The 57,671-nt window shown below is 61.2% G+C and carries 44 protein-coding genes, 1 tRNA gene and 1 pseudogene (2 of these 46 cut by a window edge); 33 read left to right on the plus strand and 13 right to left on the minus strand.

Features of this window, described 5'->3' with window-relative positions; genetic code table 11:
* The 16 genes in view from cbiD to cobK are tightly spaced (at most 16 nt apart) and all read left to right on the plus strand, a layout consistent with a single transcriptional unit that may run on beyond the window.
* A protein-coding gene (cbiD, locus tag DXB86_RS04700) for a cobalt-precorrin-5B (C(1))-methyltransferase CbiD (RefSeq protein ID WP_233504151.1) crosses the window boundary here: on the plus strand, window positions 1-740 show its 3' portion. 445 nt of this gene lie to the left of the window's left edge; 740 of the gene's 1,185 nt are visible here — the last part of the coding sequence; its start codon lies beyond the left edge, outside the window; it ends in the stop codon at window positions 738-740.
* A gap of 16 nt (window positions 741-756) precedes the next feature.
* The gene (gene cobI, locus DXB86_RS04705; protein WP_199410987.1) at window positions 757-1,422 is read left to right on the plus strand and encodes a precorrin-2 C(20)-methyltransferase; all 666 of its coding nucleotides are present in this window, start codon (window positions 757-759) and stop codon (window positions 1,420-1,422) included.
* Complete coding sequence (locus tag DXB86_RS04710) at window positions 1,423-2,556, plus strand: cobalt-precorrin 5A hydrolase (protein WP_117736321.1); 1,134 nt, start codon at window positions 1,423-1,425, stop codon at window positions 2,554-2,556. It abuts the gene before it with no gap.
* Complete coding sequence (gene cobJ / locus DXB86_RS04715) at window positions 2,556-3,299, plus strand: precorrin-3B C(17)-methyltransferase (protein ID WP_117736322.1); 744 nt, start codon at window positions 2,556-2,558, stop codon at window positions 3,297-3,299. The genes DXB86_RS04710 and cobJ overlap by 1 nt, the downstream gene beginning before the upstream one ends.
* Window positions 3,287-4,759 carry a precorrin-6y C5,15-methyltransferase (decarboxylating) subunit CbiE gene (cbiE, locus tag DXB86_RS04720; RefSeq protein ID WP_117736323.1) on the plus strand — a complete coding sequence of 491 codons (1,473 nt, stop codon included), beginning with the start codon at window positions 3,287-3,289 and terminating at the stop codon, window positions 4,757-4,759. The genes cobJ and cbiE overlap by 13 nt, the downstream gene beginning before the upstream one ends.
* Complete coding sequence (locus tag DXB86_RS04725) at window positions 4,756-6,138, plus strand: cobyrinate a,c-diamide synthase (protein ID WP_233504152.1); 1,383 nt, start codon at window positions 4,756-4,758, stop codon at window positions 6,136-6,138. The genes cbiE and DXB86_RS04725 overlap by 4 nt, the downstream gene beginning before the upstream one ends.
* Window positions 6,131-7,273 carry a nicotinate-nucleotide--dimethylbenzimidazole phosphoribosyltransferase gene (cobT, locus tag DXB86_RS04730; RefSeq protein WP_117736324.1) on the plus strand — a complete coding sequence of 381 codons (1,143 nt, stop codon included), beginning with the start codon at window positions 6,131-6,133 and terminating at the stop codon, window positions 7,271-7,273. Before DXB86_RS04725 ends, cobT begins: the two co-directional genes overlap by 8 nt.
* Entirely contained in the window at window positions 7,270-7,818 is a 549-nt protein-coding gene (locus DXB86_RS04735) for a bifunctional adenosylcobinamide kinase/adenosylcobinamide-phosphate guanylyltransferase (protein ID WP_055250409.1), read from the plus strand. The genes cobT and DXB86_RS04735 overlap by 4 nt, the downstream gene beginning before the upstream one ends.
* Window positions 7,815-8,582 carry an adenosylcobinamide-GDP ribazoletransferase gene (cobS, locus tag DXB86_RS04740; RefSeq protein WP_117736325.1) on the plus strand — a complete coding sequence of 256 codons (768 nt, stop codon included), beginning with the start codon at window positions 7,815-7,817 and terminating at the stop codon, window positions 8,580-8,582. The genes DXB86_RS04735 and cobS overlap by 4 nt, the downstream gene beginning before the upstream one ends.
* Window positions 8,579-9,580, plus strand: a complete 1,002-nt coding sequence (locus tag DXB86_RS04745; RefSeq protein ID WP_117736326.1) for a histidine phosphatase family protein — start codon at window positions 8,579-8,581, stop codon at window positions 9,578-9,580. The genes cobS and DXB86_RS04745 overlap by 4 nt, the downstream gene beginning before the upstream one ends.
* Complete coding sequence (gene cbiB, locus DXB86_RS04750) at window positions 9,580-10,554, plus strand: adenosylcobinamide-phosphate synthase CbiB (protein WP_117736327.1); 975 nt, start codon at window positions 9,580-9,582, stop codon at window positions 10,552-10,554. The genes DXB86_RS04745 and cbiB overlap by 1 nt, the downstream gene beginning before the upstream one ends.
* Entirely contained in the window at window positions 10,551-11,774 is a 1,224-nt protein-coding gene (locus DXB86_RS04755) for a histidinol-phosphate transaminase (RefSeq protein ID WP_158555282.1), read from the plus strand. Before cbiB ends, DXB86_RS04755 begins: the two co-directional genes overlap by 4 nt.
* Window positions 11,767-13,266 carry a cobyric acid synthase gene (locus DXB86_RS04760; protein ID WP_233504153.1) on the plus strand — a complete coding sequence of 500 codons (1,500 nt, stop codon included), beginning with the start codon at window positions 11,767-11,769 and terminating at the stop codon, window positions 13,264-13,266. The genes DXB86_RS04755 and DXB86_RS04760 overlap by 8 nt, the downstream gene beginning before the upstream one ends.
* Window positions 13,263-13,778, plus strand: coding sequence for a cob(I)yrinic acid a,c-diamide adenosyltransferase (locus DXB86_RS04765; protein ID WP_117639409.1), 516 nt, complete (start codon window positions 13,263-13,265; stop codon window positions 13,776-13,778). Before DXB86_RS04760 ends, DXB86_RS04765 begins: the two co-directional genes overlap by 4 nt.
* The gene (locus DXB86_RS04770) at window positions 13,779-14,420 is read left to right on the plus strand and encodes a precorrin-8X methylmutase (RefSeq protein ID WP_117736330.1); all 642 of its coding nucleotides are present in this window, start codon (window positions 13,779-13,781) and stop codon (window positions 14,418-14,420) included.
* A complete protein-coding gene (cobK, locus tag DXB86_RS04775) occupies window positions 14,417-15,190 on the plus strand; it encodes a precorrin-6A reductase (RefSeq protein WP_117736331.1) in 774 nt (257 codons plus the stop codon). The genes DXB86_RS04770 and cobK overlap by 4 nt, the downstream gene beginning before the upstream one ends.
* A gap of 192 nt (window positions 15,191-15,382) precedes the next feature.
* Here cobK and DXB86_RS04780 read toward each other — a convergent pair whose 3' ends face one another.
* The 6 genes from DXB86_RS04780 to metK form a co-directional block, all read right to left on the minus strand.
* Window positions 15,383-16,597, minus strand: a complete 1,215-nt coding sequence (locus DXB86_RS04780; RefSeq protein ID WP_117736332.1) for an ABC transporter permease — start codon at window positions 16,595-16,597, stop codon at window positions 15,383-15,385.
* Complete coding sequence (locus tag DXB86_RS04785) at window positions 16,594-17,367, minus strand: ABC transporter ATP-binding protein (protein WP_117736333.1); 774 nt, start codon at window positions 17,365-17,367, stop codon at window positions 16,594-16,596. Before DXB86_RS04785 ends, DXB86_RS04780 begins: the two co-directional genes overlap by 4 nt.
* Window positions 17,367-18,788: an efflux RND transporter periplasmic adaptor subunit gene (locus DXB86_RS04790; RefSeq protein WP_158555283.1), complete on the minus strand. Its 1,422-nt coding sequence runs from the start codon at window positions 18,786-18,788 to the stop codon at window positions 17,367-17,369. The genes DXB86_RS04785 and DXB86_RS04790 overlap by 1 nt, the downstream gene beginning before the upstream one ends.
* A gap of 129 nt (window positions 18,789-18,917) precedes the next feature.
* Window positions 18,918-20,663 (minus strand): L,D-transpeptidase, encoded by a 1,746-nt coding sequence (locus DXB86_RS04795; protein WP_117736335.1) that lies wholly within the window; start codon window positions 20,661-20,663, stop codon window positions 18,918-18,920.
* Window positions 20,664-20,780: 117 nt separating this feature from the next.
* The gene (sdaAA, locus tag DXB86_RS04800; RefSeq protein ID WP_117736336.1) at window positions 20,781-22,388 is read right to left on the minus strand and encodes an L-serine ammonia-lyase, iron-sulfur-dependent, subunit alpha; all 1,608 of its coding nucleotides are present in this window, start codon (window positions 22,386-22,388) and stop codon (window positions 20,781-20,783) included.
* 309 nt (window positions 22,389-22,697) lie between these two features.
* Complete coding sequence (gene metK, locus DXB86_RS04805) at window positions 22,698-23,978, minus strand: methionine adenosyltransferase (protein WP_117736337.1); 1,281 nt, start codon at window positions 23,976-23,978, stop codon at window positions 22,698-22,700.
* A gap of 283 nt (window positions 23,979-24,261) precedes the next feature.
* On the opposite strand from metK, the gene gltX reads away from it, so the two are divergent.
* From gltX to DXB86_RS04830, 5 genes are all read left to right on the plus strand, one after another.
* Complete coding sequence (gltX, locus tag DXB86_RS04810; RefSeq protein ID WP_117736338.1) at window positions 24,262-25,737, plus strand: glutamate--tRNA ligase; 1,476 nt, start codon at window positions 24,262-24,264, stop codon at window positions 25,735-25,737.
* Window positions 25,738-25,947: 210 nt separating this feature from the next.
* Window positions 25,948-28,401, plus strand: coding sequence for a primosomal protein N' (priA, locus tag DXB86_RS04815; RefSeq protein ID WP_117736339.1), 2,454 nt, complete (start codon window positions 25,948-25,950; stop codon window positions 28,399-28,401).
* Window positions 28,402-28,419: 18 nt separating this feature from the next.
* Window positions 28,420-28,956 carry a peptide deformylase gene (gene def, locus DXB86_RS04820; RefSeq protein ID WP_117736340.1) on the plus strand — a complete coding sequence of 179 codons (537 nt, stop codon included), beginning with the start codon at window positions 28,420-28,422 and terminating at the stop codon, window positions 28,954-28,956.
* Between the two features lie 207 nt (window positions 28,957-29,163).
* Complete coding sequence (gene fmt / locus DXB86_RS04825) at window positions 29,164-30,084, plus strand: methionyl-tRNA formyltransferase (RefSeq protein ID WP_117736341.1); 921 nt, start codon at window positions 29,164-29,166, stop codon at window positions 30,082-30,084.
* On the plus strand, window positions 30,081-31,481 hold the full coding sequence (locus DXB86_RS04830) for an RsmB/NOP family class I SAM-dependent RNA methyltransferase (protein WP_117736342.1): 1,401 nt from the start codon (window positions 30,081-30,083) through the stop codon (window positions 31,479-31,481). The genes fmt and DXB86_RS04830 overlap by 4 nt, the downstream gene beginning before the upstream one ends.
* A gap of 141 nt (window positions 31,482-31,622) precedes the next feature.
* Here DXB86_RS04830 and DXB86_RS04835 read toward each other — a convergent pair whose 3' ends face one another.
* The 7 genes from DXB86_RS04835 to glgB form a co-directional block, all read right to left on the minus strand.
* Complete coding sequence (locus DXB86_RS04835) at window positions 31,623-31,859, minus strand: FmdB family zinc ribbon protein (protein ID WP_117736343.1); 237 nt, start codon at window positions 31,857-31,859, stop codon at window positions 31,623-31,625.
* An 88-nt stretch (window positions 31,860-31,947) separates the two neighbouring features.
* Window positions 31,948-35,244 carry a 4-alpha-glucanotransferase gene (locus DXB86_RS04840; protein ID WP_117736344.1) on the minus strand — a complete coding sequence of 1,099 codons (3,297 nt, stop codon included), beginning with the start codon at window positions 35,242-35,244 and terminating at the stop codon, window positions 31,948-31,950.
* Between the two features lie 216 nt (window positions 35,245-35,460).
* Entirely contained in the window at window positions 35,461-37,758 is a 2,298-nt protein-coding gene (gene glgA, locus DXB86_RS04845; RefSeq protein ID WP_199410988.1) for a glycogen synthase GlgA, read from the minus strand.
* Window positions 37,759-37,848: 90 nt separating this feature from the next.
* On the minus strand, window positions 37,849-38,976 hold the full coding sequence (gene glgD / locus DXB86_RS04850; RefSeq protein WP_117736345.1) for a glucose-1-phosphate adenylyltransferase subunit GlgD: 1,128 nt from the start codon (window positions 38,974-38,976) through the stop codon (window positions 37,849-37,851).
* Window positions 38,977-38,980: 4 nt separating this feature from the next.
* Complete coding sequence (locus DXB86_RS04855) at window positions 38,981-40,129, minus strand: glucose-1-phosphate adenylyltransferase (protein ID WP_117736346.1); 1,149 nt, start codon at window positions 40,127-40,129, stop codon at window positions 38,981-38,983.
* Between the two features lie 105 nt (window positions 40,130-40,234).
* Window positions 40,235-42,661 carry a glycogen/starch/alpha-glucan phosphorylase gene (locus DXB86_RS04860; protein WP_117736347.1) on the minus strand — a complete coding sequence of 809 codons (2,427 nt, stop codon included), beginning with the start codon at window positions 42,659-42,661 and terminating at the stop codon, window positions 40,235-40,237.
* A gap of 94 nt (window positions 42,662-42,755) precedes the next feature.
* Window positions 42,756-45,032, minus strand: coding sequence for a 1,4-alpha-glucan branching protein GlgB (glgB, locus tag DXB86_RS04865; protein ID WP_117736348.1), 2,277 nt, complete (start codon window positions 45,030-45,032; stop codon window positions 42,756-42,758).
* 331 nt (window positions 45,033-45,363) lie between these two features.
* On the opposite strand from glgB, the gene DXB86_RS04870 reads away from it, so the two are divergent.
* From DXB86_RS04870 to DXB86_RS04925, 12 genes and pseudogenes are all read left to right on the plus strand, one after another.
* Entirely contained in the window at window positions 45,364-46,053 is a 690-nt protein-coding gene (locus DXB86_RS04870) for an HAD family phosphatase (protein ID WP_117736349.1), read from the plus strand.
* Window positions 46,054-46,062: 9 nt separating this feature from the next.
* Window positions 46,063-46,704, plus strand: a complete 642-nt coding sequence (locus DXB86_RS04875) for a thiamine diphosphokinase (protein ID WP_117736350.1) — start codon at window positions 46,063-46,065, stop codon at window positions 46,702-46,704.
* Window positions 46,705-46,774: 70 nt separating this feature from the next.
* Window positions 46,775-46,850: transfer RNA gene (locus tag DXB86_RS04880), tRNA-Ala, on the plus strand.
* Window positions 46,851-47,632: 782 nt separating this feature from the next.
* Entirely contained in the window at window positions 47,633-48,184 is a 552-nt protein-coding gene (gene loaP / locus DXB86_RS04885) for an antiterminator LoaP (RefSeq protein ID WP_233504154.1), read from the plus strand.
* A gap of 66 nt (window positions 48,185-48,250) precedes the next feature.
* Window positions 48,251-49,000 carry a sugar transferase gene (locus DXB86_RS04890; protein ID WP_233504155.1) on the plus strand — a complete coding sequence of 250 codons (750 nt, stop codon included), beginning with the start codon at window positions 48,251-48,253 and terminating at the stop codon, window positions 48,998-49,000.
* Window positions 49,001-50,122 (plus strand): glycosyltransferase family 4 protein, encoded by a 1,122-nt coding sequence (locus DXB86_RS04895; RefSeq protein ID WP_117736352.1) that lies wholly within the window; start codon window positions 49,001-49,003, stop codon window positions 50,120-50,122.
* Window positions 50,123-51,267, plus strand: a pseudogene (locus tag DXB86_RS04900) (glycosyltransferase); the annotation flags it as partial.
* 109 nt (window positions 51,268-51,376) lie between these two features.
* On the plus strand, window positions 51,377-52,522 hold the full coding sequence (locus tag DXB86_RS04905) for a radical SAM protein (RefSeq protein ID WP_117736353.1): 1,146 nt from the start codon (window positions 51,377-51,379) through the stop codon (window positions 52,520-52,522).
* Window positions 52,522-53,970, plus strand: coding sequence for a hypothetical protein (locus DXB86_RS04910; protein ID WP_117736354.1), 1,449 nt, complete (start codon window positions 52,522-52,524; stop codon window positions 53,968-53,970). The genes DXB86_RS04905 and DXB86_RS04910 overlap by 1 nt, the downstream gene beginning before the upstream one ends.
* Window positions 53,971-53,985: 15 nt before the next feature.
* On the plus strand, window positions 53,986-55,284 hold the full coding sequence (locus DXB86_RS04915) for a hypothetical protein (RefSeq protein WP_117736355.1): 1,299 nt from the start codon (window positions 53,986-53,988) through the stop codon (window positions 55,282-55,284).
* Window positions 55,277-56,695, plus strand: a complete 1,419-nt coding sequence (locus DXB86_RS04920) for a lipopolysaccharide biosynthesis protein (protein ID WP_117736356.1) — start codon at window positions 55,277-55,279, stop codon at window positions 56,693-56,695. The genes DXB86_RS04915 and DXB86_RS04920 overlap by 8 nt, the downstream gene beginning before the upstream one ends.
* 54 nt (window positions 56,696-56,749) lie before the next feature.
* Window positions 56,750-57,671: the 5' portion of a cytidylyltransferase domain-containing protein gene (locus DXB86_RS04925; RefSeq protein ID WP_117736357.1), read on the plus strand. Its footprint extends 692 nt past the window's final position; only the first 922 of its 1,614 coding nucleotides appear in the window; the start codon lies at window positions 56,750-56,752; its stop codon lies beyond the right edge, outside the window.

A 57,671-nucleotide genomic window follows, 5' to 3' on the forward strand; every position in this document is an offset into this window, starting at 1 on the left:
CGGCGGTGCGCGAGGTGTGCGCCGCGCACGGCTTTTCTGGAAATATCGCTGTGACGATTTCGGTACCCGAGGGTGTTGCCCTTGCCGAAAAGACCTTCAACCCGCACCTGGGGATAGAGGACGGCATTTCCATCCTGGGCACGACGGGCATCGTCGAGCCGCGCAGCCTTGCTGCCTTGCGCGACAGCATCGAGCTCGAGATCCGGCAGCATGCGGCTATGGGGCGGCGCGGAGTCGTGCTCACGCCCGGCAACTACGGCGGGCAGTTCATCTCGGGGCATTTCCACCTAAACGGTGCACCGGTGGTCTTCATCTCCAACTTCGTGGGCGATGCGATTGATTGCTGCGTTCGCGAGGGATTTACCAATGTTCTTCTTGTGGGACACATCGGCAAGCTGGTGAAGGTTGCGGGCGGCATCATGGACACCCATTCGCGTACCGCCGACTGCCGCGCGGAGATTCTGGCCGCCCACGCGGCCTTGGCCGGCGCTGGCGCGAAGACCGTGCGCGAGATCATGTCGTCGGTCACGACCACGGCGGCGCTCGAGGTAATTGAGGCCGCCGGCGTGGGGGACGCTGCGCGCGCCTCGCTCGCTGCGGCAATCGATGACAGGTTGCGCCGCCGCGCGGCGGGCGCATGCGACATCGCCGCGGTCGTGTTCGACGCCGAGCGCCGAGAGCTTTTCCGCACGTCGGGCGCCGATGCAGTTATCGGGGAATTGGGGGCTACGTATGAGTAAAGGCGTGCTGTACGGGGTGGGCACGGGGCCTGGCGACCCCGAGCTGCTCACGATCAAGGCCGTCCGCACAATCGAATCGTGTCCGGTCATCGCCGCACCGCAGACGGCGGACGGGGCCATGGTCGCGCTCGACATCGTGCGCGGCGCCGTCGACCTTACAGGCAAGACGGTGATCCCCGTGCGATTCTCGATGACGCGCGACGTCGAGCGCCGCGCGGCCGAGCATGCCTCGCTTGTTCGCGAGCTTGTCGCGCACCTGGATGCGGTCCGCGACGTCGCGCTGCTGAACCTGGGGGACCCGAGCATCTACGCCACCTTCCAGCGCATAGCGCCCGACGTGCGCGCCCGCGGGTTCGAGGCGCGCGCCATTCCCGGCGTGCCGAGCTTCTGCGCGGTCGCCGCGGCGCTCGAGCGCGACCTCACGCCCGAGATGTCGTCGCCTCTGCACATCGTGCCCGGCGGCTACGACGACGTGCGCCGCGCAATCAGCTGGCCGGGGACGAAGGTGGTCATGAAGGCGCGCCGCTCGCTTGCGGACACGAAGTGCATCCTTCGCGAGGAGGGCGCCTTCGACGGTGCCGAGCTCGTAGAGGACTGTGGGCTTCCGGGCGAGCGCGTGTACCGCTCGGTCGACGATGTGCCCGATCGGGGCAGCTACTTCTCGACGATGGTGGTGCGCTAGATGAGGGTTTCCTGCATAGCGTTCACTGAGAGGGGATATGCGTTGGCGGAGCGCACCGCACGCGCGCTTTCCGATTGCGCGCAGACAGGTGAAGATGACCCTGGCTGGGACGTTTCCGTTTCGCGCGGGTTCGGCGAGGGGAAGGCCGACCTGCGCGCATGGACGGCGCTCGCGTGGGAAGCGTCGGACGCGCTTCTGTTCGTGGGCGCGGCGGGCATCGCCGTGCGGGCGATCGCGCCGCATGTCGCCTCGAAGGCAAGCGATTCCGCGGTTGTGGTGATCGACGAGGCGGGGCGCTTTGCCGTCCCGCTTTTGTCGGGGCATTTGGGCGGTGCGAACGAGCTTGCGCAAACTGTGGCACGCGCGGCAGGGGCCATCCCCGTCATCACCACGGCGACCGACGTCCGCGGCGTGTGGGCGGTGGATACGTGGGCGCGCTGTGCGGGGCTCGCCGTTTCGAATCCCGAGGCTATCAAGCGAGTGTCGGCGCGGCTGCTTTCGGGCGGGCGCGTGGCGCTCTATTCCGACATGCCGATTTCGGGACAGCCGCCTGAAGGGGTTGACATTGCGTCCGACCGCGCTCGGGCCGATATCGTCGTGTCGCCGTTCGCTGGCGCGAATGCGGGTGCGTCCGTTCGCGCGGCGGAGACAACGGGCGAGGTCGTACCCGCCGGTGTGACGGGGAAGCCGGCGGGCGTGCGGGCGCAGGCGCCTGCGCCCGAGTCGCTTCGCCTTGTCGTGCCCTGCATCGTTGCGGGCATAGGGTGCCGTCGCGGTGCGTGCGCCGAAGCGATCGGGGAGGCGTTTCTTCTCGCGTGCGGGCAGGCGGGCATCTCGCCTTCGGCCGTGCGCGAGGCGGCGACGATCGACGTGAAGGCGCACGAGGAGGGTCTGCTCGCCTTCTGCCGCGCGCGCAATATCCCGCTTGCGACGTATTCCGCAGAGGAGTTGTCGCAGGTCGAAGGCAGCGTTTCGCCATCTGATTTCGTGCGCGCGACGGTGGGGGTCGACAATGTGTGCGAGCGCGCGGCGCTCGCGGGCGGGGGCAAACTTATCTTCCCGAAGCTCGCTCACGGCGGCGTGACCGTCGCGTTTTCCAAGGTAACTATCGAACTTTCGTTTAAGGAGCGGTGATGGGAAAGCTCTTCGTGGTGGGGATCGGCCCGGGCGGCCCCGACGGCATGACGATTGCGGCTCGGCGCGCGCTCGAGGCGGCCGACATCGTTGTGGGGTACACGAAATACGTGGAGCTCGCGCTCGCCGCCGTGCCCGACGCGGCGCATCTCGCGACGCCGATGATGCACGAGGTCGAACGGTGCCGCCTGGCGCTTTCGCGCGCGCAGAGCGGAGAAGCCGTGGCGCTCGTGTGCAGCGGTGACGCGGGCGTGTACGGCATGGCGAGCCCCGTGCTGGAGCTTGCTGAGGACTACCCCGATGTAGACGTGGATGTTATCGCCGGGGCCACCGCGGCTCAGAGCGGGTCGGCGGTGCTCGGCGCCCCGCTTGCCCACGACTTCGCGGTCGTGTCGCTCTCCGACCTGCTCACGCCGTGGGAGGTCATCGAGCGCAGGCTCGCTGCCGTGGCGAGCGCCGACTTCTGCATCTGTTTGTACAACCCGCGCAGCAGAAAGCGCGCCGACAGGCTCTCGCGCGCGGCGAAGATTATGCTCGAATGGAAGGCCCCCGACACGCTCTGCGGCTGGGTACGCAACATCGGGCGCGAGGGGCAGCAGTCGGGCATGTGCAGGCTCTCCGAGCTGGGGGAGTTCGACGCCGACATGTTCACCACCGTGTTCGTCGGCAACGCGGACACGAAGCGCGTAGGCGGCCGTATGGTCACGCCGCGCGGGTATCGGGAGATTCCATGCGAAAGGTAACGATCATCGGGGCGGGGCCCGGAAACCCCGACTTGCTCTCGCGTGCGGCGCTCGACGCGATCGACATCGCCGACGTGGTCATCGGCGCTCATCGCGCGCTTGTCGGCATCGACGTGCCGCCCGACGTGGTGAGATGCGAGCTCGTGAAGACGGCGGACATCGTCGCCGCGCTCACTGATGCGGCGTCGTGGCAGCGCGCCGTGGTCGTGATGACGGGCGATGTGGGGCTGTTCAGCGGCGCGCGCCGCCTGGTGGAGGCGCTCTCCGGCGACGCGCGGGTGGACGTGCGCGTCATTCCCGGCATAAGCTCAGCGTCGTATCTCGCCGCGCGCCTCGCGCGTCCATGGCAGGATTGGCGCTTCGCGAGCGCTCACGGCGTGGCGTGCGACATCGTGGCCGAGGCCGAGCGCGCAGGTGAGCTCTTCCTCGCCACGTCGGGCGGGGAAGACCCCTCGCGTCTTTCGGGCGAGCTTGTGCAGGCGGGCTTCGGGGACGCGCGCGTGACGGTGGCCGAGCGCCTGTCGTACCCCGACGAGCGCATCACCTGCGCGACCGCAAGTGAAATCGCAGGTCAGACGTTCGACGACTTGAACGTGATGCTTATCGAGTTCGCAGGCTGCGCCGGTTCGCCTGCGGGCTCTAGCGCAGCCTCCGAGGCGCCGGCCGGCGCGTCTGCGCCCGCGGCGGCTTCTTTCGCGGCGGACTCTGCGGGCGCATCCCGCGCCGCGAGCTCCCGCTGGCCGTACGCTTCCTCGGGCATTCCCGACGAGCTCTTCATCCGCGGCGACGTTCCCATGACCAAGCAGGAGGTGCGCGCCGTCGCGCTCGCGAAGCTGCGCCTTACCGCGACCGACACCGTGTGGGATGTCGGCGCCGGCACGGGGAGCGTTTCGATCGAGGCGGCGCTCGTCGCGCGAGCGGGGTCGGTATGGGCGGTCGAGCGCAACGCGGCCGGCGTGCGGCTCATCCGAGAGAACGCGGATGCATTCGGGTGCGGCAACGCGCATGCGGTCCCCGGTGTCGCCCCCGAAGCGCTCGCGAAACTGCCCGTCCCCGACGCCGTGTTCGTCGGCGGGAGCGCGGGCGAGCTTCCCTCCATCGTGGAGGCGGCGCTCGAGAAGAACTCGCAGGTTCGCCTGTGCGTGCCATGCGTCACCGTTGAGACGCTCACCGAGGCGTGCGCGCTCCTCTCGGGTTCGCGCTTTAAGGGGTTCGAGGCGTGCCAGGTGTCGGCCGCCCGTGCCGAGGCTGTAGGCTCGCACCATCTTATGAAGGCGCAAAACCCCGTGTTCCTCGTCAGCGCGCGTGGTGCGGGCGCGGATGCCGACGAGCTTGCCGAAGTCGGCGCGCTTGCTGAGTCGCCTGTCGGGGAGGACCCCTCTACCGAGGGGAAACCATCCGTTGAGGTGGTCTCGCTTGCTAACTGCAACGACGCAGGTGGGGAAGGCGGTGCCCGGTGAGCACGTCCATCCCGCGCTTCATGGTCGCTGCGCCCTCGAGCGGGAGCGGCAAGACGGTCGTCACGTGCGCGCTTCTGCGCGCGCTCGCGCGTCGCGGCCTTGCATGCGCGGCCTTCAAATGCGGCCCCGACTACATTGACCCGCTCTTTCACCGCCGCGTCGTGGGTGCGCGCTCGGGCAACTTAGACGGCTTCTTCACTGACGCCCCGACGCTGCGCGCCCTGCTCGCACGCGGCGCCGCGGGCGCGGATGTCGCGGTGCTCGAGGGGGTCATGGGCTTCTACGACGGCATGGCGCCCGGCGTGGCCGACGCGAGCAGCTACCAGGTTGCGCGCGACACGGAAACGCCGGTCGTTTTAGTGGTGAACGGGCGCGGGGCGTCTTTATCGCTCGCCGCCGTAATCCGCGGCATCGCCGAGTTCCTGCCTTGTGCGAACGTGCGCGGCGTCGTGCTGAACAAGACGAGCGCCGCTGCCTGCGCCTACGCGGCGCCTGCGATCGAGAAGCACACGTGCGTCGCGGTTTTGGGGAATATCCCCGCCGACGAGGCGTTCTCGCTCGAAAGCCGGCATCTGGGGCTTGTGACCGCCGACGAGGTCGAGCAGCTCTCCGCGCGCATCGACAAGATGGCCGAGCTGGTGGAAAAGAGCATCGACGTCGACCTCTTGCTCGAAATAGCGGCGACGGCACCCGATATCCGCGAGGAACCTTACCGGTTGGAGCCGATCGCGGGAGCGCGGCCCATCGTCGCCGTCGCGCGTGACGAGGCGTTCTCGTTCTATTACGAGGAGAATCTGCGCGCGCTCGAGGACCTGGGTTGCGAGCTGGCCTTTTTCAGCCCCCTGTGTGATAGCGAGTTGCCCCGGGGGACAAGCGCCCTCTATCTGGGGGGCGGCTACCCGGAGCTCCATGCGCGGCAGCTCTCCGAGAACGTGTCGATGCGCGAGGCGGTGCGGCGCGCGGTGGAATCCGGCATGCCGACGGTCGCCGAATGCGGTGGGTTTCTGTACCTGCAGCGCGAAATCGCCGATAGCGAGGGGTGGCGCTGGCCTGTTGCGGGCGCCCTTGAGGGCGCAAGCGAGAACGGGGGAAGGCTGTCCCATTTCGGGTACGTGGAGCTCACTTCCCAACGCGACGGGCTCTACGGGCCGCGCGGCACACGCATCCGCGCGCACGAGTTCCACTACTGGCAGTCCACCTGCCCGGGCGGCGACTTTTGGGCGCAGAAGCCCCGGCGCGACAAGGGCTGGCCGTGCATGACGACCACCCCGTCCCTGGTGGCGGGCTTCCCGCATGTGTACTATCCTGCGAACCCCGACGTTGCGCGCGCGTTCGCGTCTGCCGCAGCGTCGTTCGCAGAGAGGAGGCGGCATGGCTGAAGCAACCGAAACCGCGCTTGCCTGCATCCGCGAGGAAGTCGAGCGCGCGTTCTCGTCGGCGCCGGGCGCCGTGCTCGAAGCCGCGCTCTCCCGGATCGCGCCCGCAGACGAGTGCGCCCGCGCCGCCGCGTACGCCGCGTGGGACTCCATCGCGCACCCCTTGGGGGGATTGGGCGACTTTGAAGACGCCGTCGCGTGTATCGCCGCAGCTCAGGGGAGCGCCGAGGTGGCCGAGTTTCCCCGTGCGCTCGCGGTATTCTTCTCCGACAACGGGGTCGTTGCCGAAGGCGTGTCGCAAAGCGGGCAAGACGTGACGCGAGCCGTCGCGCGCAACATGTGCGAGGGGGCCGCGAGCGCCTGCCGCATGGCGGCGTTCGCGGGTGCCGAGGTCGTGCCCGTCGACGTGGGTATGGCCCGGGGCATAGAAGACGCGCGCATGGTGCGCGCGAACGTGCGGCGGGGGAGCGGCAACATCGCTCACGGCTCCGCTATGTCTCGTGATGGGGCCGTGCGCGCGATCGAGGTCGGAATCGCCGTCGCGTGCGGGCTTGCCCGCGCCGGCGTGCGCCTTCTCGCCGCGGGCGAGATGGGCATCGGCAACACGACCACCTCGGCGGCGGTGGCCGCAGTGCTCATCCGGGCGGACGCGCGGAGCCTTGTCGGGCGCGGCGCGGGGCTCTCGGACGCCTCGCTCGCGCGCAAGCGCGACGTGGTCGAGCGCGCTATCGACGCGAACTCGCCCGATCCCGCCGACCCGATCGACGTGCTCTCGAAGGTGGGCGGCTTCGACATCGCTGCGATGTGCGGCTTCTACCTGGGGGCCGCGGCCTCGAAGGCGCCGGCGCTCCTCGACGGGGTCATATCCTGCACGGCGGCCCTGTGCGCGGCGCGCCTGTGCCCCAACGCCTTGGGCTACCTCGTGGGCACCCACGCATCAAGCGAACCCGCAAGCCGGGAGCTCCTTCGCGAGCTCGGCATAAAGGCGCCCCTCGACGCAGGCATGCACTTGGGCGAGGGCGCGGGCGCCATGGCGTATCTCCCCCTTCTGGATTCGGCGCTGCGCGTGTACCGGGATGGGAAGACGTTCACGGCGACTGGCATGGCTGCTTACGAGCATTTCGAGGCCGGGAAATGACGGTGACGCTCGTCATCGGCGCCGCCGCGAGCGGCAAGAGCGCCTACGCCGAGTCCCTGTGCCTCGGGCACGACGGCCCCCGCGTGTACCTGGCAACGATGGAGCCCTTCGGGGAAGAGGGCGCCCGCCGCATCGCGCGCCATCGGGCGCTGCGCGAGGGCAAGGGGTTTTCCACCCTCGAGCGCACGCGTGACGTGGGCGCCGCAGTGCCCGGGCTTCCGCGCGGCTGCACGCTTCTTTTGGAGGACGTGGGCAACCTGGTTGCGAACGAGCTTTTCGCGGAAGGCGGCTTGTCCCCACGTGACCCCGACGCTGCGGCGCGTGAGGTGCTCGGAGGCATCGAACGGCTCGCTCAGGCCGCTGCGTATACGGTGGTGGTCACCGTCGACGTGTTCGCCGATGGGATGCGCTACGATGAGGGGACCGAGGCATGGAGGCGCGCGCTCGCGCGCGTGAACGCGGGCGTGGCGGCGCTGGCCGACCGCGCAGTCGAAGTGGTATGCGGGATTCCCGTGTGGATGAAAGGTGAAGGACCTACAAGGTGAAGATAGCAGAGGCAATCGGCGCGGCGTTCGGAACGTTCTCGCGCATCCCCGTCCCGAAATCGGCCTGGACCGATTTCGGGTCAACCCATGCGCTTGCCGCGTTTCCCCTGGTGGGCCTTGCGGAAGGGTTCCTCATGACGGCGTGGGGGCACGTGGCGAACCTGCTTGGCGTGCCCGCGACGATGGTCGCGGCCGTGCTCGTGGCGCTGCCTGTGGCGGTGACGGGAGGCATCCACCTAGACGGGCTCTGCGACACCTCCGATGCGCTTGCAAGTTGGGCCCCGCGCGAGCGAAAGCTCGAGATCATGCACGACCCGCGGGCGGGCGCCTTCGGGGTCATCGGTGTTGTTGTGTACCTTATTCTGCAGTTTTCCCTGTTCGCCGCACTGCCGCTTACGGCGGGGGCGTTCCTCGCGCTTCTGTGCTCGCTCGTGTTCTCCCGCTCACTTTCGGGGCTCGCCGTTGAATGCTGGCCTGCCGCGCGTGCGGACGGCATGGCCGCGGGGCTCTCGCCTGCTAAGAAGCGCGCGGCGATCGTCGTGCCGCTTTGCGCTTTCGCTGCGGCTTCGGCTGCAGGGATGGTCGCGTGCGCTCAGGCCGTCGGCGCCCTTATGGCGGTGGCGGGGCTTTTGGCGCTCGCGTGGTACCGCCATGTTGCCATGTCCCGCTTCGGCGGGGTGACGGGGGATTTGGCCGGATGGTTTCTGCAATGGGCCGAGCTCGCGATGCTTGCCATGCTGGTGGCGGGGGGCATGCTCCTATGATGCTCGTGGTAGGTGGCGCGCATTCGGGGAAGAGGACCTTCGTACGCGAAAAGCTCGGGTTCGCGGCGGACGATTTCGTCGACGCGGCGCAGTTTGCGGAGGGCGGCGTGCCCGCGGCTTTTGCCGGCCGTGTCGCTTACCGTGCTGAGGAACTCGTACGCGCGCTCGACGCTGACCGGGCGCTCGAGCGGCTGATCGGCTTCGACGTAGTGATTTTGTCCTTGGTCGGCTCGGGGGTCGTCCCTATGCGTGCGGAAGACGCCCAATGGCGCGAGCGCGCGGGGCGCCTGGGATGCGCGCTCGCTGCGCGCGCAGACGTCGTCGTGCGCATGACGTGCGGGATACCCCAGGTCATCAAAGGAAACCTTGCCGATGCGCCTCGAGGGACGCAGGGCGCGGGCGCGCCTTTGGAAGTCGTCTTCGTGCGCCATGGTGCCACGGCGGGCACGGAAGACCATCGCTACAGCGGGGCGGGCACCGACGAGCCCCTGTCGAGCGCGGGCGAGTGCGCATTGCGCGACCTCGCGTGCTATTGTGACGTGTTCTGTGTTATCACGAGCGGCATGGCCCGCACCGACCAGACGGCGCGCATCCTCTTCCCGAACGCGGAGCTTATGGCGTGCCCCGGTCTGCGCGAAATGGATTTCGGCGACTTCGAGGGGCGAAGCGCCGCCGAGCTTAAAGAGGATGCGCGCTACCGCGCCTGGGTAGACTCCTGGTGCGAGACGCGCTGCCCGCATGGCGAGGGCAAGAGCGATTTCACCCGCCGCGTCGTCGCGGCGTTTCGGGAGGCGTGCAAATCGGAGCGCGCCCAGGGGAGTGGGCGCGCCGTCTTCGTCGTTCACGCGGGTACCGTGAAAGCGCTGCTCTCCGAGCTAGCTGTCCCGAAAATGGGATACTTCGACGTGCATACCGAGCCGGGCGGCACATGGGCCGCCACCTGGGATGGGCGCTGCCTTCGCGACGTTCGCCCCGCTTCGGGGGGCGATGCCCGGTGATGACGATTCTTGCCGTTGCCGCCGGGTTTGCGGCCGACCTTGCCTTCGGCGACCCGCGCTGGCTTCCCCATCCCGTCGTCGCCATGGGGCGCGCGATCACGTGGGCCGAAGGCCGCCTGCGGGGCGCATTCCCGCAAACGTCCGCGGGCACGCGCGCCGCAGGGCTTGTGCTCGCCGTGGCGCTTCCGCTTACGTGTGGGCTTTTGACCTGGGGAATCCTGCATGTTTGCGGCATGGTTCACTCCGGCTTGCGCTTCGTGGCCGAGGCATGGGCGAGCTATCAGATTCTCGCGGCATGCGAGCTGCGCCGCCAGAGCCTGGCCGTTGCCCGCGCGTTCTCGAAGGGCGGCCTTGTCGCGGCGCGCGAAGCCGTCGGGCTCATCGTGGGACGTGACACGTCTGTTCTCGACGAGCAGGGCGTCGCGCGCGCCGCCGTGGAAACGGTGGCGGAGAACGCGAGCGACGGTGTCATCGCGCCGCTTTTCTACCTTATGATCGGGGGTGCGCCCTTGGGCATGGCGTACAAGGCGGTGAACACGCTCGACAGCATGGTGGGCTACAAAAACGAGCGCTACATCGACTTCGGCTGCGCCTCGGCGCGCCTCGACGATGCGGTGAACTGGATTCCCTCGCGCTTATCGGCCCTGCTCATGATCGCCGTGTGCCCGATCGTCGGGCTCGACGCGCGCGGGGCGGCGCGCATTTGGCGCCGCGACAGGCGTCGCCATGCGAGCCCGAACGCGGCGCAGACCGAGTCGGCGTGCGCGGGCGCGCTCGGGCTGCGCCTGGCAGGACCCGCGGTGTATTTCGGCAAGCTCGTTGAGAAACCGACGATAGGCGACGCGTCCCGTGAAATCGAGTGGGGCGACATCGCACGGGCGACAAGGCTCATGCTCGCCGCGTCCGTATGCGCGCTCGTCGTCTTCGGCGCCGCGCGCGCGGCGGTCGTGCTCGCCGTGGGGGCGATGGCATGAGGGAAGACCACGCCGCGCCCCGGGCTGCCGGGGGAATCCTGCGCGCCCGTACGCATGGGGGCAGCGCGCAATCGCTCGGCATCGCTTGCGAAGGGGGCGCCTCCGACCTCGTTGACTTCTCGGTGAACGTGAATCCGGCAGGCCCCTCGCCGCGCGCCGTCGCCGCAGCTTGCAAGGCGCTTTCTCGAATCGACGCCTACCCCGATAGGGAAAGCCTCGCCCTCGTTCGCGCCCTGGCGCGTGCCCAGGGCATTCCCGAAGACACTATCGTCTGCGGCGCGGGCGCGTCCGACATCATCTGGCGGCTCGCCGCGGCGGTGCGCCCGAAACGCATCGTCGTGTGCGCGCCGACGTTCTCTGAATATGCTGAGGCGGCATCGTACTACGGCGCATGCGTGCAGGAGTTCCCGCTCTCTGAAGCGGACGACTTCGACGTGCCCGCCTCCTTCGCCCGCGCGATCGAGGGGCCGGGAGACGTGGCGTACCTCTGCAATCCGAACAACCCGACGGGGCGCCTCGTCGACCCCAGCGTGATCGATGCCGCGGCTTGCCGCTGCGAGCAGGTGGGCGCGCTGCTCGTCGTGGACGAGTGCTTCCTCGGATTTGCGCCCGACGCCCGCGAAAGGAGCGTGGCCGCACGCGCCGCGTGTTCGCGCCATGTGGCCGTGCTCTCCGCGTTCACCAAGCTCTACGGAATGGCGGGGTTGCGGTTGGGATATCTGATCAGCGGAAACGCCCAACTCATCGAGGGGATTCGCCGGGCGGGGCAGGCGTGGCCCGTCTCCTCGGTCGCCGAGGCCGCGGGCATCGCCGCCCTGGAAGACGTCGAATACGTCTCGCGCACGCGCGATGTATTGGCGGGCGAGCGAGCGTGGCTTTCCCACGAGCTCTCCTCGCTCGGGCTTTCCGTCGTGCCGTCGGATGCGAACTTCCTTTTAGTCCGCACGCCGGCGAAAGACATCCCCGAGCGCCTGTATAAACAGGGGGTTTTGGTCCGCACGTGCGACTCGTTTTCGGTGCTGTCCCGTTTCTGGTGCCGCGTCGCGGTGCGCACGCGCAAGGAGAATGCCCGGCTTGCGATGGCGTTCGGCCGTGCGCTTCGGGCGGAAGACGCATCGGGCGAAGGCGAACCCGACGAACGGGGCGGCGCTTCTTTCAGCGGCGCTATGGCGGGCGCGGATGGCCGAGGCTCGGCGAAGGAGGTCGATACCCGTGGGTAGGGCCAAGCCCATCATGATCCAGGGCACCATGTCGAACGCGGGGAAGAGCCTGCTTGCGGCTGGGCTGTGCCGCGTACTTTCGCAGGACGGCCTGCGCGTGACTCCCTTCAAGAGCCAGAACATGGCACTCAACAGCGGTGTCACGGCCGACGGGCTCGAGATGGGGCGCGCCCAGATCATGCAGGCCGAGGCGTGCGGCATCGCGCCCGACGTGCGCATGAACCCCATCCTGCTCAAGCCCGAAAGCGGCCACCGAAGCCAGCTCATCGTGGCCGGCAAGGCGCAGGGAGCCTTCGCTGCGAGGGACTACTTCGCGCGAAAGAAGGCGCTCATGCCGCAGATTTTGGAGGCGTTCGATTCGCTCGCGGAGGAAAACGACGTCATCGTCATCGAGGGCGCCGGCAGCCCCGCCGAAATCAACCTTGCCGAAAACGACATCGTCAACATGGGGCTCGCGCGCGCCGTGTCCTCCCCCGTGCTGCTTGCGGGCGACATCGACCCGGGCGGGGTATTTGCCCAGCTCTACGGCACGGTCGCGCTTCTTGCGCCCGAGGACCGCGCGCTTTTGCGGGGGCTTGTGGTGAACAAGTTCCGCGGCGATGTGGAAATCCTGCGCCCGGGTTTGGCCCCGCTCGAGAAGATGTGCGGAGTTCCCGTCGTGGGTGTCGTGCCGTATCTTACGCTCGACCTGGACGACGAGGACTCGCTCGCGCCGCGCCTATCTGCCCGCGAGGCGCGCGGCGTCATCGACGTTGCCGTCGTGCGTCTTCCGCATCTGTCGAACTTTACCGACTTCGACCCGCTTTCGCGCGTGCCCGGCGTGGGCGTGCGCTACGTTTCCTCGACGACCGATCTGGGCCGACCCGACCTGGTGGTGCTTCCCGGCTCGAAGACTACGCTCGACGACGCGCGCTGGCTTGCGGCTAGCGGCATCGGAGCCTGTGTACGCGCGCTTTCGGGCGCGGGCACGCCGGTGCTCGGCATATGCGGAGGCTACCAGCTTTTGGGAGACGAGCTTTCCGACCCGCACGGCAGGGAAGGCGCTGGCACCGCGCGCGGGCTCGGGCTCATCCCTGCAAGTACGGTGTTCAAGGAGGAAAAGCGCCTCGCCCAGTCGACACTGCGCATCACGGGCGCCCAAGGCGCGTTCTCGGTGTGGAACGGCATGACGGCGCGCGGGTACGAGATTCACGACGGCGAAACGACCGTCTCCTGCGCCCCTGCGGGCACGATTGGCGGCAAACCAGAAGGCGCGGCCTGCGGAAACGTGTTCGGAACCTATCTCCACGGCCTGTTCGACGAACCGGGGGTGGCGCTCGCCCTCGCGCGCTCGCTTGCGCGCATGCGCGGCCTGCCCGAGAGCGTCGTGGGTGTTGCGGGCGCGGCGTCCGCGGCCGATCACCGTGCGCGCGAGTTCGACCGCCTGGCCGACGTCGTGCGCGAGGCGCTCGACATGGAGTATGTCTACCGCATTATCGAGGAGGGCGTATGATCCACGTGTATCATGGCGACGGCAAAGGCAAGACCACGGCGGCGATGGGCCTCGCCCTTCGCATGCTCGCTGCAGGCCGCCGCGTCGTCGTCGTGCAGTTCCTGAAAGACGGCGAAAGCGGGGAGGTGCGCCTGCTCGCCGAGCATTTTGGCGTGCCCGTGTTCGCGGGGAAGGCGTCAGACAAGTTTACCTGGTCGATGACGTCGGAAGAACTTGCCGCGACGTGCGAGCTGCACGATGGGAACCTCGCTTCCGCGCTCGCCGAGCTCGAGGGCGCGCAAGAGGGACTGCTCGTGCTCGACGAGGCGCTCGACGCGCTTTCGAAGGGGCTTGTCGACGAGGCGCTCGTGGACCGCGCGCTCGATATGTCCGCGCGCGGCGTCGAAGTAGCGCTCACCGGGCGCGCGCCTTCCCGCAAGATCGTGGAGAAGGCCGACTACATAACCGAGATGCGGTGCGAGAAACATCCCTACGAGCAGGGGATATGTGCAAGGGAAGGAGTGGAGTACTAGATGGATTCCAAGGAGATGGCGCCCGGCGACATCGAGCGGCGCAGCTTCGAGATCATCACCAAAGAGCTCGGCGGCCGCACGTTCCCGCCGCTCGAAGAGCCCGTCGTGAAGCGCGTCATCCACACCACTGCCGACTTCTCGTACGCCGATTCGCTCGTGTTCACCCATGACGCCGCGCACTGTGCGCTCGACGCACTGCGCGCAGGGGCCACGGTGCTCACCGACACGAACATGGCGCTCGCAGGCATAAGCAAGCCCGCGCTCGCGAAGCTCGGCTGCAAGGCCGTGTGCTACATGGCCGACCCTGATGTCGCCGCGGCTGCGCGCGCCGCGGGCACGACTCGCGCCGTTGCGAGCATGGACAAAGCTTGCCGCATCGAGGGTCCGCTCATCGTGGCCGTCGGCAACGCTCCTACAGCACTTCTGCGCCTCGCCGAGCTCATGGACGCGGGGAAGATCGCGCCCGCGCTCGTCGTTGGGGTGCCGGTCGGGTTTGTGAACGTGGTCGAGGCGAAAGAGGAGCTACTCGCGCGACGCGTGCCGGCCATAGTCGCGAGGGGTCGCAAGGGCGGCTCGACCGTGGCGGCCGCCATTATGAACGCGCTGCTCTACCAGATCACGCGCACGGGTGGCGCGAAGTGACGGCCCCTGCATCCGTGCCGGCGCTGCGCATCTTCGCCGGCACCACCGAGGGCCGCCTTCTGTGTGAATGGGCGAGCGGGGCGGGCATCCCCGCCCGTGCCTACGCGGCAACCGAGTACGGAGGCGAGCTTTTGGGTGAGCTTCCGGGCATCGAGGTGCATGCGGGCAGGCTCGACGATGCCGACATGGAGCGCGAGCTTTCCGGCGCGCGTATCGTCGTCGACGCCACGCACCCCTTCGCTACGCTCGCAAGCGACAACATCCGGGTCGCTTCGCTCGCCGTGGGTGCACGATGCCTGCGCCTTGCGCGCCCGGTCGAGGCGCTGCCCAAAGGCGTCGTGCCGGTCGCGTCGATCGCCTGCGCGGCGCGCTTTCTCTCCGAGAACCCGGGTCGCGTTCTTCTCACGACGGGGAGCAAGGAGCTTGCTCCCTACACGCGCGTCGCCGATTTCGCGGAGCGCTTCTTCGTGCGTGTGCTCCCGCTGCCCGGTGCTATAACGAAGTGCATCGACGCGGGGTTTTCGCCGTCGCACGTCATCGGCATGCAGGGGCCCTTCACCCGCGAGCTCAACGAGGCGATGCTTCGGCAGGTGGGCGCCCAGTGGCTTGTGACCAAGGACTCGGGAACCGTAGGCGGCACGGCCGAGAAGCTCGCCGCAGCGCGCGCCGTGGGAGCGCGCTGTATCGTGGTCACCCGTCCCGCCGAGGGAGGCGGGGCCCTTTCGCTTCGGGAAGTGGAAGATGCGCTCTTACGGGAGTTCGCGCGCTAGGCGCTCGCCGCGCCTGCGAGGAGGATCGCCTCGAGCAAGCTCGACCCGTACAAGCCCGTCATCCACCAATAGCTCGAGGACGCCCGGAACTGGCGCAAACAGCCCTTCAATAAGTTGCGGTGAAATAGTGTCTGTTTTTGCTGCTAGATAGCATACTCAGTCCCTAAATCACCGTAACTTGTCGGTGGTGGCTTACTGGTAGCGTAGGCACTCCACCGGGTCGAGCTTTGCAGCGCGTCGAGCGGGGTAGAAGCCAAAGATTACGCCGATGCCGACTGAAACCGCAAAGGCGAGCAACACCGTCGTAAGGGAAAAGCTCGGCGTAATGGTACCGCTGGCACCGAGCTCTCCAAGCACGCCGGAACCCGCGGCGAACATCGCTAGACCCCAGGCAAGCAGGTAGCCAATCAAAACACCCAACAGACCACCGGTGATGCACAGCGCCGAAGACTCGGCCAAAAACTGTGCGGTGATATCGCGACGGCTGGCGCCCAAGGCTCGACGAATACCGATCTCGCGGATACGCTCGGTCACATTGGTGAGCATCATGTTCATGATGCCGATGCCGCCCACTAAAAGTGAGATGCCCGCAACAGCGCCCATGATGAGCGAGAAGGCGTCCATAAAGGAGTTGAGGGCATCGATAGCGCTTTTCATGGAGCTTGCCGTCACGCTTTCGTACTCGTCGTCCTCAGAGATGCCCTTCATGTTGCGCACCTTGGACTCGATCGTCTTGCAGAGCTCATCCATGTCCGTGCCCTCGGCGGCGAGCGCCGTCACACTGGGAAACGACGGATTGTCATCGCCGTAGAGCTCGGATATCGTTGCTCGGGGCATGAACAGGCTCAGCGAGCCCATGGAGTCGTTGCCGCCGTCGATGACGCCAATGACCTGCACGTCTCCGCTCGAGACCTTGATGGTCTTGCCGATCGCGTCCTGTTCGTTGCCGTAAAGTTGATCGGCGCCGCCGCGGCCGATGAGCGCCACGCGCGCGCCGGATTTGGACTCGATGTCGCTATAGGTGCGACCGGCGACGATCTTACTGGCGCCCACGGCGTCGAGCATGTCGCTATCGACACCCTGGGCCATGACGGTATAGCTTTTATCTCCAACTCTGTACTCGGAATAGGCGCTGTCGACGATGCCGATCTGCTCAATTTGCGGCACCATCTTGCGAAGCTTCTCGACGTCCGACTCGGTGAGCTCTTGGGACGAATAGATCTGCACCATGCGGGCGGCGTTAAGACCCAGGCTGTTGACTAGGCTGTTTTGGATGCCTCCGATAAGCGAGGTCATGGCTATGACCGACGCGATTCCAATGACGATGCCCAGGATGGTGAGCAGGCTGCGTCCCTTGTTGGCCTCGAGCGAGTGAAGGGCTTCTTGGACAAGATCGCGGGTACTCATGCCTTCGCTCCTTTCGGCTGATTGGTGGTTGTAGAAATCACGGGCAGATTGTTGACGGCCCCGCGTAGCGTATTCGGTGTATGCGCGATATATGCACCGTCATGGATTCGACCATCGCGAATGGTCACGGCGCGGTCGGCCTCGGCAGCAATGCCGGGGTCGTGCGTAATGAGAACGATGGTCTTGCCGCGCTCCTGGAGCTTGTGGAAGGTCTCCATCACGAGCGCTCCGGTGGCGGAGTCCAGGTTTCCCGTCGGTTCATCGGCCAAGATGATGGGCGGGTCGTTGACGAGGGCGCGCGCGATGGCGACGCGCTGCATCTGTCCGCCCGAGAGCTCGGAGATGCGATGGTCCCAATGGTCGACCGGCAGCGTGACGGCTTGCAGCGCATGGACGGCGCGCATCTCACGCTGAGCCCGCGGCACGTTGGTGTAGGACAGCGGCAGCATGACGTTTTCGATCACCGTCAGGCGCGGCAGCAGATTAAAGCTTTGAAAGACAAAGCCGATGCTCAGCGCGCGCACCTCGGTGAGCTCATCATCGTCGAGCTCGGCGACGTTGAGCCCTTGCAGGAAGTAATCGCCCGCCGTCGGTTTGTCCAGGCAGCCCAGGATGTTCATGAGCGTCGACTTGCCCGAGCCCGAGGGGCCGGTGATGGCGACGAACTCACCGGGATCTACTGCCAGGCTTACGTTATGCAGGATGTGGGCGCAACCGGCCTCGCTCTCAAAGATGCGGTGCACGTTGCGGATGTCGATGACGGGACGCATTACTTGCCCTCGTCGGCAGGCATGTTGTCGCCGCCGTCTGCCGTCATGCCTGTGCCGGTATCCGTCACGATGGTGTCGCCGTCGCGTAGCTTGGTAACCGGGACGTCTGGGTTGATCTCGTTGCCCTGGTCGTCGCGCGTGACCTGGGTCTTGCCGACTACAGCCTCGTTGTCGTTTTGCGTCACGACGGTCACCTTCACGCGGCGCGTCTTTTTGCCTTCCGAATCGGTGGCCAGATTGACGTAATAGTGCTCGCCATCTTCGGTCATCAGCGCCATGGTCGGCACCATCACCACGTCGTCGAGCTTCTCGGTCACCACCGAGACCTCGGCAGTCATACCCGGCTTAAGGCGACTGTCGGGTGCTTCGATGAGGATGTCGACGTTAAAGGTCACGCTGCCGCCGCTCCCGGAGGAAGAGTCGGAGTTTGCCACCGAGGCGATAGCCGTGACGGTGCCTTGGCTCACGATATCGGGAAACGCGGGATAGGTCACGTTGGCGCTTTGGCCCACGGCAATTTTGGCGATATCCTTTTCGCCCACCTGAACCGTCACCTTCATCTTGGACAGGTCGGCGATTTGCATGCACTGTTTGCCGCCGCTCGTGTCGCCTTCGCCCATGATCATGCCTCCTGTTACCGTGGCGCCCACCTTGGCGTTGAGCTCCACGATGTTGCCCGAGCTCGGGGCCGTGACCGTACGGCTGGCGGCCTTGGCGTTAGCCTGATCGAGGTTTGCCTGGGCCGATGCGAGGCTGCGCTGCGCGGCCGATACGGCGTTCGTGTCCGCTGATGCGGCGGAGACGCCAGTCGCTGCGGAAGCTCCATCGACATCCGTCGTTGGGGCGGCCTGCGCGGCAGCTGCGGCTTTCTTCGCGTTGGCGAGGTCTTCCTGTGCCGCTGTCACCGCGCGCTGTGCCTCGGCAACGTTGCGATCGAGCTCGTCGTTTTTAATGGTCATGAGCACGTCGCCCTCGTTGACGGACTGGCCGGCTTGCACGTTGATCGATGCCACCGTTCCGTCGACAGAAGGGGAGACCACCGAAGCCGAGATGGGCTTGAGCTGGCCTTTAGCCTCGACGGTGGTCGTAAACGTGCCCTCGGTGACCATGTCGGTCACCGGCCCGTTGGTACCTGCGGGCCGTGCGTTGATGACTAAGGTCACGACAACGGCGATGAGCACAATGGCGGCCACGACTCCTGCCGCAATGCCGCGCCGGATGAGCTTTTTGCGCCGACGCTCGGCACGCTTCGCTTTGAGTTTGGCGTAGGCCTCTTCGTCAGAAATCTCTGTTGTATCGCTTGTGCTGCCGTTTTGCTGTCCGGCGTGCACGTTTGTTATGAGGGGAAGCGTTTCGGTGGCACCCTCGGGCGTTCGCTCGGCATCATTCGGTCCCGGGGTAATGGTGGGGACATTCGACATGGCGTCTCCTTTATAGAAAGTTTCTTGATAAGTATATGCGCCCGTCGCGATGGCCGGGCGCATATAGCGGTATCTTTCGGAACTGTTAGATTGAAGCGTCAGTTCCCCGTTGTGTGAAGGCGTGTTTCCCTACGAGTGCACGACCACACACAGGCCGACGCTGATGCAGTCGTGGAGCGCCTTGGCATCGGCCAGGCGCAGGTTGATGCAGCCGTGGCTTCCGCACCACTTATAGGACTCGGCATTGTCGAAGCTCTTGTCGTTTTGCCAGGTGGCGTCGTGGAAACCGATCATATTGCCCTCGAACGGCATCCAATAGCTGACCGGGCTCTCGTATTTGGGCTTTCCGGTCTCGGGGTCTTTAGCACCGATGAGCTTGCTTGCGCCGTCGTTGCTGTTGATCTGCCACACGCCCTCCGGGGTGGCGTCTTCGCCCGGTTTGCCGGAAATAAAGTTGGCCTCCCACACGATATTGCCGTTCTCGTCGTAGTAGCGCGCGTGCTGCTCGGACAGGTCGACGTCGATATAGGCCTTCCAATCGGGCTCGCCCTTGGCGGTAAACGAGTCGGCCTTCTTGGAGTACGAAATCTCGATATCGCCGGTCTGCTTGTTATTGATAGCGTCCTCGACCTGCTTGGCGAGCGTGTCGCTGTCGATGGACCAGCCAAAATCGCCGCCCTCGACAGCGCACTCCTTGCCGTCGGCGCGTGTCCACCAGCGGGTGGATCCCACGGTGTTAAAGCCGTTAGCGAGTTCGGCGGCCCAGCTGCCGATCTGCGACGTATCGAGCGTAGGGTTGGCCGGATCGGCAAAGCTGATCCACTGCAGCACCGAGCTGCCGTCCACTTTACCGGCATCATTGCCGTTGAGCTTAAGGGTCACGTTGACGCCCAGGAAGTTGTTGGCGGCATCGCATGCAGCCTGAATCTGGTCGTTGGTGAGGGTGCCGTTGAGCGGTTCGTAGGCGTCGTTTCCGATCTTGGTGATATCGACGTTCTCGGCGAGCGACGCGAGCTCGATCTCGGCATATTTGATGACATGCTCGCGGTTGATCTTCTCGTTGGAACGGGCCTTCTGAACGGTGAACTTGCCGGCCTTCTCGTCATAGGAGCTGGTGGCCTCGAAGGTGCCCGAGCGGCCCTCGTTGAAATCGTCGATGGCGCTGCCCAGGTCCTCCTCAAACTGCTTTTGGTCAAAGGCATCGGAGAGCATGGACAGGTCGACGTCCTGGTCCAAGTCGACCGAGCCGTTCTTGGTGTCGCTAACGGTTTTGCCGCCGAGCGACGCGATGAGGCGCGATGGCCACAGCAGCGGCTCGTTTTTGCTGATAATCTCGTGGGCAGCTTCTTCACCATCGACGATGGGCTCGTCGGACTCGGGCTGGTAGGTCCAGCTAAAGTCATCGCCCGACACGGTGAGCTTGTAGTGCTTCCATGCCGAGTTGACCTTGGTGGCTGCCGAAGATGCGTTAGAGAGCGAGATGTCGACGCCGGCGATGGTAGTGTTGGGGTAAGCGACCTGCGAGAACGCCACGACGCCTACGATGTAGACGATCGCGACGAGGCCGAGGACGACAAAGAGGGCCGTCTTCCCGCCCGACTTGCTGCTTTTGTTGGTGCGCTTGTCCGCGGGCCCGCGATTGTTTGCCGCGCGAGCGTGCGAAGGGCCCTGCTTGGGAGCGGCACCTTGTGCGGAACGCTGCTGATATTGTTGATGCGGCTGGTATTGACGCTGATTCGGGCGCTGAGAGGCATTGGCCGGGCCGTGTTGTTGGCTGTGAGCCGGCGCGATGGGGCGCGGCGATTGGACGCCGCCAGTATGCCTACTGGGCTGTTGCGGATCGGGAATCATGTTGCTGCGGTCGATTTGCGACATCGTTTATATTTCCTTCGAGTTTCGACTTGCGGCTCATCGTGTTTTAACTGGGCTTGCATTATAGCGATTAGCCTGTTGTTTGTGGTGCGGAAACAGTATCAGTTTGGAGAAGTCTGCCTATCCGCATATGCCGCATTTGGCGCAGGCAGAAAGTGCGGCCGGGGCTTGAGCGATGCCACCCTTGGCCGTCTCGCGCAGGGTTGCCGGCAGGGCGTGGCCCACCGAGAGCATCACATGCGCCATCTGGTCAAACGGCACCAGGCTCTTGATGCCGGCGAGCGCGAGCTGGGCCGAGCTGAAGGCCGCGGCCACGCCGATGGCATTGCGGTTTTGGCACGGCACCTCGACCAGTCCGCCCACGGGGTCGCAAACGAGGCCCAGCAGGTTGCTCAGCGCGATGGAACTGGCGTCGAGTGCCTGCTCGGGGGTGCCGCCGAGCATCTGCACCAGCGCGGCGGCGGCCATGGCGGCGGCACTTCCCACCTCGGCCTGGCAGCCGCCCTCGGCGCCGGCGACGCATGCGCTCGTGGTGAGGTTGAGGCCGATGGCGGCAGCACAGTAGAGGGCGTCCATGACCTGCTCGTCATCGAGCTGAAGGTGCTCGGCTAGCGCCAGAACGCAGCCGGGCACGACGCCCGCGGAGCCTGCCGTGGGGGCGGCGACGATCACGCCCATAGTGGCGGAGCGCTCGAGCACGGCCATCGCGCGGGCCACGGCATCGGTCTGAACGGTGCCCATCAGGTTTGTGCTCAAATCGTTGCGGCCGGTGGCATCGACGAGTTTGGCCTCGCCGCCAATGAGCCCGCCGAGCGAGCGCTGCGGATTGGCGATGGGGGCCGTGGTCTCCTCGCGCATAACGTCGAGCACGCGGCGCATCGCGGCGACGGCGTGCTCCTCGCCGGTCAGACGCGCTTCGCGCACGGCCATGACGGCGCCGATGCTGAGTCCCAGCTCCTCGCAGGCGTCGAGTAGCTGTTCGCCGTCGTCGAAGATCTCCTTGGCCGAGACGCCGGGGGAGAGCGATGATGCCGAACCGGGAAGCTCAATGAAGGTGGCGTAGTCGACGTTGTCGAGTTTTCGCAGCAGGGGGACGACGGTATCGTCGGGGGCGCCGTCGGTCTCAAAGACGGAGTAGGCCTGGCCGCCCACCTCGGTGCGGTAGGTGCGGCAAAACGCGATGTTTACATGCGCGTAGGCGAGCAGATTCGTGAGTGCGGCGAGCACGCCGGGAACATCCTGGTGCGCCACGAAGAGCGTGGAATACATGCCCGAGATGTCGACGCCGACACCGTTGATGCGGCTGATGCGCATCTTGCCGCCGCCTAGGCTCTCGCCGCGGACCTGTGCCGTGGCACCCCTGTCGTCGAACATCTCGATATCGACGGTGTTGGGGTGGATGGAGGCGTCGTCGCCCTTAATGTCAAAGTGATATTCGAGGCCTTGCTTGCGTGCGAGGTCGAAGGCCTGCTTGATATTCTCGTCATCGGTGTCGAGGCCCAGGATGCCCGCGACAAGCGCGCGGTCGGTGCCGTGGCCACGGTAGGTGTGGGCGAAGGAGTTCCACAGGCCAAAGGTGACTTTGGTAATGCGGCCTTCCAGCAGGCTGGCGGCAACCTGGGCGCACCGCAGGGCGCCGGCGGTGTGCGATGAGCTGGGGCCGACCATGACGGGCCCCAAGATCTCGAATGCCGAGGTCGTAGCTAGTGTTTGCGGCTTGCCTGCCATGGCTGCTCCTTCTATATCTCGTCGTCCCGAGGGGCGGGGCATAAGGTCGCCTGCTCGGACAATCCTGCTCGCACGGAGAGCACATTAAGTGCTCTCCGGCTCGTGCGGAACTCGCGATCGACCTTATGCCCCGCCCCTCGGGACTAAGGATACATGGTTGGAGTTGCTAGATGGCAAAATTCATTAGCTAGGGACGTGTCTTACCTTGCATATCGAAACATCTTCACCACCGTTTAAAAAAAGAAGTACCGCTTGGGGGCGGTACTTCTTTTGGTGCGTTGTTATTTGGCTGTGGCTTTTCTCGTTAGCTTACAGGCCGCAGGCTGCTTTGAGTTCTTCGACTCGGTCGGTCTTCTCCCAGGTGAAGTCGGCGTCTTCGCGGCCGAAGTGGCCGTAGGCTGCCGTCTTCTCGTAGATCGGTCGACGCAGGTCCAGATCGCGGATGATCGCGCCCGGGCGCAGGTCGAAGGTTTTCTCGACGGCTTCGACGATCTTGTCCTCGGCAACATGCGCGGTTCCGAAGGTGTCGACCATGATAGACAGCGGCTTGGACACGCCGATAGCGTAGGCCAGCTCGACCTCGCAGCGGTCGGCCAGGCCCGCGGCCACCACGTTCTTGGCGACCCAGCGCGCGGCGTATGCGGCGGAGCGGTCGACCTTGGTGCAGTCCTTGCCGCTAAAGGCACCGCCGCCGTGACGGCCGTAGCCGCCATAGGTGTCGACGATGATCTTACGGCCGGTGAGGCCCGTGTCGCCCATGGGGCCGCCCACGACAAAGCGACCGGTGGGGTTCACATAGATGTCGGCGTTGTCCCACGGCATGTTCTCGGCAGCCATGACGGGGGCGATGACGTGCTCGATGAGGTCGTTCTTGATCTTGCCCATGTCCTCAATTTCGGCGGCGTGCTGCGTGGAGATGACGATGGTCGTGACCTCGACGGGCTTGCTGTCCTCGTAGCGCACCGTGACCTGGGTCTTGCCGTCGGGGCGCAGGTAGGGCAGGGTACCGTCGTGGCGCACGGCGGCCAGGCGCTCGGCCAGGCGGCTCGCCAGGTAGTGCGGCATGGGCATGAGGGTCTTGGTCTCGTTGGAGGCATAGCCAAACATCATGCCCTGGTCGCCGGCGCCGATCAGGTCGATCGGGTCGGTGGTGGCGCCGGTCTGGGTCTCGAAGGACTCGTCGACGCCCTGGGCGATATCGGGCGACTGCTCGTGGATGAGGCTCATAACGCCGCAGGTATCGCAGTCAAAACCGAACTTGGCACGGTTGTAGCCAATGCGGCGGATAACACCGCGGGCGATTTCCTGTACGTCGACGTAGGCCTGGGTGCGAATCTCGCCGGCGACGATGACAGTGCCGGTGGTCACGAGGGTCTCGCAGGCGCAACGGACGTTCTCAACGTTGGCAGGCACGCCGTTGGGGGCGATGTAGCCCTGCTCCTGGAGCTCTATTTCTTTGGCGAGGATTGCGTCGAGGACGGCGTCGCTGATCTGGTCAGCGATCTTATCGGGATGACCTTCGGTCACCGACTCCGACGTAAAAACAAAGGACCCGTGTTGGGGCGGGATGGAACGAAGTTCTTCTGACATGATTGTCCTTTCAAAAACGTGTCCCGGCGACCGTTACCATTCCGCCGGGCTCTCTATGCAAGGGCACATCATAGCGCGTAAATCAAACATTCACACCCTTTCCGCACCTACTCATTGGGGACAGACTTAAATGATCAGCCTTACCTAGGCGCCGACAGGTTGCCCAAAGACTGATCATTTAAGTCTGTCCCCAATGACTGGGTCGGTGCCCTTTGTGCGGAGGTTGCTTTGATGCTTTATACTGGTGCGGTTAGACATCCATCCTGCAATCGAGGAGATTTCCATGGCATCAGACGTTCGCGTCCGCTTTGCACCCTCACCGACGGGCAAGCTGCACATCGGCGGCGCCCGCACCGCTATCTATAACTGGGCTTTCGCCCGCGCTAACGGCGGCACGTTCATCCTGCGCATCGACGACACCGATCCCACCCGTTCCACCGACGAGAACACGCAGATCATCCTGCGCGCCATGCGTTGGCTGGGCTTGGATTGGGACGAGGGTCCCGAGGTGGGCGGCGACTATGGCCCCTATGCCCAGACCGAGCGCCTGGACCTGTACAAGCAGGCCGCCCAGAAGCTTTGGGACGAGGGCAAGGCCTATCCCTGCTTCTGCACCAAGGAGCAGCTCGACGCCGACCGCAAGGCCGCGCAGGAGCGTAAGGACCCCTTCCAGGGCTATCAGCGCCGTTGCCGCGATCTTGATCCCGAGGAGGCCCGCCGTCGCATCGAGGCCGGCGAGTCCTATGTCCTACGCATAAAGGTGCCCGAGGACCGCGGCGACGTCGTCATTCACGATGCCGTCCACGGCGAGGTGACCTTCGACGCCAAGGAGCTCGACGACTTTGTCATCTTCCGCTCCGATGGCACGCCCACGTACAACTTCGCGACCGTCGTCGACGACGCCATGATGAAGATCACCCATGTCATCCGCGGCGACGACCACCTGTCCAACACCCCGCGTCAGGTCATGGTCTACGAGGCCCTCGGCGCCCCCGTGCCCACGTTCGCCCACATCTCCATGATCCTGGGCGCCGACGGCAAGAAGCTCTCCAAGCGCCATGGCGCCACCTCGGTGGAGGAGTACCGCGACGCCGGTTACCTGTCCGACGCCTTCGTCAACTACCTGGCGCTGCTCGGCTGGTCGCTCGACGGCGAGACCACAATCATCCCGCGCGATGTCCTGGCCAGCAAGTTCTCGCTCGACCGCATCTCCAAGAACCCGGCGACCTTCGACCCCAAGAAACTCGACTGGGTCAACGCCGAGTACATCAACGGCATGTCCGATGCCCAGTTTGCCGACGAGATCATGGTCCCCGAGCTGCACGAGGCGGGTCTCATCGAGGGCAACGTCGAGTACGGCGAGGACTGGATCGACGCGCTTGCCGCAATCGTCAAGCCGCGCACCAAGATGCCGGCCGACGCCGTGACCGTCGCCGCTCCCATCTTCGCTACGGCCGAGACGCTCGAGTATGACGAGAAATCCGTTAACAAGGGCCTGGCTAAGGAAGGCATGGGCGTCATTCTGGATGCCGCCAAGGCCGCGCTCGAGGGCGTGGACAAGTGGACTGCCGAGGCCATCGACGCCGCGCTTGAGCCGCTGCCCGAGCAGATGGACCTTAAGAAGCGCGTGGTGTTCCAGGCCGTGCGCGTCGCCGTCTGCGGCAACATGGTGAGCCCCCCGCTGGGCGAGACCATGGCGCTTGTCGGCCGCGACGACTGCCTGGCACGCATCGACCGCGCCCGCACGATGGCGCTATAGTAGACGCGTAAACGCATGTATCCGAGCCCCGTTCCCCCGAGCGGGGCTCTTGTTTCTGTACCGATGAGTGGGTTGCTGGGACAAAATAATCAGTAGTGTTTGTCCCATGTTCGAGTGACGCAACGAGCTCGACACTCGTATCGGCCATGGGACAAACTCTACTGATTATTTTGTCCCACCCCTTTCAGGTCCGTTCGTTAGAGGTGGCGTATGGCTCAACAACTGTCGCTGTTTGGTTCGCCGGAACCGGAGGAAGCTCCGGTGAAGCCCAAGCCTGCCGCTGCCTCGGCTCAGTCTAAGCCTGCGCCCGAGCCCCCTGCCGCCTACGCGAGCGTGGTCCTCGACATCCCCACCCGTGCGCTGTCGGAACCGTTTGCTTACGGCATCCCCGAGTCCCTTGCCAACGAGGTCCAGATCGGATCCACGGTCCTGGTTCACTTTGGTAACCGTGCCGCCGCGGGCTATGTCGTCGACATTGCCCCTGAGCTGGGCGACCTGCAGGGCAACAACGCCCTCGACCCCGCGCGCATTAAACCCATCGAGGCCATCCTCAGCAAACCGCTCTTTACCGCCGAGGCTGCCCGCATCGCACGCTGGATGAGCCGCGAGTATGTCGCGACGCTTTCCGAGTGCCTGCGCCTGTTTTTGCCCCCGGGCGGCAGCCCGCGTGTGGTCAAGGGCGACGACGATGCGTGGACTGTTGAACGGCCCGCCGTCAAGCCTATCCAAAATCGTTGGGTGATGCTTACGCCCGAAGGCTTTGACTATACGCCGCCCAAGACCGCGGTCCGTCAGCGCCAGCTCATCGAGGCGCTGCAGTGCGGCCCGGTTACGACTCGCGACCTTAATCTTCTCTATAACAGCATGTCGGCGACCATCAAAGCGCTCGAAAAGCGCGGCGTCGTGGTGGTGGAGGAGCGCCGCGCCTGGCGTGGCTGCAGCGAGCAGACCACGCTGTCCTCGGCAAGCGGCAAGGCGCCGGTCTCCCTTACCAACGGCCAGCAACAGACACTCGCGCAGATTGAGCGCGCCCGTCTGGACGCTCATGGCGACGTGGTGTTGGTCGACGGCGTCACCGGCTCCGGCAAAACCGAGGTTTACCTCTCCGCCATCGAGCGCGTGCTCGCAGCCGGTCGCTCTGCCTGCGTGCTGGTGCCCGAGATCTCGCTGACGGCCCAGACCGTCGGCCGCTTCCGCTCGCGCTTTGGCGAGACGGTGGCCGTTTTCCATTCGCGTCTTTCTGCTGGCGAGCGTCTCGACCAGTGGGATATGGTCGCCAGCGGTGCGGCCCGCGTGGTGGTCGGCGCCCGCTCGGCGCTCTTTTGCCCGCTCAGCGACTTGGGCCTCATCATCATCGACGAGGAGCACGAGACTAGTTACAAGCAGGGCTCCAGTCCGCGCTACCATGCGCGCGAGGTGGCAGCCGAGATGGCGCGCCGCTATCGCTGCCCGCTCGTGCTGGGGTCGGCCACGCCTTCTGCCGAGGCCCTCGACCACTGCCGCCATGGAACGTATAACGGCACCACTTGGACGCGCGTCGAGATGCCCGAGCGCCCCGGACACGCCGTGCTGCCTACGGTCCGCATTGCCGACCTGCGTCGCGAGTTCTCGCACGGCAGCCGCTCCATGTTCTCAAAACCCTTGATGGAGGGATTGGAGCGTGTGGTCGAGCGCCGCGAGAAGGCCGTGTTGCTGCATAACCGTCGTGGCTTTGCGCCATTCCTGATGTGCCGCGAGTGCGGCTGCGTTCCCACCTGCAACCACTGCTCCACAGCGCTTACGTATCACGAGCGCACGCACACGCTGCAATGTCACACATGCGGATCCTCCTGGCGCGTGCAGCCGTATCCCGCGCCCACGAGTCGTTGCCCCAAATGTGGCAGTCGCTACCTGGCAAAAATGGGGCTGGGCACGCAGCAGATCGAGGACGCACTGCGCCAGATGCTTCCCGAGGACGTCGCCATTATTCGCATGGATGCCGATTCCACGCGCGGCAAGGATGCGCACAAAAAGCTGCTCGAGCAGTTCGATGCGGCGGATTGCGCCGTGTTGCTGGGTACCCAGATGATCGCTAAAGGTCTCGATTTTCCCGAAGTCACGCTCGTGGGCGTGGTCAATGCCGACTTCGCCCTCAAGCTGCCGGACTTCCGCGCAGGGGAGCGCGCCTACGATTTGCTGGAGCAGGTCGCGGGCCGTGCCGGACGCGGCGATCGTCCCGGCGAGGTCATCATCCAGACCTATCTGCCCGAGGACCCGGTCATTCGTGCCGTTGCCGAGCACGATCGTTCAATCTTTACCGACTACGACCTGGACCAGCGTCGCGACGCGCTGTATCCGCCGTTTGTGCGCCTGGTCAACATTTTGGTTTGGTCGGCGAACGCGGATGATGCGCAGGACTACATTGGGCGCATCGCAAAGCTGCTCAAGCGCCGCTGGCATGCCGTCGCGCCCGACTTTTTGCGGGCGGGGAACGCCGTTCCGCAGGTGCTGGGCCCGGCTTCGTGTGTAATCGAGAGAGCCAAGGACCGTTACCGCTTCCATCTGCTTGTGAAGTCGCCCGTGGGGTACCATGTCTCTGATGATATCGACGCCTGCCTCAAAGAGGTGGGCTCTGTGCGCGGCGTGAGCGTGAGCGTTGACGTCGATGCCTATGATTTGATGTAACAAACCGAAAGGATGGCCATGGAAGCCAACGGAATCGTACTGTCGCCCGACCCTCGTCTGCGCCAGGAGTGCGCCGTCATCGAGGAGATCACCCCGGCGATCGAGGCGCTTGCCGAGAAGATGAAGAAAATGATGTTCGATAACGGCGGTTGCGGCCTGGCTGCTCCGCAGATCGGCGAGCTCATTCAGCTCGTTACCATCGACTGCGACTACAGCGACAAGAACGACTACGACCCGTACGTGCTCATCAATCCCGTGATTGTCGAGCAAAACGACCATCTCGTTCCGTATAGCGAGGGCTGCCTATCCATTCCTGGCATTAGCTGTGAGATCGAGCGTCCCGACCATGTCGTCGTCGAGGCGTATGACCTGGACGCCAACCTGATTCGCTATGAGGCCTCGGGCGATCTGTTCTGCGTGTGCCTGCAGCACGAGATCGATCACCTGCACGGCAACACCATGTTCGAGCGACTGAAGCCGATGCAGAGGATCAAGGCAGTCAAGGAGTACCAGGACGCCCTGGCCCGCGGCGCTCGACCGGGCGAGACGGAGTAGGTTTGTCCGTCCCCGGGGTGCCGTCGGGCCAGGGATGGGCGTCTTCGCTGATAGGTGCTTTGCTGAAAGAGCTGCTTTTATTGCGGCTCTTTCTTTGGTTTTGGGTATATTTGTTCTTGTTGAAATGTTATTGCGGATGGGCTGGTGACTTGGCTTTCCGCTGTTCTTTGTAGCCGTCTCGGCTTTGGTTGAGAGGAGACGTTCTTTATGCGTATTGTGTTTATGGGTACGCCTGATTTTGCTGTGCCTTCTTTGACTTCGCTTGTTGAGGCTGGGAATGAGATTGCGCTTGTTGTTACTCGTCCTGATGCTGTTCGTGGGCGTGGTAAGAAGCTTGAGCCGTCTCCTGTTAAGGCTAAGGCGCTTGAGCTGGGGTTACCGGTTGTTGAGGCTAATCGTATGACGCCTGAGGTTGTTGAGGTGCTCCAGGCTGCCCAGGCTGATATTTTCTGTGTGGCTGCTTATGGCTGTATTTTGCCTGATGAGGTGCTGCATATGGCGCCGCTTGGTATTGTGAATGTTCATGCGTCCTTGCTGCCTCGTTGGCGTGGGGCTGCTCCTATTCAGCGTGCCATTCTTGCTGGTGATGAGATTGCTGGCGTTTCTATTATGCGCATTGGGCATGGCGTGGATACCGGCGCCTATTGTGCGCAGGCCTCGACCTCGGTTGCCGGTAAGCATGCCGAGGCGCTGACTATGGAGCTCGCTGAGCTCGGCGGCAAACTGCTTGCCGATACGCTTCCTTCTCTTGCCGATGGCACCGCCGTGTGGATCGAACAGGATGAGGCGCTCGTTACCCATGCTGCCAAGATTTCTAAGCAGGAGATGCGCTTGGATCCGCACATGGCGGCGCTCGATTGCGCGCGTCATGTGCTGGCCTCTTCCGATACCGCGCCTGCTCGTTGCGTGGTTGCCGGCAAGACCGTGCGCGTGCTCGATGCTGCGCCGGCTGATGTGTCGCTTGGCGAGGGTCAGGTTCTCGTTCAGGCTAAGCGTGTTTACCTTGGCCTTTCCGATGGCTCGGTTGAGTTGCTCGAGGTTAAGCCTGATGGCAAGCGTGCTATGGCCGCTTCTGCTTGGGCTGCTGGCCTGCAGGGTGCCGATCTTTCGTGGGGTGTTTTGTCATGAGCAAGCTGTCTCCCGCGCGCAAGCTTGCGCTCGATGTACTGATGGAGGCCGATCGCCGCGGCATGTATGCGCGCGACGTGCTGTCCTCTCGCGCTTCGGCCAAGGCTATTGACCAGCGCGATTCCGCTTTTGCCGCCCGCTTGGCGCTGGGCGTGGCCGCCACGCAGGGTATTTTGGACGAGCTGCTCGATCAGTTTCTCGATAAACCCAAAAAGGTTGCGCCGCGCGTTCGCATGGCGCTTCGTATCTCGGCCTTCGAGATGCTCTACCTGCATACGCCGGGCCGCGTTGCCGTGAGCCAGGGTGTTGAGCTGGTGCGCAGTGGTGCTAAGTCTGCTGCGGGCCTGGCAAACGCTGTGCTGCACAAGGTTGCGGACAACGTTGAGGACTTTGCCACGGCATCCGACGTGGATGAGTCCGAGCGACGCTTGGTTCGTCTGTCGCGCCTGATGGGACTTCCGCGCTGGCTATGCGCTCGCATTATGGCGTCGTTTGACACTCCAGAGGGTGCGCTCGGCTTCGCCGGCAATCTGGCGCCCGCGCCGCTCGCTTTGCACGAGAACGCCTTTGCAACCAAACCTGATCCGTACCTATCGCAGCTTGTGGCACCCGTGTTCCCGGGCTGCCATGCCCCGGTTGATGCCCAGGTTACCGTTGCTTCGGGTGTGTTTGAGCGTGCTGCCGCGGTGGCATCCGATCTCAACGCGCAGCTTATCGCCACAGCTGCCACTCGCCCTGGTAGCTGCCTTGAGATTGGTGCCGGCCGTGGCACCAAGACCTATGTGATGATGTGCCAGGCCAAGCGTGCGGGCTATGAGCGTCAGCATACGGCGCTCGATCTGCATGATCGCAAGTGCGATCTGAATCTCGCTCGTCTGCATAAGGCCGGTATTCAGGGCGTTCGCACGGTTTCGGGTGATGCTTGCGAGCTTGATGAGGTGCTCACATCGTTTGATGCCATGCTTGGCGAGCCGGTTAAGTTCGACACGGTCTTTATCGATGCGCCGTGCTCGGGCACCGGTACCATGCGCCGTCATCCCGAGATCCCGTGGCGCCTGACCGAAAAAGATGTGACGGTTGAGCTGCCCAAGCTGCAGTTGACGATGCTCAAAGAGGCTGCTGAGCGCGTGACTGCCGGCGGCGAGCTCATCTATGCGACATGCTCGGTCTTCGACGAGGAGAACACGCAGGTGGTGGACGCTTTCCTGAGCTCTCCCGAGGGTGCCGGCTTTAACGTGGCACCGCTTTCCGAGGCGCAGATTCTGCAACTCCCCGAGTTCGATCAGGCCAAGAAGCTCGTATCCGTTCGTCAGAACGATCGAGGCCTCTTCCAAAGCGTGCCGGTAAACGCCGACTCCTACGACGGCCACTTCTGCGCCCGCCTGGTCCACAAGTAGCTACTAAGTTGCGGTGAAATAGGGATTGAATAGCGGCTTCCGCCCGCCAAACAGTCCTTATTTCACCGCAACTCATAAGGAAACCTGGGCAGCTAAAGAATCAGCCCCGCGATTGGTGTTGGTCGCGGGGCTGATCGGTTTCTAGTGGCTGTGCGGGCAGTTGGCGCAGCAGCCACTCGTGGCGCTGGTGCTTGAGCTACCGCTGCGCTGGTCGGTGTTGTAGAAGCCGCTGCCCTCAAACTTGATGCCGCTGGCCGAGAACGTCTTGGCGGCCGGAGCGCCGCAGTTGGGGCACACGACCTCGGGGGTCTCGGACATGGGATGCTCAACCTCAAACACGTTGCCGCAGCTCGAGCACTTGTAATCGTAGCGCGCCATAATACTTCCTTTTCAGCACAAAGCGGGCAGATTACTCTGCCCGCAAAAATTCAAACGTCTGTAACTGTACCCTATATCGGGGGTTTTATCACGCTTCGCCCCAGAATCTATGCGTGTTGCGCAGGAGCTGTGCGGTTTTGCCCTCAGCGGCCGCAACGTCGGCCTCGTCAGCCTGCCAGGTCCAGTTGCCCGTGGCCACGCCCGGTACGTTCATGCGCGTGTCGTCGCCAAGCCCCAGCACGTCCTGCAGCGGCATCATCACCAGGGGAGCGTCGCTTGTCAGCGCGTCGCTCATCAGCTTGGCTGCCACCTCAACACCGCTCGGCTCGTCGCCGCCCGCAAAGGAGCGCGTGCACCAACCGGCGAGCGTCGACGTGTCGTGAGTCGATGTGTACAGGATCTTGCCGGGCGTAGGGTGCACGCCGCAACGAACGTCGTAATCGCTAAACTCCAGTACGTCCATACCGGGGAAGCCGCAAGTCGAAGCCATGGCGCGAACGCCGGGCGTCAGATAGCCCAGGTCCTCCGCGATAAAGTTGAGCGGCCCCAGCTCGTCATAGGCGGTCTGGAACAGGTCCTTGCCCGGTCCCGCCAGCCAACGCCCGTCGGCGCAGGCCTTACCCGCGGGAATGCTAAAGTAGCTGTGGAAGCCCAGGAAGTGATCCAGGCGCACGCGGTCGTAGAGCGAAAACGCACGACGTAGGCGATCCATCCACCAGCTATAGCCGTTCTGCTTCATGTGGTCCCAGCGGAACGTTGGGTTGCCCCACACCTGGCCCTCGGGCGCAAAGTTATCAGGCGGCGCACCGGAGATCTCGATTGCCTTACCGGTATCGGACAGCCAGAAGTTCTCGGGTTCGCTCCACGCATCTGCCGAATCGTCGGACACGTACATAGGAATATCGCCGATGACCTCGATGCCCTTCTTGTGTGCATAGTTCATGAGCTCGCACCAAGCCAGGTCAAAGCGGTACTGCATGTACGCCTGAAGCTCGGCCTCGTCGTGGAAGCGCTTGTCGTCGATCAGATGCTCGTTGTAGCGCGCAACATCTGCCGGCCAATCGTGGCGCGATTCGCCCTCAAAGTACTTTTTGACGGCCATGTAGACGCAGTACTTCTCGAGCCAATCGGCATTGCGATGTTTAAACGCGGTGTACAGCGGATCGGCATCCTCGCCGCCACGGGCCTTCCAGGTCTCAAAGTCGGCGGCTAGCTCCTTGTGACTCTCGGGCAGCAGGTCGATATTGCCAGCAAAAGCCGAGGGCCCGGCATAGGGGGAGCGGAAGAAATCCGTCGGGTTGACGGGCAGGACCTGCCAGTAGCGCATGCCCATAGCGGACAGATGGTCGATAAAGCGACGCGTGGGTGCGCCGATCGTGCCGGGCTTGCCGTCATCGGTCGGTACCGAGGTGATATGGCACACAACGCCTGCGCCGTGATCGAGCGGCTCCTGCAGGCGCTGCTCGGCATGATGATAGATGATCGACGAGCCCAGCGGATACAAATCGAGCGTGACCGTGCCGTTGTGGATCTCGCACTCGTGACCGCTGATCACATCACTCGCGCACTCGTCGAGCGCCGGAATCGTCACGCGGTGCGAATTGCGCAGACTACGATTAATGATAACCGTCGCGGACTCGCCATCCTTGCCCGTGCGGTTGTATGCCAGCACCTCGTCGTTGAGCGCGAAAGCCTTGATCTCGCCGTCGATCATAAACGGTAGTGCGCGGCGTACGGCGGAGGCGTTTTTGACAATAGCCAGCGTGTCGAAGTCGTGCAGTTGGTCCTTGGTCGGCAGGGTGCGGCGGTTGCCCGGATCGGTTAGCCCCTCCAGGCCGTACTCATCGCCATAGTAAATCGAAGGCACGCCCGGGAACGTCATCTGCATGAGCGTTGCGAGCCAAAAACGGCTCTTGGCCAGGCCCATCGAGTTCTCGTCCAGACGCCATTTGCTGCGCTCGCACTCGGGCAGCTGCGACTCGTCGGGGCCGCCGCCGAGCACCGAGATAATGCGCGGACGGTCGTGGCTCGAAAGCAGATTAAGTGCGCAGGACAGGGCCTCACGGGGATAGTTCTCGCGCAGGGTTTCGATATCCTCGGCTGCCTGGTAGGCGTTCTTGTAGCCCATCAAAAAGCCGATGACCATGTCGCGGAAGGGGTAATCCATAGCAGAGTCCAGCTCGGAGCCTTGCAGATAGCGGCGCAGATGGCCGTAGCTGATCTTGTTGGAGGCGTCTTCCCAGACTTCGCCGAGCAACAGTGCATCAGGCTTCTCGGCGAGCACGGCCTTTTTGATCTCGGCCAGGAAGTCATCGGAAAGCTCGTCGGCCACATCGAGGCGCCAGCCATGAGCGCCGGCACGTAGCCATTTACGGATCACGCCGTCCTTGCCCAGGAGCCGCTCGCGTACCAGCTCAGAGCTCTCATTGATGGCGGGCATGTTGCCCACGCCCCACCAGCAGTCGTATGAGCCATCCTCGTGGAAATAAAACGCATCGCGCCATGGCGAATCCTCGCTCTGCCACGCGCCCACGCCGGGGTAGTTGCCGTAGCGGTTGAAATAGATCGAGTCGTCACCCGTATGGTTAAAGACGCCGTCCAGAATGATGGAGATGCCCAGCTTCTCTGCCGCCTGGCACAGCTCGGTAAAGTCCTGCTCGGTGCCCAGGATCGGGTCGATCTTGGTGTAGTCGGCCGTGTCGTAGCGGTGGTTGCTCGCGGCTTCAAAAATGGGGTTGAGGTAGATGGCTGTAAAGCCCAGCTCGGCGATGCGAGGCAGGTCTTCCTGGATGCCCTTGAGCGACCCGCCGTAGAAGTCCCAGGTTTTGATGGAGCCGTCTTCGGCGCGCTCGTACACGGGCGGCTCGTTCCAGTCCTCGACCATGCGGCGCTGGATTCCGTTGCGTGGTTTTTCGACCTCGGCCAGCGTGCGCTCGCGCCAGTTTTCATCTCGGGCGTAGCGATCGGGGAAGATCTGGTAGACCATGCCACGCTCGTACCACTCGGGACGCACTTCGCGGTGCTTATAGACGGTAATCTGGAAGGACGGCACCTCGGCGTAGTCGTAAGTTACGCCCTCGCCACCGGTGCGACCCTGCGGTGCGCCCAAGCGGACCTCGGGCTGGCCCTCGATATTGCAGATAAAGCTGTACCAGATAAGACAGGACTCGGTGCACTCAAGCTCTACGGTATAAATGCCGTCGCCCTCGTGCGTCATGGGATACCGAGACTCACCGATCTCATCGACCCAGGTGCGCAGCGTAAGCGTTGCCTGGTTGGGGTCGGCATCCTCCAGAATCACGGAGAGCGAAAGAGTAGTTCCAGTGGCCACAGCGCCAAACGGAGTGCGAAACTGCGGAAGACGGCTGTTGTGTATCAATCTCATAATACGGTCCAGTTCAATAGAATCACGGCCTGCGGGCCATGGCTTTACGCACAAGTTGTAAGTATATCTTTTGTACACAGGCTGTATAAACAACATCCGTTTACCATCGGCGAACGGTTGTCCTAGAAAATCGTTTTACCACTATCTACAGAGAAGGGGCGCCCGGTTGGAGCGCCCCTTGCTTAGGGTTTGATGAGGTTTTGAATCGTCTGTATGCTAGCGGCGCTTACGGGTGGCCGTTGCCTTGCGGACGGAGGTCTTCTTGGTCGGAGCCTTTTCCTCGGTCGCGGCGACGGGGGAGACCGGGGCCTTCTTGGCGGGTTCGACCTTTGGCGTAGCCTTCGGAGCGGTCTTGACCTTAGCGGCCTTCGGTGCCGGCTTGGGCTTTGCTTCGGGCTTGGTCTCCTCTTTGACGGCGGCGGGCATAGCCTCTGCCTTAGGAGCGGCAGCCTTTGCCGTGGTCTTCTTGGCCGTCGTCGTGCGCTTTCGCGTGGTGGTCTTGGCAGCGGGCTTGGCCTCGACGGTTGCCTCCGCCTTGGACTCTGCAGGCGTCTCCTCGACCTTGGCTGCCGGCTTTGCGGCTGCCTTGGTCGCGGCGGCCTTGGTAGCCGTCGCCTTCGTAGCTGTAGTCTTCTTGGCGGTCGTGGTTGTCTTCTTGGCAGCGGTCTTTGCCGGTGCCTTTGCCGCAGCCTTAGCCTCGACGGCGTCGGCCTTTACCTCGGGAGCAGCCTCGGCTTCGGCGGCCTTCTTGGCAGCTGCGGTGGTGCGCTTGCGCGAGGTCGTTGTCTTGACAGCGGTGGTCTTGGTTGCCGTCGCCTTGGCAGCTGTGGCCTTCTTGGCCGTCGTCTTACGAGTCGTGGTCTTCTTGGCCGCAGGCTTCGCAGCGGGCTTCACCTCAGGCTCGGGCTCGGGAGTAGCCTCGACCTTCACCTCAGGATTGGCCTTTGCGGGCTCAGCCTCAACAGGCTTCTCCTCGGCCTTGGGCTCCTCGGCGGCCACCGGTTCAGCAACAGCCTCAGGCTCGTCGACAACAGCCGCCGGCCTCTCAATCTCCGGATGCATAAAGAAGTACAGGTCCAGATACTTGTCGGCCGAGCGTGTCCAGCTAAAGTCCTGGCTCATGGCCTGCGTGACCAGTTGGTTCCAGGCATCGCGGTTGTCCCAGAACAGGCGTGCCGCGCGGAACACGGCGTCGCCCATCTCGTCGCCGTTAAAGTTACTAAACGAGAATCCCGTGCCCTCGCCGGTAAACTCGTTATACGGGATCACGGTGTCCTTCAGACCACCGGTCTCGCGCACGATGGGCAGGGTGCCGTAGCGCATGGCGATGATCTGCGACAGGCCGCAGGGCTCAAACTTCGACGGCATCAGGAACATGTCGGCGGCAGCATACATGCGCTGCGACAGCGCCGGATCGAACTCGATGCGCGCGGCCATGGTGCCGGGGTACTTGTCCTGGAAGTAGCGCAGGCCGTCCTCGTAGTCGCGGTCGCCGGTGCCCAGCACCGCCACCTGCACGCCGCCGGCCAGAATGCGGTCGAGCGCGTACATGACCAGGTCCATGCCCTTTTGGCGCGTCAGGCGCGTGACCATCACCATGAGCGGGCGGTCGTCGCGAACCTCGAGCCCCAGCTCTTCCTGCAGCTTGGCCTTGCACACGGCCTTACCAGAACGGTCCTCCACGGTGTAGTTGGCGGCAATGCGCTTGTCGGTCGCCGGGTCAAAGCCCGCCACGTCAATGCCGTTGAGGATGCCCTGCAGCGCATAGGAGCGCTCGCGCAGCACGCCGTCCAGGCCCTCGCCAAACTCGGGTGTCTGGATCTCGTTGGCATAGGTGGGGCTCACCGTGGTGATGGCGTCGGCATAGCGCAGGGCGCCCAGCATATAGTTGATGCTGCAGGCGTCGCAACGCAGCTGCGAGGCGGCCGCCGGAATATGCGCCACGCCCAGGATGTCCTCCATCACGGTGTCGCTAAACTGGCCCTGGAACGCCACGTTATGGATCGAGAACACGGTCTTGACACGGTCATACAGCGGCAGGCCCTGGTAGAACTCGCGCAAAAACACGGGCGCCAGTGCCGTCTGCCAGTCATTGCAGTGCAGGATGTCGCACTCAAAGCCGGTGGGCAGGTGCTGCAGGCTCTCGGTGATGGCCTTGGAGAAGAACGCAAAGCGCTCGCCGTCGTCAAAGAAGCCGTACGGATAGTCGCGCGCAAAGTAGCGTTCGTTGTCGATGAACATATAGGTGACGCCGTCGTGCTCGAGCTTCTCGAGTCCGCAGTACTCGTTGCGCCAGCCCAGGCTCACGTAAAAGTCGGAGAAGTGCTCCATCTGCGCCTTGTACTCGTCCTTGATGGTGGCGTACTTGGGCACCATGACGATGACCTCGGCGCCGGCGCGCACAAGCGCCGCGGGCAGCGAGCCCGCCACGTCGCCCAGGCCACCGGTCTTTACAAACGGTGCGCACTCGGCCGAGGCAAACACGATCTGCATCTTTTTGCTGGAATCTGCCATATTGTCTCCCATGTTGCAATTCGAGAATAGCCGCCTGGCGCTAACCGGGCGGCTATTCTACATGTTACGAGCGATGTTGCGGTGCCAACGTTAACGTACGATGGTGGTGTCGGAAGTTAACGGAGCCTTGCCCAGCACCAGGATGTTCTCGGGCGTGCCGCGAAGCTCGGTGTTGGTGGGGACCACGTTGTTCTTGTCCAGGATGGCGTTCTCAACGCGTGCGCCGCTCTTGATGATGCAGCTCTGGTTGATGATCGAGTTGGTCACCGAAGCTCCCTCCTCGACCACGACGCCGCGTGACAGGATTGAGTTGCGCACGGTGCCCTTGATGATGCAGCCGGCCGAGATGATCGAGTTGCACGCGTGGCTGCCGGTCGCATAGCGCGAAGGCGGCACGTCGTGGGCCTTGGTCAGAATCGGGCGCTCGGGGTCAAAGAGCTGGTCGGCGACGGTCTGGTCGAGCAGGTCCATGCTGCGGCGATACAGCGACTTCTCGCTAAACACGCCCACGACCTCGCCCTTGTACTCGTAGCTGCACACGTCGATGTTGCCAAAGTCGCCCTGGAGCGCCTCGAGCAGGTCCAGATAGTCTGCGGCCTGGTAGTGGTCGATAATCTCGAGCAGCGTCTCGCGGTTGACGATGCAGCAGTCCATAGAGGCGTTGTCGCCGTATACGACGCCGGCGCTCACGCCCGTCAGGCGGCCGTTCTCGTTAATCTCGAGCTTGGTCTCGTCATCGACATTGCGCGTGGCCTTGCAGTACACCACGGTCATCTGGGCGCCGGAGTTCTCGTGCGCGTCGATGATGGTGTTGAGGTCCATGTTAAAGATGATGTTGGTGCCCATCATCACAACATAGGGCTTGTCCGAGCGCTGGAACAGCGTCTTGTTGGAGATGATGTCGCGCAGCAGGAAGCGCATGCCGCCCTTGGTGGTGCCATACGCGTTGCCGGGCACCATGAACAGGCCGCCCTTCTTGCGATCCAGGCCCCAGTCCTTGCCCGAGCCCACGTGGTCGATCAGCGAGCGGTAGTTGCCCGGCATGACGACGCCGACGGTCTTAATGCCGGCATTCATCATGTTGGACAGCGGAAAGTCGATCAGGCGGTAGCGGCCCAAAAACGGAACAGACGCGATGGGGCGGTCCTTGAGCAGCACGCTGCCGTAGGTCGAAGAGTAGTTAGCGGTGATATAACCGATGGCCTTGCGATTGATCATCGGATCATTCCCCCTTCCCGATAACGACGTCATTTCCAACGACGGCCGTATCCTTGGTGGTATCGACAGAGCCGAGCTTCACGCCCTCTTCGACCGTGGAGTTCTCGCCCAAAATAGCGCGGCAGATGTGCGCGCCGCTCTTAACGTGCGCACCCGGCAGCAGCACGGAGTCCTCGACCACGGCGCGCTCCTCGATGATGACATCGGTCGAAAGGATCGAGTGGCGAGCGGTGCCGTAGATCTTGCAGCCGTTGGAGACCAGGCAGTCGTCCAGGCGGCCGTCCGGGCCAATGTAGTGCGGCGGACGCGTGGTGATGTTGGACATGATGGGGAAGTGCTTGTCGAACAGATCGAACTCGGGGTTGTTGCCCAACAGGTCCATCGAAGTCTCGTGGAAGCTGGCGATGGTGCCGACGTCCTTCCAAAAGCCGTGGAACTCGTAGCTGTACAGGCGCTTGCCCTCGCCGAGGAGCTTGGGGATGATGTCCTTACCAAAGTCGTGGCTCGAGCGCTGGTCCAGAGCGTCCTCCTCGAGCGCCTCGATCAGCACGTCGGCCGAGAAGATGTAGATGCCCATGGACGCGAGGTTCGAATCGGGCTTCTCGGGCTTCTCGGTGAACTTGGTAATGCGGCCGTCCTCGGGGTCGGTGGTCAGGATGCCAAAGCGGCTGGCCTCCTCCCACGGCACGGGCATAACGCTCACCGTGAGGTCGGCGTTGTTCTCAATGTGCGTCTTGATCATCTTGCGGTAGTCCATGCGATACAGGTGATCGCCCGAAAGAATCAGGACGTACTTGGGGTCGTTGGCCTTGATGTAGTCGAGGTTCTGCGTAATGGCGTCGGCCGTGCCCGCATACCATGCGCCACCGGTCTGCGTCTCGTACGGCGGCAGGATTGACACGCCGCCGTCGCGGCTGTCCAGATCCCACGCCTCGCCGGAGCCCACGTAGGCATGCAGCAGGTAGGGACGGTACTGCGTCAGAACGCCCACCGTGTCGATGCCCGAGTTGGAGCAGTTGGACAGCGAAAAGTCGATAATGCGGAACTTGCCACCAAAGCTAACCGCCGGCTTGGCGATCTTTTGGGTGAGTGCCCCCAATCGGCTGCCCTGTCCTCCTGCGAGGAGCATCGCGATGCATTCTTTCTTACTCATCGATTTCTCCTTCTGTCATCGATGTTCCTAACCCATTAGCGACGGGCGCGGCGCACTGTCACGCCCGTCGAGTAATGCCGTGCGGCAAAGGGAGCTCGCGCGCCTTTACGCGTGCCAGATCTCGTCGCGGTACTCGCGAATGGTGCGGTCGGACGAGAACCAGCCACTCGAGGCGGTGTTGAGCAGGGCCTTGCGGTTCCAGGTCTCCTGGTCGCCGTAGCTGCCCGTGAGGTTCTCCCATGCATCCACGTAGCTACGGAAGTCAGCCATGACCAGGTCGGGGTCGTTGTTGTTCATGAGCTCGTTGTAGATGCTCTCGAAGTTGCCCGAAAGACCTGCAAACGTGTTGTCCTTGAGCTCGTCCATCACGCGGCCCAGACGCTCGCGGTCGCCGTTGAGGGTATCCCACGCAAAGTAGTTGTTGGATGCCCAGAGCTGCTCGACCTCGGGAGCGGTCAGGCCAAAGATGGCCTCGTTCTCACGGCCGGCCAGGTCGGCGATCTCGATGTTGGCGCCGTCGAGGGTGCCCAGCGTAATGGCGCCGTTCATCATGAGCTTCATGTTGGACGTGCCCGAGGCCTCCTTGCCGGCCGTGGAGATCTGCTCCGAGATCTCGGCGGCGGGGTAGATGAGCTGGGCGTTGCTCACGCGGAAGTTGGGGATAAAGCAGACCTTCATGACCTCGTTCACACGGGCATCGTTGTTGATGACCTCGGCGACGGAGTTAATGAGGCGGATGGTCTCCTTGGCGAAGGTGTAGCTCGAGGCAGCCTTGCCACTAAAGATGAAGGTCGTCGGCGTCACGTGGAAGTTGGGATCGGCGATGCGACGGTTGTAGATGTCCATCACCTTCATGATGTTCATGAGCTGGCGCTTGTAGGCGTGGAAGCGCTTCACCTGGACATCGAAGACGGTGTTGGGGTCGATGACCAGACCGGTCTCGGCCTTAACGTAGGCGGCCAGACGCTCCTTGTTGGCCCGCTTAGAGGCACCCACGGCCTTCAAGAACTCGGTGTCGTCCTTAAACTCCTTGAGTTTCTCCAGCTCAAAGGCGTCCTTAAGCCAGCCATCGCCAATGGCCTCGGTCACGAGCTTGGCGTAGGTGGGGTTGGCCTCGGCAAAGAAGCGACGGTGCGATATGCCGTTGGTCTTGTTGTTGAACTTCTCGGGCGTCAGGGCATAGAAGTCCTTGAGCACGATGTTCTTGATGATGTCGGAGTGGATCTTGGCCACGCCGTTGACGCTATGGCTGCAGATCACAGACAGGTTGGCCATGCGAATCTCGCCGTCCCACAGAATGGCGGTCTGGCGCAGACGCTCCTGCCAGCCCTCCTGCGTGGTGTCGAACGACTCGTGCCAACGGCGGCTGATCTCGTCGATGATCTGGTACACGCGGGGGAGGAGCTTGGAGAACGTGCCGATGGGCCACTTCTCTAGAGCCTCGGGCAGGATGGTGTGGTTGGTGTAGCTCACGACCTGCGTCACGATGTTCCAGGCGTCGTCCCACTCGAGCTTCTTCTCGTCGATGAGGATGCGCATGAGCTCGGGGCCGCACATGGCGGGGTGAGTATCGTTGGTGTGGATGGCCACAAACTGCGGCAGCAGCTCCCAGTTCGCGCCGTGCTCCTTCTCAAAGGTGTCGAGCAGGCTGTAGATGCCGGCCGAAACAAACAGGTACTCCTGCTTCAGGCGCAGCAGACGACCGTGCTCGCCGGCGTCGTTGGGGTAGAGGATGGCGCTGATGGCCTCGGCCTCGGCGCGCTCGGCATCGGCCAGGGCATAGTCGCCGCGGTTGAAGGCCTCCAGGTCAAAGTGCTCCTCGACCGGCTCTGCGGCCCAGACGCGCAGCTTGTTGACGGTCTCGCCGGCATAGCCCACAACGGGGATGTCATATGGGACGGCCAGGATGTCCTGCGTGTCCACCGTGCGGTAGAACGTGCGGCCGTTCTCCTCAAAGCCCTCGACGCGGCCACCGAACTTGATGGTCACGGCCTTGTCCTGACGACGGACCTCCCAGGGATAGCCGTGGGTGAGCCACTCGTCGGTGGCCTCGACCTGGCTGCCGTTGACAATCTCCTGCTTAAACAGGCCGTAGCGGTAGCGCATGCCGTTGCCGTAGCCGGCAATGCCCTCGGCTGCCATGGAATCCAGGAAGCATGCGGCCAGACGGCCCAGGCCACCGTTGCCCAGAGCCGGATCGGGCTCCTGGTTCTCGATGACGGACAGGTCGAAGCCCATGTCTTCGAGCGCCTCGGCGACCATGTCGCGCACGCCAAAGTTGAGCAGGTAGTTGTCGAGCAGGCGGCCGATCAAAAACTCGATCGAGAAGTAGTACACGCGCTTCTTGCCCTCGGCGGCGACGCGGGCGTCGCTCTTGGTGGCAACGGTGCGCGCCTTCTCGGCCACGAGCTTGGCCAGGGCGTTAAAGCGGTCGAGGTCACTGGCGGCCTCGACGCTCTTGCCGCTGATGCTCATGACGGCATCGCGATAGAGCTCGGTAAACTCCTGCTTGTTGTCGAAGATCTTATTCATACGTTCCTTTCCCCCGGGGATGTTTCTCCCGGAACGGTTATGACTTACATCCTACGCCCCCGCGGGGCGGGTAATTACAGCTGTAACGGTTTTGTTACGCATCCTTGGCAGACGGCTTAACAGAAGCAGACTTGGCCTTGGTAGCGGCCTTTTTGGCAGCCGGTTTCTTGGCTGCGGCCTTAGCAGCGGGCTTTGCGGCAGCCTTGGCCTTGGCCTTGGTCGTCGTAGCCTTGGCCTTAGCCGGAGCCTTCTTAGCAGCCGCAGGCTTGGGCTTCACCGAAGACATACGCTTTTTGGGCGCAGCCTTGGGCTCCTCGACCATGGGCGGCTTATAGCTGCTGGGACCGCGACGCTTAAGCACCACGCCTGCCAGACCGGGCACCTTAATCTCAATGGAGTCCATCTGTCCATTCCAGGGATAGGGCTCGCTCGAACAGGTGTAGGGCTCCTCACCGGCGTATCCGCTGCCACCGAACTCGGGGCGGTCAGAATCAAAGATGACCTCCCAGTCACCCTCGCGCGGCACGCCCACGCGGAAGCTCTCGTAGCTCGCCGGATCAAAGTTGATCAGGATCACCAGGTCGTCATCGACGTCCTCGCCCTGGCGCACAAAGCTCACGATGGACTGCTTGGAGTTGTCCGCGTCGATCCAGGTAAAGCCGTCGTCGGTGTAGCCGCGCTCGTACAGGGCGGGCTCGGCGGTGTACAGGTGGTTGAGTGCCTTGATAAACGCCTGATGATGACGGTGGGTCTCGTACTCCTCGGTCAGGAACCACTGGATGGACTCGTAGTAGCGCCACTCAATAAACTGGCCGATCTCGTTGCCCATAAAGTTGAGCTTGGCGCCAGGGTGCGTCATCTGGTAGAAAGCCAGCGTGCGCAGGCCGGCAAACTGACGCCACCAGTCGCCCGGCATGCGGCCGATGAGCGAGCACTTGCCGTGGACGACCTCGTCGTGGCTCAGCGGGCAAATAAAGTTCTCGGTAAAGGCGTACATGATGGAGAACGTGAGCAGGCCGTGGTTGCCGGGGCGCCACGGAAAATCGGTCTGCATGTAGTGCAGGGTGTCGTTCATCCAGCCCATGTCCCACTTGTAGTGGAAGCCCAGGCCGCCGTCCTGCGGCGGGTAGGTCACGAGCGGCCACGCGGTGGACTCCTCGGCCATCATCATCACGTCAGGGAAGTGGGCCTCCACAGCGCAGTTGACCTGGCGGATAAATGCGCTGGCGTCCAGGTCCTCCTCGGTACCGTACTTGTTGAACTTCTTTTGCCCCGGATCGTCGATGCCAAAGTTGAGGTACAGCATGCTGGACACGCCGTCCATGCGAATGCCGTCAACGTGGAAGTTCTCGAGCCAGTACAGCACGTTAGAGACCAGGAAGGAGCGGACCTCGCCGCGGGCGAAGTCGAACTTGTGCGTGCCCCAGTTGGGGTGAATCTCGTGCTCAAACAGCATGTGACCGTTAAAGGTGGCAAGGCCGTGGGAGTCGGCGCAAAAACCGCCGGGAACCCAGTCCATGATCACGCCGATGCCCGCCTTGTGACACGCATCGATAAAGTGCATGAGCTGCTGCGGGTCGCCATAGCGCGACGTGGCGGCATAGTAGCCGGTCGTCTGGTAGCCCCAGGAGCCATCGAAGGGATGCTCCATAAGCGGCATGACCTCGATATGCGTGTAGCCCATGTCGTGCACGTAGTCCACGAGCTCGACCGACAGGTCGTCGTAGGTGTAGAACTCGCCGCGCTGCGCGGGGAAGGGGTCCATGGGACCGGGGTAGTTGCCGTACTCGTCCGGCTCGCCCTGCGGTGCATCGCCGTGGCGCTTCCACGAGCCAATATGCACCTCGTAGATATTGAGCGGCTGCGACATGTGGTTGTGGCCGGCACGGCGCTTGAGCCATGCGGCATCGTTCCACTTATAGCCGTCGAGTGTCCACAGCACGCTCGCAGTACCCGGAGGGCACTCGGCCTTAAAGGCATACGGATCGGCCTTGTAAAGCTTCTCGCCCTCGTTGGTCTCGATGAGATACTTATAGAGCTGGCCTTGTTCTGCGCCAGGAATAAAGCCTTCCCAAATAGCGCTCGTATGCACGGGCACCAGCGGGTTGGCTTCCTCATCCCAGTCGTTAAATTCGCCAATGACATGCACGCTCTTTACATCGGGCGCCCAAACGCAAAAACGCCAACCGCGCGTACGGTTCTGCGTGTCGGGGTGCGCGCCCATCTTTTCCCAGCTGCGCTCCCACGTACCAATGCCAAACAGATAGACATCGTCCTTGGTGAGCTCCGGCGCGTGCGGGGCGGCTTTACGGGTAGCGGGCTTTTTGGTTGCTGGCTTTAGCTTTGTATCGCTCACGTTTGATCCCATCATGACGCGGCAGCGTGTTGCCTTGGTGACTAGATGCGAAAGGTCCAAGGCTGCACGAATCGAAGGGACGGCGATAGTTCTATGATTCGTTCCACCTCGCGTGCTCGGTGGAACTTTCGGCAGAAACTACGATAACACCTGTACGTTACTTTTATGAAGGAAAGTAGTTTTGGGGCGACGTTTAATCGGTAAGCGCCATGTTTAGACCACTGGCAGAATTGCCGTGGTAAAACTCTTGACAGTTTTACCAATTAGGGTTTCAAAATTGTCAGTCTGACGTTTGGTAAAACGTTTTTAGCAGGATGTTTACCATTTGACATCGAAAGGTTCGTTTATGTCCCAGACCGCCGCTCCCAATGTCGCTTTTATTTTCGATTGCGACGGTACACTGGTTAATAGCACCCCCGTTTGGGCCTATGCCCAGCCCGAGTTATTGCACCGCCACGGAGTTGACGTGACGGTCGACGATTTTGCCCAGTTTGAGCATTTGTCGCTCGAGGACGAGTGCCAGGCCTACCACGACACGTGGGGCATTGGCGAGAATGGCGAGGAGCTGTATCGCGAGCTGAGCAACATCCTGATCGATGGCTACTCCAAGGTGCCGCCGCGCGAGGGGCTCTTGGCATTTTTGGAGCAGGCGAAGGCGGCGGGCATTTCCATGTGTGTGGCTACGTCCACGCCGGACGAGCTGGTTAAGTCTGCGCTTGCGGGCGCCGGGCTCGATGCCTACATAGAGTTTGTGACCACCACCGGCGAGGCAGGACGCTCCAAACAGTTCCCCGATGTGTACGAGTTGGCGCTGCGCCGCCTGGTGGAGCGCCATGGGCACAAGTTTGAGCGCACATGGGTGTTTGAGGACGCGGTCTTTGGCCTAAAGAGCTCTGGGGTCGCCGGCTTTAAGCGTGTAGGTATTTATGACCCGCACGGCCGTATGAAGCGCGACGACGTGAGTGCCAACTGCGATATCTTTATCGATAGCTACGAGGATCTTGACCTGGCCCGCGTGCTTTCGTTTGAGGGATAGGCGAGGGTCGTGGTTTGCAAGGTATTAGTGGTCTGCGGCTCGCCCGTGGTGGCGAGCGCAGATCTGTTGCGTAGGCTAGCGGGGGAGTGCGACCACGTTGTCGCCGTGGACCGCGGACTCGACGCGCTGCTGGGCGCCGGGCTGGGCTGCGACGTATATGTGGGGGATGCCGACACGGTGAGCGACGCGGGCCGTGCGTTGGTCGATGCCGCCGAAGCATTTGAGGTGGAGCGTCATGACCCCTACAAAGACTATACCGATCTGGCGCTGGCGCTCGATTCCGTCCGACGCCGCTGGCCGGGTGCCGAAGTGGTTGCGACCTGCGCCACTGGCGGCCGTCCTGATATGGCCCTGTCCGTACTGGGGTTGCTTGTGGGCTACGATGACGCCCCAGTCTGGATTGCCGAGGACAAGGTGGTCTCCCGCATCCTTCGTGCAGGTGAGTCGTGGACGATCGAGGGCGCCGAGGGCAAGACATTCTCCATCATCGCCATTGCCCCCAACACCAAGGTAAGCGAACACGGCCTAGAATGGGAGCTAGACCACAGCCCCCTGGGCCTGTTGGCCGACACGGGCATCAGCAACGTCGTCAGGTCAACAGCCACGATCCAAGTCCACACCGGCACCGCCATCGCTTTCCTATATCAATAGGCATTTAAAGTCTGACTCAAAAAAGTCCTTGCACGCCGCGTCAACTTCCCCTATAGTATCTCCTCGTCACGGGGGCGTAGCTCAGCTGGGAGAGCGCTTGACTGGCAGTCAAGAGGTCAGGGGTTCGATCCCCCTCGTCTCCACCATTGTGAATCCAAAGGCCTTCGGAATACCGAAGGCCTTTTTTCATGCCAAAACACCTCGTGCCGCAAACCCACACCAACACCAACAAAAAGTTGCACAATTTATTTCCCATATCTGTACATAGTTTGTTAGACAAACGCGATTATCAGTGTAGATCGCCGTTCCATTTGGGCTTCAGGAACGCCCCTAATCAGCTGTTAGCATCCCATTAACCTGCATCAATGTGAATAACACCCCAAAACAACCCCCTTGAACACGCTAAATGAACGAAATGTTGTCCGCTATTAACCTAATCAGTTTCGCTATCAGCTTGTGCTAGGATACCTAACGTGACATGAGTTCAACTGTGCTCACGACTTCAGCAAGCCACAAAGTGCAGGGTCGATCAGCATCCGGCCGTAACGGCGGTGTTAGAAAAACCACGAGCTCCAATATCGATTGCTATGCACGTTTTTTCACTTACTTTTGCGGCTATTTATAAGTTCGCATTAGATAGTGCGATAAGTTGTTACGGCAAACCACAGCAGTTCTACAGCTGGCTGCGTGCGGTCCAGTTTTGTACCCGCTTGACTGGGCTGCACGCAGCCAGCTGGGGACGCGGTCTTTTTGCGATACACGTCCGTGTCTCTAGCCGCTGCATTTATACATACCGTTCACGGTGGGGCAGAGCCACGTGCTTGTCTAACTGGGCTCAGGGTTTGAATATGGAGCGCCTTCGCGCACAAGCGCCCTGGCGAAGCCATACCCAAACCCCGTGAGCCACACGTAAGACAGCAAGGGGGTGGTGCTCGTGTGGTATGTGATTCAGGTCATTAACGGTCGCGAAGACGTAATGCGCGAGCGCATCGAGCGCGTGGTGCCGGCTGGTGCCATGCAGGAGCTCTTTTACCCCCAATTTCAAACCGAGATAAAGGTACACGGCGAATGGGTCAACACGACCAAGCCGCTCTTTCCCGGTTATCTGATCTGCGATACGGCAGATCCCCGCACCGTGCAACAGTATCTGCTGCGCATGGACGACTTTGCCCGGGTGCTTTCCCAAGACGGTCAGTTTGTGCCGCTGGCAAAAGAAGAGGTCCAGCTTATTGGCGGGTTTACGCATAGGGGAGACCGCGTAGTGCCCATGAGCGAGGCCTTAAAAGACGGCGACAAGGTCGTAGTGACGGCAGGTCCGCTGCTGGGCCACGAGGGCCTTATCAAAACCATTAACAGACGCAAGAGCACTGCTTATTTGGAGCTCGACCTGTGCGGTCGACGCGTAACTACGCGCGTCGGCCTTGCCGTGCTTTCAAACGAGCAGCGCGTCATGCGCAACCTAAAAAAGGCGATCGCCTAGCTGCTGGCGGCCGCTGCACAGAACAGGGAGGATCCCCGACCCGGGGTCGAAGTGTTGGAAGAGAACGTGTCGGATAAAACAGAATATGCAACGGATTCGCCAGCGGGTGCGGCGCTGATTGCTCAGGCCATGGACCGGCGTGAGGGCGCAGTCCGCTACAGGGCCATGCAATCCATCATGGACTGGGATCGCTCGCGCCTAGCGTACCGGGCCGTCAAGCGCGCCTTCGACATCGTGTTCAGCGGTGCCGTGCTCGTTTTCATCGCTATCCCCAGCCTGGTGTTGGCAGCGGCTATCCGCCTGGAGAGCGAGGGCAGCCCCTTCTACAGCCAGATTCGCGTGGGCCAGACCCGCCCCGACGGCAGCCTGACAACGTTCCGCATGTGGAAGTTCCGCAGCATGTACAAGGATGCCGACGAGCGCCTCGCTGAGCTCAAGGAGCAGAACGAGATCGCCGGCGCCATGTTCAAGATGAAGGACGACCCGCGCGTCACCAAGATCGGTAGGTTCATTCGCAAGCACTCCATCGACGAGTTCCCGCAGTTCCTCAACGTGTTCCTGGGCCAGATGTCCGTCGTCGGCCCGCGCCCGCCGCTGCCCAACGAGGTGGCAGAGTACACAGAATTCGACTTGCAGCGCCTGGCCGTCAAGCCCGGGATCACCGGCTGGTGGCAGGTGACCGACCGAAATTCAACTGGGTTCGACGGAATGGTTCAGCGCGACCTGGAGTACATAGCCAAGCGCGGTCCCGTCACGGACCTGAAGATTATCGTCCTCACGGTTATCGAGGTCATCACCGGTAAGGGTGCGTGCTAGATGCGCATCGCGATGATTGGACATAAGAGATACGGTTCTCGCGAGGGCGGCGTGGAGGTCGTCGTGACCGAGCTCGCCCGCCGCATGGCGGCGCTCGGCCACGAGGTCACCTGCTATGACCGTTCCGGTGCGGACGTCATGACCGGCGATGCCGCGGATTGTCGCGAGCGCGTCGTCGACGGCGTGCGCGTCGTCCCCGTGAGGACGATTGACAAGAAGGGGCTCGCCGCGCTGAGCTCCTCGTACTTCGCCACCCTGGCTGCCATCCAGGACGGACCCGATGTGATCCACTACCATGCCGAGGGCCCCTGCGTGCCGCTGCCTTTGGCAAAGCGTGCGGGTATCCGAACTGTGGCCACCATCCACGGCCTGGACTGGCAGCGCGCCAAGTGGGGAAGGCTCGCCAGTACGTACATCAAGATGGGGGAGAGGGCTGCTGCCACCAAGGCCGACGGCCTCATCGTCCTGTCCAAATCGGCCCAGTCCTACTTCGATGGCGCTTACGGCCGCACGGCGACGTTCATCCCCAACGGTATCGAGCCAAAGCAGCCGAAGCCGGTCAACCAGATAAAGAGTAGATGGGGCCTCGATGCGGGCTCCTACCTGCTGTACCTGGGCAGGCTCGTCCCCGAGAAGCGCCCTGAGCTCCTGATCGAGGCGTTCAAGAAGCTCGACACGGAAAAGAGACTCGTCATCGCCGGCGGCGGATCGGACACATCCGAGTACGAGGCGTCCCTTCGTGAGGCCGCGCAGGGCGACCCACGCGTCCTCTTCACCGGGTTCGTTAACGGCGAGCCCTTGGAAGAGCTGTACTCCAACTGCTTTGCCTACGTGCTGCCTTCCGACGTGGAGGGAATGCCCATGAGCCTGCTGGAGGCCATGGCATACGGCCGCTGCTGCGTGACGAGCGATATCCCCGAGTGCGCGGATGTCCTGGCTGATGCGGGAGCGACTTTCCTTAGGGGGGATGCTGCTGCGCTTAGGGCTTCGCTTGAGAGTTTATTGGCCGATCATGCTCGAGTTGCCGCTATGGGCGACGCTGCAAATAAGCGTGTCCTCTCTACTTATAACTGGGGTTCTGTCGTTGCGCGTACTCTCGATCTGTATAAGGAAATTCGTTAGATGAAGATTATCCTTGTTAACAAATTCCACTATCTCAAGGGTGGGTCGGAAACGTATTACTTTGGTCTCGCCGAAGGTCTCAAGGCTGCCGGTCATGAGGTTCATTTCTTTGCCATGGAGGGGGATAATAATCTCCCGTGCGAAGATGCCGACCTATTTGTTTCGGCAAAGGATTACAATGGACCCTCTTCGCTCACGCAAAAAGTCTCCGCTGCTGCCTCGCTTATCTATTCCAATGAGGCTAAAGAGAAATTCCAGGCAATGTGTGAGCGGGTACAGCCAGACGTTGTCCATATGAACCTCGTTCATCGCCAGATTACCCTGTCGATCCTCGATGCCCCTTACCTTAAGGAGCATGGCGTCCCCGTGCTCTTCACGGCCCATGACTATATCCTTGTTTGTCCCAACTATCTCATGCTCGATGGTAGAGGAAGCGTCTGCGATGCCTGCCTGGGCGGCAAGTTCTCAAACTGTCTCAAGCGCAAGTGCGTTAAGGGCTCTACGGCTAAAAGTGCTATTGCCTTTGCTGAGGCTGAATATCTTAGGCTGAGCCATGCTTATAACAAGATTGATAAGATTGTCTGCCCCTCGAGCTTCATGGTGCAGAAGACCATTGAGGGCGGACTTGAGTCAAATCGTGTTTCCCATATGACTAATTTTTGTTCTGCGGAGACGCTTGAGCTGGCTCACTCTGATTTTGACTGTACTGATTACAAGAGCCCGTACCTTCTATTCTTTGGAAGATTGTCCAAGGAGAAGGGCGTCGATCTTCTGATTGACGCTTTTGCCTCGATTGAAGACATGATTCCCGATTGGCGCCTTGTAATCGTCGGCGATGGCCCCGAACGTGAAGCGCTCTCACAGAGAGTCGAGAACTTGTCCTGCAAAGATCGAATTGAGTTTGCGGGATATCAGACCGGCGCTCCGCTCCAAAACTATGTCGAGAGAACATGCCGTACTCGATCGTTGAGGCATTTGCCTCCGGCACGCCCGTTGTTGGCGCGCGTATCGGAGGCATACCGGAACTTGTTCGTGAAGGCGAGACCGGGTTTGCTTGCGAGCCAAACGATTCTCATTCATTAGCCGATGCAATTATTCGTGGCGTCGAGTTCATTGGCGACAAAGATACGTACCGCGAAATGCAGCAGAAATGCCGCGACTACGTTCTGAACAATTGCGACCAGTCCAAGTACATCGAGCAGCTTACTAAGCTCTACCAGGAGCTTGTTGATTCCAAGAAGAGGGGATAGACCCATGGCCGAAAAGAAACTCAACGGTACCGTCATCGTAACCTACCGCTGCAACGCGCGCTGCACCATGTGCAACCGCTACAAGGCTCCCAGCCGCCCGGAGGAGGAGCTCTCCATCGAGACCATCAAGAAGCTCCCCAAGATGTACTTCACCAACATCACCGGCGGCGAGCCCTTCATCCGCCAGGACCTCAAGGACATCGTGCGCGAGCTCTACAAGAAGTCCGACCGCATCGTCATCTCCACCAACGGCTTCTTCACCGACCGCATCATCGACCTGTGCGAGGAGTTCCCCAACGTCGGCATCCGCATCTCCATCGAGGGCCTGCAGCAGACCAACGACAAGATCCGCGGCCTGGAGAACGGCTACAACCGCGGCTACGCCACACTCAAGAAGCTCGTCGAGCTCAAGCACCCCGACGTCGGCTTCGGCATGACGGTTCAGGACCTCAACGCGCCCGACCTGGTGCCCCTCTACAAGATCTCGGACGAGCTGGGCATGGAGTTCGCCACGGCGTCGCTGCACAACAGCTTCTACTTCGTCGAGGCAAAGAACATCATCCACGACCGCCCCATGGTGGCCAAGAACTTCGAGGACCTGGTCAACGAGCTGCTAAGGTCCAACAGCCCCAAGAAGTGGTTCCGTGCCTACTTCAACCACGGCCTCATCAACTACATCTACGGTCAGCCGCGCCTGCTGCCCTGCGACATGGCGTTCGACACCTTCTTCATCGACCCATACGGCGATGTTATGCCCTGCAACGGCACCAAGGACAAGGAGGTCATGGGCAATCTCAACGAGGAGTCCTGGGACGAGCTATGGAAATCTGACCAGGCCGAGAGGGTCCGCGCGAAGGTCCGCTACTGCGACCGCAACTGCTGGATGATCGGCTCGGTGAGCCCGGCCATGCACAAGTACATCTGGAAGCCCGGCTGGTGGGTGCTCAAGCACAAGGTGAAGGCCATCTTCACCAAGAAGCCCTACGACATGCACGAGCTCAAGATCGTCCGCGACTACGAGGAGGGCCGCGTGACCAAGGAACAGCTCGACGCCTGCTCGACCTGCGACCTATGCGCCAAGATCAACGACGGCCTGTCCGAGGCGTCCAAGGCCGACGCGCACGTATACGAGACGCATGAGGCAATGTAATGGTCGTTAAGAGCATTCATCATTCTTCAGTTTTGCCTAACGAAGGAAGCTTTTTTCACCCTAATAGGACGGCAGAGCATTTCCGCAATCGCGCGCGGAATATGAACCGAGCTGACTTATTTCTCTTCGCGGTTTGTGAGCTATTTACACTGTTTGCCGAATGGATTGTTGGCCAAAAAATAAATATCAATCTTGCTGTTCTATTTACCTACGCTTTATTTCTCTGGGTGTTGTACGTTCGAGATAGGCGCTTTATTCTAGAGTTCTTCTGGCTTGTAACTATGGCGACACTCAACATTCTTGGGACTTTTTGTTGCGATGAGGGGTTATTTCTTGTTGAGCTGAATTACGAGAGCTGGTATCTTTGCGCAGTCGCCCCCCTGGTGGCACTGTATGTGATTCTGTTTACCGTTATTGAGATGTATAGAATCACAAAAGCTAGCAGCTGTCCTGCTAGAGATATTAGTTGTAACGATGACCGCTCTAAATACAACTGGTTTTTATTGATAGGGATAGTTATTGCCTTCTATCTATTTGCGCAGGTGGCGGCTAATCCTTATTTTAAAGCGGGAACCTTAAGACTTGACTACGCTTCTCAGTATATGAACTCTTTTAGCGTGAGTCTTAGAACATATTTACCCTTTTTTCTGCCAGTTGTTGTAATGGCCTGGAAGTCTGGCAGCAGGCTTGCTCCGGTCGCATTCTTATTTCTAACATTTGGTTTTTATTTTCTTGAAGGAGATAAATTCGGCGTTTATTTTTTCGCCGCGTTTATTCTTTCGCTTTCCGTCTTGCCTACCTTAAGCGACGGAAAGGTAAACACAATTATTAAGGTGTTGTTTTCCTTTTTTTGGCTGCTAATTGGGGTCGTATATATACAAAGAATACTGCTATTTGATGATTCATTCGCTGAATTCATTGATGCAATTAATCAACGCCTGGCTCAGCAAGGTGAAGTTTGGTGGTCAATTTACATGCATGGCAGGGGGTCTTCGCTACCAGCAGTTAATTTCTCAGATGAAATCAACGCAATTTTAAATCCAGCGTTGCAGTCATCCTTTGATTTTGGTCAGTGGCGAATGATGCGAGTGGCTTGCGACTATTCAGCATATTCTGCATACAGGATTGAAGTCGGAAATCCATACACTGCGACAACAACTGCCTCTCTTGTAACTTATTTTGGCTATTTCGGTGCGACTATTTTTTACATGTTTGCTGGATGGGTGTATGCGTCATTGATCCGTAATGCTTCGATTGCCTTTAGTGCATGCAGGGTTATAGAGTCCATGGTCTACGTCAAGCTCATATCCCTTGCTGGGAATATCCTTTTTGCTTCTGATGTTACGTATCTCTTTTCACTCCAAGGGATCGTATATGTTGGCGCCCTGGTTGCTCTGACATTAATACGTGAGTGCAATAAAGATTCTTTGATTCAAGCTGGTCGTTAGAAGAAAGACTAAGAAATGCCGTGTTTTAATAACAAAAAAAATGATGTAATTATTATTGTTGAACATTTAAACCGAGAGCTTGAGAGCGCGTTGCTGCTTGAACGAGCTCTCGATGAGCGCCAAATTACTTCGAAAATCGTTTTTAAGGGATGGAATGAAGGGCCTGCAAGCTGCTTTATAAGACCAAAAGTAATCGTTACGCCGTGGTGCTATGACAATAAAGACATTAAAGCCCTTTGCGGCTACCGTGGTGGTTTCGCAGACGGGTCCTTTGACATTGTCGACTTACATAGCGAACAGGTTACAACTCCAGATGGGCTTTCATTTGTACTTCCGATAGATAGGGCCAAACAAACATTTCATATTTGTTGGGGACAGTTTTTCAGCGATGCTTTAATTTCTGTTGGAGTTGATGCATGTCGGATCTGCATTGCTGGTTCCAACAGGCTCGATTTCTTCCGAGAAGAATTTCGAAATTTAAGCCTAAGAAAAGAACAACTTGGAAAAGAGTTTGGAATCGATCCTGCCAAACCCTGGGTCTTATTTATTGGCAATTTCTCTACAGCATTTTTTACCGACGAGAGAGTTGCCGAGCTTGATGCGAGAGGGCTGTTTAATACTGCTGAAAACCGAGAAACGTCAAAGCGCGCTTATAATGAAACGCTTTCGTGGATGGTTGATGCCTTATGTGATTCTGTGTTTAAAGACGTTGAATTCATTTATCGCCCACATCCTTCTGAGCCGTTGAGTGAACGCCTTCAGGAGATTGAAGCTGAGTTCACAAATCTACATGTTATTAAACAGCATGCCATTCGTGATTGGTTTTTAAACTGTGATATTGGCTTGACTTGGTGCAGCACGTCGTCCGTTGAAGCTGCTTATGCCGGCTTACCTATTTTTGCGCTGCGACCATTTGAGATTCCTGCACATCTCAAATTTGAGCTTCTTGAAACCATCGAAAAAATTGATTCTTCTCTGGAGCTTCGAAATATCATTACACGAGTCCTTCGCGGTGATAGTGGTCAACATAATGTTGAGTTTGTAAACGATATTTCGCTTTATTACAAAAACGGTCCAAATTCTGCAACTGACGAAATCGCTAACGTAGTCGAAAAGATAATTTCTAACAATTCTGGGCGCTTTGCCTGTGAGCGTTCTCCTTTTTATTGCATCAGGAAAGTTCTGGGTTTTGCCGTAAAGCAAGCGGCTTTCTATTCAGGTCTTATGCGAAAGGTGCCCTCGTGGCGAATCCTTGCCGATGACCATATAACTCAGAAGCAGCTTACTCGAAAGCGAGAGTTAATAAATGGTTAATTCGCGTAACATGCTAAAAAGCTTTGCAGGTTTTTCGATTGTGCCAATAGCGTCGGGTTTAATAACAATATTTGTTATACCTATTGTGTCGCATGTATTTCCTGAAGATGAATATGGGAAAATTAATTTGTTTTACTCCATGGGCACTTTGCTTATGACGGTTTGCATGCTTGGCTTGGATAGCTCTCAAATTCGATATTATTTTGAGCCGCCTAGTGGACTAACGAAAGGGTCCGTTAGATCAATCGCCATGATTGTGGGCGTTGGCATTGACCTTGTTTTAGTCTTGCTGACAGTCTTTGTTTTTCCTAACGAGGTGTCGAATTACTTATTTGGCGAGTCAAACGTTCCGTTGATTGTCTGTATGGGAATATTTGTCGCCGCATTAGTTGTATTTCGCGTAGTTAATACTGACGCTCGTATGGAAGGCAAAGTTGGACGATACAACTCCCAGGCCATTCTTCAGAATGTAATTACAAAAATATCATTTGTTGCAATTGGTTTGTTGTGGACGACTTGCTATGGAGCTTCCATTGTTGCGATGACGCTCTTGATGGCACTTGTTTCTCTATGGTTCTTGTACAAACAGCGCGGAATCTTTTCTTTCGAGGGAGCATGCGCCACTTTAAGTAACGTTAGAGTGTTGTTTGCGTTCGGTATTCCCATGATGGCGACCTCTTTCGTTCTAAATTTAAATGGAATGGTCGGCAAGATTGCTCTTTCGGGAGCAGGCCTTTATGCGGCTGTTGGCGTTTTCGCTATAGCAACAACTCTCTCTAATGTGTTCACTATTATTCCAACTGCGTTTACGACTTATTGGTCGCCATTTATGTATGCGCACTACGAGACGGACAAAGATACAATCAGGCGAGTTCATGATCTTGTCATGTGGGGCTCGGCTGGTCTCGTTGCCTTGATTTTATGTTTTCAGAACTTACTATTCATGGTAGTTGGTGGAGGTTATGCAGCCTGTCAAGCTTACTTTATGCTTGTGATGACCAACCCCATTCAGGCGTTGATATGTGAGACGACATCATATGGGATCGTACTCAAGGAAAAACCTATTTACAATGTAATTTCCTCGTCACTTGGGGTAATCATTAGCGCCATTGTGACTATTAATCTCATTGAATCTCTCGGGGTTCTTGCTGCGGCTCTTGGAGTAGCTGCTTCCTCTGTAGTCATCGGGGTTTTACGAACTGTCATTGGCCAGCGATATTACAAGAGCATTTCAAGTCCACTGAAAACAATGATAACGTCTGGCCTTATTTTAATTGCCTGTGGCGTCAATGGGCTAATCTGCTCATCCCTGTCCCTTGAGTTGATTGCTGGCGTGACGTTGTTTGTCATTGTCACTATTTTGTACCGCAGTGAAGTGGTTGGTTTTTTCCGATCGTTAATTGGCCGATAGGTAGCGCTAGCGCGCCTTTCCTGGATATACGTTCGTAATTCAATAGGAGATAAAATGAATACAGTCGCCGTAATTCCGGCTCGCGCCGGTTCAAAGGGCATCCCCAACAAGAACATCCGTCTCGTGGGCGGCCATCCGCTCGTCTACTATGCTATTCACAATGCGCTTTCTTCAGTTAATGTCTCTCATGTTGTCGTAACGACCGATTCCGATGCGGTACGTATCATCGCGCAGCAAATGGGGGCTGAGGTCCATTGGCGCGATGCCGCACTCTGCGCAGATGATGTCACCCTCGACGCTGTTATAGCTGACGCTGTGCCTTCCGATGTCGATTGGGACTATGTCGTGACTATGCAGCCGACCTCCCCGACGTTGTCTGTGAAGACGCTCGACGCTGCGATTGGTAAGGCCGTCGAGGAGGGCCTGGACACGCTGATTTCCGTCGTGAACGAGCCCCGTCTCTCCTGGGGCAAGAATGAGGACGGCTCCGTTCATCCGAACTATGCGGCGCGCCTCAACCGCCAATGGCTACCCGCCGATTACGCGGAGACCGGTGCATTCGTGGTATCGCGTGCTTCTGTCGTGACCCCGGAAACCCGGATTGGGGAGAAGGTCGGCGTCTTCGAGGTCCCTGCTTCCGAGGGCATCGATATCGACACGTTCGATGATCTGCGCTGCGTGGCGGCCCATCTAGACCGTGAGAAGGTCGCCATCTACGTCAACGGCAACAACAAGCGCGGTATCGGCCACATCTACCGCGCCCTCGAGATGGCTGACGAGTTCTACACCAAGCCCGATATCTACTACGACGTTAACCAGACCGATCCGAAGGTCTTTGGGGGGACTACCCACAATCTCATTGGCGTCGATGGAATCGCCGACCTTTTCGACCGCTGCAAGGGCAAGCGCTACACGCTGTTCATCAATGACATCCTTACGACTTCGATCGACTACATGATCGGCCTGAGGTCGGTCG

The organism is Collinsella sp. OM06-18AC (assembly GCF_003438785.1).
GTDB lineage: Bacteria > Actinomycetota > Coriobacteriia > Coriobacteriales > Coriobacteriaceae > Collinsella.

What these genes read in the sequence shown, in the direction of transcription:
- DXB86_RS04755 (WP_158555282.1), top strand. Translation starts at nt 10,551, where the DNA reads ATGAGGGAAGACCACGCCGCGCCCCGGGCTGCCGGGGGAATCCTGCGC.
- DXB86_RS04780 (WP_117736332.1), bottom strand. Translation starts at nt 16,597, where the DNA reads ATGAGTACCCGCGATCTTGTCCAAGAAGCCCTTCACTCGCTCGAGGCC.
- DXB86_RS04790 (WP_158555283.1), bottom strand. Translation starts at nt 18,788, where the DNA reads ATGTCGAATGTCCCCACCATTACCCCGGGACCGAATGATGCCGAGCGA.
- DXB86_RS04915 (WP_117736355.1), top strand. Translation starts at nt 53,986, where the DNA reads ATGCCGTGTTTTAATAACAAAAAAAATGATGTAATTATTATTGTTGAA.
- sdaAA (WP_117736336.1), bottom strand. Translation starts at nt 22,388, where the DNA reads ATGGCAGGCAAGCCGCAAACACTAGCTACGACCTCGGCATTCGAGATC.
- priA (WP_117736339.1), top strand. Translation starts at nt 25,948, where the DNA reads ATGGCTCAACAACTGTCGCTGTTTGGTTCGCCGGAACCGGAGGAAGCT.
- DXB86_RS04785 (WP_117736333.1), bottom strand. Translation starts at nt 17,367, where the DNA reads ATGCGTCCCGTCATCGACATCCGCAACGTGCACCGCATCTTTGAGAGC.
- DXB86_RS04795 (WP_117736335.1), bottom strand. Translation starts at nt 20,663, where the DNA reads ATGTCGCAAATCGACCGCAGCAACATGATTCCCGATCCGCAACAGCCC.
- gltX (WP_117736338.1), top strand. Translation starts at nt 24,262, where the DNA reads ATGGCATCAGACGTTCGCGTCCGCTTTGCACCCTCACCGACGGGCAAG.
- DXB86_RS04745 (WP_117736326.1), top strand. Translation starts at nt 8,579, where the DNA reads ATGATGCTCGTGGTAGGTGGCGCGCATTCGGGGAAGAGGACCTTCGTA.
- DXB86_RS04870 (WP_117736349.1), top strand. Translation starts at nt 45,364, where the DNA reads ATGTCCCAGACCGCCGCTCCCAATGTCGCTTTTATTTTCGATTGCGAC.
- DXB86_RS04860 (WP_117736347.1), bottom strand. Translation starts at nt 42,661, where the DNA reads ATGAATAAGATCTTCGACAACAAGCAGGAGTTTACCGAGCTCTATCGC.
- cobT (WP_117736324.1), top strand. Translation starts at nt 6,131, where the DNA reads ATGGCTGAAGCAACCGAAACCGCGCTTGCCTGCATCCGCGAGGAAGTC.
- cbiE (WP_117736323.1), top strand. Translation starts at nt 3,287, where the DNA reads ATGCGAAAGGTAACGATCATCGGGGCGGGGCCCGGAAACCCCGACTTG.
- glgB (WP_117736348.1), bottom strand. Translation starts at nt 45,032, where the DNA reads ATGATGGGATCAAACGTGAGCGATACAAAGCTAAAGCCAGCAACCAAA.
- DXB86_RS04835 (WP_117736343.1), bottom strand. Translation starts at nt 31,859, where the DNA reads ATGGCGCGCTACGATTACAAGTGCTCGAGCTGCGGCAACGTGTTTGAG.
- def (WP_117736340.1), top strand. Translation starts at nt 28,420, where the DNA reads ATGGAAGCCAACGGAATCGTACTGTCGCCCGACCCTCGTCTGCGCCAG.
- DXB86_RS04830 (WP_117736342.1), top strand. Translation starts at nt 30,081, where the DNA reads ATGAGCAAGCTGTCTCCCGCGCGCAAGCTTGCGCTCGATGTACTGATG.
- DXB86_RS04895 (WP_117736352.1), top strand. Translation starts at nt 49,001, where the DNA reads ATGCGCATCGCGATGATTGGACATAAGAGATACGGTTCTCGCGAGGGC.
- DXB86_RS04765 (WP_117639409.1), top strand. Translation starts at nt 13,263, where the DNA reads ATGATCCACGTGTATCATGGCGACGGCAAAGGCAAGACCACGGCGGCG.
- fmt (WP_117736341.1), top strand. Translation starts at nt 29,164, where the DNA reads ATGCGTATTGTGTTTATGGGTACGCCTGATTTTGCTGTGCCTTCTTTG.
- DXB86_RS04735 (WP_055250409.1), top strand. Translation starts at nt 7,270, where the DNA reads ATGACGGTGACGCTCGTCATCGGCGCCGCCGCGAGCGGCAAGAGCGCC.
- glgA (WP_199410988.1), bottom strand. Translation starts at nt 37,758, where the DNA reads ATGGCAGATTCCAGCAAAAAGATGCAGATCGTGTTTGCCTCGGCCGAG.
- DXB86_RS04905 (WP_117736353.1), top strand. Translation starts at nt 51,377, where the DNA reads ATGGCCGAAAAGAAACTCAACGGTACCGTCATCGTAACCTACCGCTGC.
- metK (WP_117736337.1), bottom strand. Translation starts at nt 23,978, where the DNA reads ATGTCAGAAGAACTTCGTTCCATCCCGCCCCAACACGGGTCCTTTGTT.
- DXB86_RS04840 (WP_117736344.1), bottom strand. Translation starts at nt 35,244, where the DNA reads ATGAGATTGATACACAACAGCCGTCTTCCGCAGTTTCGCACTCCGTTT.
- DXB86_RS04710 (WP_117736321.1), top strand. Translation starts at nt 1,423, where the DNA reads ATGAGGGTTTCCTGCATAGCGTTCACTGAGAGGGGATATGCGTTGGCG.
- DXB86_RS04770 (WP_117736330.1), top strand. Translation starts at nt 13,779, where the DNA reads ATGGATTCCAAGGAGATGGCGCCCGGCGACATCGAGCGGCGCAGCTTC.
- DXB86_RS04855 (WP_117736346.1), bottom strand. Translation starts at nt 40,129, where the DNA reads ATGAGTAAGAAAGAATGCATCGCGATGCTCCTCGCAGGAGGACAGGGC.
- cbiB (WP_117736327.1), top strand. Translation starts at nt 9,580, where the DNA reads ATGACGATTCTTGCCGTTGCCGCCGGGTTTGCGGCCGACCTTGCCTTC.
- DXB86_RS04910 (WP_117736354.1), top strand. Translation starts at nt 52,522, where the DNA reads ATGGTCGTTAAGAGCATTCATCATTCTTCAGTTTTGCCTAACGAAGGA.
- glgD (WP_117736345.1), bottom strand. Translation starts at nt 38,976, where the DNA reads ATGATCAATCGCAAGGCCATCGGTTATATCACCGCTAACTACTCTTCG.
- cobJ (WP_117736322.1), top strand. Translation starts at nt 2,556, where the DNA reads ATGGGAAAGCTCTTCGTGGTGGGGATCGGCCCGGGCGGCCCCGACGGC.
- DXB86_RS04920 (WP_117736356.1), top strand. Translation starts at nt 55,277, where the DNA reads ATGGTTAATTCGCGTAACATGCTAAAAAGCTTTGCAGGTTTTTCGATT.